General features: G+C 36.0%; 40 protein-coding genes (1 of these 40 running past the window's edge). 34 read left to right on the top strand and 6 right to left on the bottom strand.

Annotated features, from left to right (window positions below):
- From BUB90_RS16320 to BUB90_RS16270, 10 genes are all read left to right on the top strand, one after another.
- Positions 1–411, top strand: partial view of a lipocalin-like domain-containing protein gene (locus BUB90_RS16320; RefSeq protein ID WP_073289513.1) — the 3' end only. Its footprint begins 5388 nt before the window's first position; the window shows 411 of its 5799 coding nt (coding positions 5389–5799); its start codon lies beyond the left edge, outside the window; its stop codon occupies positions 409–411.
- A gap of 254 nt (positions 412–665) precedes the next feature.
- Positions 666–1703, top strand: coding sequence for a tetratricopeptide repeat-containing glycosyltransferase family 2 protein (locus BUB90_RS16315; protein ID WP_073289512.1), 1038 nt, complete (start codon positions 666–668; stop codon positions 1701–1703).
- 67 nt (positions 1704–1770) lie between these two features.
- Positions 1771–2223 carry a signal peptidase II gene (lspA, locus tag BUB90_RS16310; RefSeq protein WP_073289511.1) on the top strand — a complete coding sequence of 151 codons (453 nt, stop codon included), beginning with the start codon at positions 1771–1773 and terminating at the stop codon, positions 2221–2223.
- A 492-nt stretch (positions 2224–2715) separates the two neighbouring features.
- Complete coding sequence (locus BUB90_RS16305) at positions 2716–5019, top strand: cellulase family glycosylhydrolase (protein WP_073289510.1); 2304 nt, start codon at positions 2716–2718, stop codon at positions 5017–5019.
- 424 nt (positions 5020–5443) lie between these two features.
- On the top strand, positions 5444–6181 hold the full coding sequence (locus tag BUB90_RS16300; protein ID WP_073289509.1) for a LytR/AlgR family response regulator transcription factor: 738 nt from the start codon (positions 5444–5446) through the stop codon (positions 6179–6181).
- Positions 6178–7464 (top strand): GHKL domain-containing protein, encoded by a 1287-nt coding sequence (locus BUB90_RS16295; protein ID WP_073289508.1) that lies wholly within the window; start codon positions 6178–6180, stop codon positions 7462–7464. The genes BUB90_RS16300 and BUB90_RS16295 overlap by 4 nt, the downstream gene beginning before the upstream one ends.
- Before the next feature lie 495 nt (positions 7465–7959).
- The gene (locus tag BUB90_RS24130; RefSeq protein ID WP_073289506.1) at positions 7960–11412 is read left to right on the top strand and encodes a Rossmann-fold NAD(P)-binding domain-containing protein; all 3453 of its coding nucleotides are present in this window, start codon (positions 7960–7962) and stop codon (positions 11410–11412) included.
- 715 nt (positions 11413–12127) lie between these two features.
- A complete protein-coding gene (locus BUB90_RS16280; RefSeq protein WP_073289505.1) occupies positions 12128–13150 on the top strand; it encodes an InlB B-repeat-containing protein in 1023 nt (340 codons plus the stop codon).
- A 143-nt stretch (positions 13151–13293) separates the two neighbouring features.
- A complete protein-coding gene (locus tag BUB90_RS16275; RefSeq protein WP_073289504.1) occupies positions 13294–13878 on the top strand; it encodes a LemA family protein in 585 nt (194 codons plus the stop codon).
- Positions 13875–18197 (top strand): S-layer homology domain-containing protein, encoded by a 4323-nt coding sequence (locus BUB90_RS16270; protein WP_073289503.1) that lies wholly within the window; start codon positions 13875–13877, stop codon positions 18195–18197. Before BUB90_RS16275 ends, BUB90_RS16270 begins: the two co-directional genes overlap by 4 nt.
- An 87-nt stretch (positions 18198–18284) precedes the next feature.
- Here BUB90_RS16270 and BUB90_RS23295 read toward each other — a convergent pair whose 3' ends face one another.
- The 3 genes from BUB90_RS23295 to BUB90_RS16255 form a co-directional block, all read right to left on the bottom strand.
- Complete coding sequence (locus BUB90_RS23295; RefSeq protein WP_139241788.1) at positions 18285–18638, bottom strand: methyl-accepting chemotaxis protein; 354 nt, start codon at positions 18636–18638, stop codon at positions 18285–18287.
- Positions 18639–18709: 71 nt separating this feature from the next.
- Positions 18710–19981 (bottom strand): sensor histidine kinase, encoded by a 1272-nt coding sequence (locus tag BUB90_RS16260; protein WP_073289501.1) that lies wholly within the window; start codon positions 19979–19981, stop codon positions 18710–18712.
- Between the two features lie 24 nt (positions 19982–20005).
- Positions 20006–20731 carry a LytR/AlgR family response regulator transcription factor gene (locus BUB90_RS16255; RefSeq protein WP_073289500.1) on the bottom strand — a complete coding sequence of 242 codons (726 nt, stop codon included), beginning with the start codon at positions 20729–20731 and terminating at the stop codon, positions 20006–20008.
- A 411-nt stretch (positions 20732–21142) separates the two neighbouring features.
- Between BUB90_RS16255 and BUB90_RS16250 the strand changes: the two genes are divergently transcribed.
- The 8 genes from BUB90_RS16250 (at position 21143) to metE (ending at position 33565) form a co-directional block, all read left to right on the top strand.
- The gene (locus BUB90_RS16250) at positions 21143–21448 is read left to right on the top strand and encodes a hypothetical protein (protein ID WP_073289499.1); all 306 of its coding nucleotides are present in this window, start codon (positions 21143–21145) and stop codon (positions 21446–21448) included.
- A gap of 95 nt (positions 21449–21543) precedes the next feature.
- A complete protein-coding gene (locus tag BUB90_RS16245) occupies positions 21544–23583 on the top strand; it encodes a methyl-accepting chemotaxis protein (protein WP_242952560.1) in 2040 nt (679 codons plus the stop codon).
- A 247-nt stretch (positions 23584–23830) separates the two neighbouring features.
- Positions 23831–25705, top strand: coding sequence for a bifunctional homocysteine S-methyltransferase/methylenetetrahydrofolate reductase (locus tag BUB90_RS16240; protein ID WP_073289498.1), 1875 nt, complete (start codon positions 23831–23833; stop codon positions 25703–25705).
- A 193-nt stretch (positions 25706–25898) separates the two neighbouring features.
- Complete coding sequence (gene sdaAB, locus BUB90_RS16235; RefSeq protein WP_084139321.1) at positions 25899–26567, top strand: L-serine ammonia-lyase, iron-sulfur-dependent subunit beta; 669 nt, start codon at positions 25899–25901, stop codon at positions 26565–26567.
- 18 nt (positions 26568–26585) lie between these two features.
- Positions 26586–27458 (top strand): L-serine ammonia-lyase, iron-sulfur-dependent, subunit alpha, encoded by an 873-nt coding sequence (gene sdaAA / locus BUB90_RS16230; protein WP_073289496.1) that lies wholly within the window; start codon positions 26586–26588, stop codon positions 27456–27458.
- A 136-nt stretch (positions 27459–27594) separates the two neighbouring features.
- Positions 27595–30126: a homocysteine S-methyltransferase family protein gene (locus tag BUB90_RS16225; RefSeq protein WP_073289495.1), complete on the top strand. Its 2532-nt coding sequence runs from the start codon at positions 27595–27597 to the stop codon at positions 30124–30126.
- Between the two features lie 92 nt (positions 30127–30218).
- Positions 30219–31136, top strand: coding sequence for a LysR family transcriptional regulator (locus BUB90_RS16220; protein WP_073289494.1), 918 nt, complete (start codon positions 30219–30221; stop codon positions 31134–31136).
- Positions 31137–31288: 152 nt separating this feature from the next.
- On the top strand, positions 31289–33565 hold the full coding sequence (metE, locus tag BUB90_RS16215; RefSeq protein WP_073289493.1) for a 5-methyltetrahydropteroyltriglutamate--homocysteine S-methyltransferase: 2277 nt from the start codon (positions 31289–31291) through the stop codon (positions 33563–33565).
- 328 nt (positions 33566–33893) lie between these two features.
- On the opposite strand, the gene BUB90_RS16210 is transcribed toward metE, so the two are convergent.
- The gene (locus tag BUB90_RS16210) at positions 33894–35648 is read right to left on the bottom strand and encodes a M3 family oligoendopeptidase (RefSeq protein ID WP_073289492.1); all 1755 of its coding nucleotides are present in this window, start codon (positions 35646–35648) and stop codon (positions 33894–33896) included.
- A 527-nt stretch (positions 35649–36175) separates the two neighbouring features.
- Here BUB90_RS16210 and BUB90_RS16205 point away from each other — a divergent pair.
- The 12 genes from BUB90_RS16205 to BUB90_RS16150 all read left to right on the top strand — a co-directional run bounded on the left by BUB90_RS16205 (position 36176) and on the right by BUB90_RS16150 (position 51746).
- Positions 36176–37153, top strand: coding sequence for a glycosyltransferase (locus tag BUB90_RS16205; protein ID WP_073289491.1), 978 nt, complete (start codon positions 36176–36178; stop codon positions 37151–37153).
- Between the two features lie 24 nt (positions 37154–37177).
- On the top strand, positions 37178–38107 hold the full coding sequence (locus tag BUB90_RS16200; protein ID WP_073289490.1) for a glycosyltransferase family 2 protein: 930 nt from the start codon (positions 37178–37180) through the stop codon (positions 38105–38107).
- Between the two features lie 15 nt (positions 38108–38122).
- Positions 38123–39085 (top strand): LCP family protein, encoded by a 963-nt coding sequence (locus tag BUB90_RS16195; RefSeq protein ID WP_073289489.1) that lies wholly within the window; start codon positions 38123–38125, stop codon positions 39083–39085.
- 973 nt (positions 39086–40058) lie between these two features.
- Complete coding sequence (recJ, locus tag BUB90_RS16190) at positions 40059–41780, top strand: single-stranded-DNA-specific exonuclease RecJ (RefSeq protein ID WP_334292901.1); 1722 nt, start codon at positions 40059–40061, stop codon at positions 41778–41780.
- Positions 41781–41928: 148 nt separating this feature from the next.
- Entirely contained in the window at positions 41929–42453 is a 525-nt protein-coding gene (locus tag BUB90_RS16185) for an adenine phosphoribosyltransferase (protein ID WP_073289487.1), read from the top strand.
- A 253-nt stretch (positions 42454–42706) separates the two neighbouring features.
- The gene (locus tag BUB90_RS16180; RefSeq protein ID WP_073289486.1) at positions 42707–45007 is read left to right on the top strand and encodes a RelA/SpoT family protein; all 2301 of its coding nucleotides are present in this window, start codon (positions 42707–42709) and stop codon (positions 45005–45007) included.
- Between the two features lie 66 nt (positions 45008–45073).
- Positions 45074–45718, top strand: a complete 645-nt coding sequence (locus BUB90_RS16175) for an MBL fold metallo-hydrolase (protein WP_073289485.1) — start codon at positions 45074–45076, stop codon at positions 45716–45718.
- Positions 45719–45892: 174 nt separating this feature from the next.
- Positions 45893–47347 carry a coproporphyrinogen dehydrogenase HemZ gene (gene hemZ, locus BUB90_RS16170; RefSeq protein ID WP_073289484.1) on the top strand — a complete coding sequence of 485 codons (1455 nt, stop codon included), beginning with the start codon at positions 45893–45895 and terminating at the stop codon, positions 47345–47347.
- Between the two features lie 73 nt (positions 47348–47420).
- Complete coding sequence (locus BUB90_RS16165; RefSeq protein WP_073289483.1) at positions 47421–48062, top strand: HD-GYP domain-containing protein; 642 nt, start codon at positions 47421–47423, stop codon at positions 48060–48062.
- A gap of 82 nt (positions 48063–48144) precedes the next feature.
- Positions 48145–49389: a histidine--tRNA ligase gene (gene hisS / locus BUB90_RS16160; RefSeq protein ID WP_073289482.1), complete on the top strand. Its 1245-nt coding sequence runs from the start codon at positions 48145–48147 to the stop codon at positions 49387–49389.
- 156 nt (positions 49390–49545) lie between these two features.
- Positions 49546–51363, top strand: a complete 1818-nt coding sequence (aspS, locus tag BUB90_RS16155; RefSeq protein ID WP_073289481.1) for an aspartate--tRNA ligase — start codon at positions 49546–49548, stop codon at positions 51361–51363.
- Between the two features lie 83 nt (positions 51364–51446).
- Positions 51447–51746, top strand: coding sequence for a DUF1294 domain-containing protein (locus tag BUB90_RS16150; protein WP_073289480.1), 300 nt, complete (start codon positions 51447–51449; stop codon positions 51744–51746).
- Between the two features lie 248 nt (positions 51747–51994).
- Here BUB90_RS16150 and BUB90_RS16145 read toward each other — a convergent pair whose 3' ends face one another.
- Positions 51995–52411: a helix-turn-helix domain-containing protein gene (locus tag BUB90_RS16145; RefSeq protein WP_073289479.1), complete on the bottom strand. Its 417-nt coding sequence runs from the start codon at positions 52409–52411 to the stop codon at positions 51995–51997.
- Between the two features lie 330 nt (positions 52412–52741).
- On the opposite strand from BUB90_RS16145, the gene BUB90_RS16140 reads away from it, so the two are divergent.
- The 4 genes from BUB90_RS16140 (at position 52742) to BUB90_RS16125 (ending at position 57317) form a co-directional block, all read left to right on the top strand.
- Positions 52742–52939, top strand: a complete 198-nt coding sequence (locus BUB90_RS16140; RefSeq protein ID WP_073289478.1) for a cold shock domain-containing protein — start codon at positions 52742–52744, stop codon at positions 52937–52939.
- Positions 52940–53195: 256 nt separating this feature from the next.
- Positions 53196–53930, top strand: coding sequence for a hypothetical protein (locus BUB90_RS16135; protein ID WP_073289477.1), 735 nt, complete (start codon positions 53196–53198; stop codon positions 53928–53930).
- A 12-nt stretch (positions 53931–53942) separates the two neighbouring features.
- Positions 53943–56081: a PAS domain-containing protein gene (locus tag BUB90_RS16130; protein ID WP_073289476.1), complete on the top strand. Its 2139-nt coding sequence runs from the start codon at positions 53943–53945 to the stop codon at positions 56079–56081.
- A 180-nt stretch (positions 56082–56261) separates the two neighbouring features.
- On the top strand, positions 56262–57317 hold the full coding sequence (locus BUB90_RS16125; protein ID WP_073289475.1) for an aldose epimerase family protein: 1056 nt from the start codon (positions 56262–56264) through the stop codon (positions 57315–57317).
- A gap of 164 nt (positions 57318–57481) precedes the next feature.
- Here BUB90_RS16125 and BUB90_RS16120 read toward each other — a convergent pair.
- Positions 57482–57671 (bottom strand): transposase (locus BUB90_RS16120; RefSeq protein WP_073289474.1); only part of this gene is annotated, 190 nt, incomplete at its 5' end.

The raw sequence follows: 57671 nt of genomic DNA, 5'->3' as shown, positions 1-57671 counted from the left end.
GAGGAGGTACCAAACAATAAGAAAAAAATAGGTGATACAGGGTATGTTACCTTATCTACATTATCAGGAGGAAAATTCATCTTTACAACCAAAGCGTTAAGTGATGTAATTACTTTGACAGATAAGGTAACGATATCTAGTTCCCAAAAGACTGTCGCAGTAGGAAAGACGTTAAATCTCAAAGCAGTACTTCCTACAGAGTTAGAATTAGTAACAAAGTTTACTGCGACCGATCCATGTGGGAAAGAGGAAGCAAAAGTTACGTATACAGTAGATAATAAGAACATAGCAACTATATCGCCAAATGGAAAACTGAAAGCCAAAAAAACAGGTAAAATAACTGTAAAAATTACAATATTATTAGAGAATAAGCAAAAGAGGGTAATAAAAGAGACAATAGTAATAAAATAAAGAAATTTAATTTTAGAGTCATTAAAATGACATAAATAATTAAGAAGAAAGAACAACTTTTGTAAACTGTGTGCCGTTCACATATGGCATACAGCTACAAAAGTTGTTTTTTTATGCTGCATTGGTTTTTACCTTTCAATCTATAAAACGAGATGTTATAATAATTACACAGAGCACGAAGATACGAAAGAGTAATATGGGTGTTTATTAAGGTTGTAGACGGAATTGATATTTCGTTTAATTGGAGGTTAACAATGATTACGATTACAGCATGCATGATAGTTAAGAATGAAGAAGAAGTACTTAAAAGATGTCTGGATAGTTTGAAGAATCTAGTGGATGAGATCGTAATAGTGGATACAGGGTCTACGGACCTGACGAAAGAAATTGCGAAGACATATACAGATAAGGTCTATGATTTCACGTGGGTACATGATTTTGCAGCAGCAAGAAATTATTCCTTTTCAAAAGCAACCATGGATTATATCTATGTGGCAGATGCCGACGAAGAAATTGATACGGAAAATCAAGAGAAATTCAGAATGTTAAAGGAGGCTATGCTTCCAGAGATAGAAATCGTACAGATGTATTATACAAATCAATTACAATATGGTACTACATATAACTACGATAAAGAATATAGGCCGAAACTTTACAGAAGACTTCGAGAGTTTATGTGGCAAGATCCCATTCATGAAACTGTTGCTCTAGATCCGGTTATATATGATAGCGATATAGAGATCATCCATCGACCAACCATGTCTCATGCAAAAAGAGATTTTAATAATTTCTATGTTATATTGAATAAAGGCGAACGATTATCTCCAAAACTAACTCATATGTTTGCAAAAGAATTGTTTATCGCGGGAGAAGACGATGACTTCATAAAGGCGGGAGAATACTTTGATGAATGGCAAAAGGATACGACAAGGACTTCAGAGGAATGTAGTTATATACAATGTGTATTAGCAAAATACGCCAGATTACAAGGAAATCTAGAATTATTAATGAAGGTTGCACTTAAGAACATAGCATCAAAGGCAAGTTCGGAAGTCTGTTATGAATTAGGAGAACATTATTTTGAATTAGAAGATTATGAAGAAGCGCTTATTTGGTATTATAACGCGGCGTATGAGACGGAATGTCAATTGAATATACATTATGGAGGCGATTATCCATTGATGAAACTAGCAGATTGTTATCGTGAGCTTGGCAATGTAGAGCAGACAAGAGCTTATGAAGAATTAGCTAAGAATTGGAGTCTTTCAGTGAATTCTAGAGATACTTTTTAACTGGAGAGTTGCAAGAGTTTGGCAATTGACTAAGAATCTCCACATTGTAAAGAAAGGGGTAGTTACTATGATATATCTTTCACTAGCAGGAATCATATTTGTAGCGGAATTATTTATTAAGAATTATATTGAAAAGAATAAGAAGATGAATGAGGAAGAAGAAATCTTAGGTGGCAAGATTACATTGACAAGGTATCATAACAAAGGTGCGATGCTTAATTTTATGGAGAAGAATACGAAACTTGTAATATTCATATCCGGTATTTTATTAGGCAATCTACTTCTCCTTTTTGGTATGGTAATACCTAAGAAGGGGAACAAAGTATTGAAGTTAGCATTAGCTTTATTAGTTGGTGGTGCAGCCAGCAACGTGTTCGACCGTGTTAACCGTGGGTATGTTGTAGACTATTTTTCATTCAAATGGTTAAAAAATGTTGTATTTAACATAGCAGATTTATTCATCATAGTAGGAAGTATTCTTACTGCGATCTGCATGTTTTTTAGAAAAGAAAAGTTATAGAATTATTATAAAGTAATAACTCAAACTTCGCACTTGAAGATCTTGAGGAGTAGCTAATTGCTATATTCAACGAAAACCCCGCTCTCGCTTAGCTTCACACGTAGCAGTACTAAGATTTCGCGTTGCTCAATCAAGTGCTGACGTGTTCAGATAGTTTTTCGTATGAATATAGCAATTACCTACTCTAACTGAAGTTTTTTATGTGCGAAGTTTGAGTAGGTAGGTTTAGACTAAAAGCTATTATATTCGTGATTTCCATGATGTAGTAGCTTTTTTTATGTATAAAAATGTATGTAAAATATAAAATGTATAAAAAATAGGGTAAAATATAGCTTGTTTGTTATGTATATTGCATAAAAACAGTATTGTATAATAAATATAATTACCACTATAAGGTGCAATGACCAGATAATGGTAAAATAATTTATGGGATACTGGAGATTTGTGGTCCAAACATATCTCTAGGTTTATGAAAGGAGAAGATTATAGGTTATGAAAAAAGCAAAAAGAATAATGGCACTTGTATTAGCCGCTGTTATGGTATTACCAGCAATGGGAATGGGAAAACCAGAGGTGAAAGCAGCAACAAAGTCCGCTTCCCAAGCTTATGTGGAGGCAATGGAACCTGGATATAATCTAGGAAATCAGTTTGATGCGGTGAATACGAATCTTGATGAGGAGGACAAGCAGGAGTTATCTTGGGGAAATTCTGCTGTAACCAAAGAACAGATTCAATATGTAAAGGATCAAGGGTTCAATAGTATTCGAATCCCACTAACTTTATATCGTAGAATGTCTGGTAAGGGGACGGATGATACTACTACAAAAGATGATTATATTATTGATGAGGCGTTTTTAGATAAATACGCACAGGTTGTTAATTGGGCTTTGGAATCAGATTTATATGTAATGATTAACGTTCACCATGATTCCTGGATTTGGCTAAACAGTTGGGATGGCAATGTAGAATCAGATGAATATACGATGTTTGTACGTATATGGGAACAACTTGCTGAGAAATTCAAAAACTACAGTAATAAAGTATGTTTTGAAACAATCAATGAGCCACAATTTACTACAGATGCAGCTGAGAAATTACATACTATTAATAATGCTGCTTATCAGGCAATCCGTAAATCTGGTGGAATGAATAGTAGTCGTATGATTGTTGTACCAACTTTAAACACCAATGATTCACAAGATCGTTGTGATGCATTATATAACCAGATAACAACTGAATTTAAGCAAAATGGTCAACAAGATACCAACATTATTGCAACGTTCCATTATTATTGTGAATGGGTATACAGTGCTAATCTAGGTAAGACTCGATTCGATGAAGTACTATGGAATAATAAAGATGCGGATGGTAATGAGTATGGCTACACTCCAAGAATGGCAGTAGATCAGGCATTTGATCGTGTCTATAATACATTTACTAAGAATGGAATTGGAGTAGTATGTGGAGAGTATGGTTTACTTGGACATGATAGTCAATATCCTTGTCTTAACAATGGAGAAGAAACCAAATATCTTGAGTACATGAACTATGTAGCCAAAGAAAAAGGTATCGCTTTAATGCTTTGGGACAACGGAAGCAATTTGCGAATGATTGATCGCAATAAGTTACAATGGAAAGATAGTGAATTTGAAGCAATCATTAAAGCAAACCTGAAGGGAAGATCTTCTTATGCTACAGGTCTTGATTATACATATTTAGAAAACGGTAAGGAAGATGTTGAGATTCCTTTAACTTTAAATGGTAACACATTAGTATCATTAAGTGATGCAAATGGTACTTTAGTACAAGGAAAAGATTATGAATACGATAGTAAGAATGCAGTAGTAACATTTACTTCTTCTTACCTTAGCAAGGTTCTTGCAGATAAAGAGTATGGAGTATGCGCAGAAGTTACGTTCAAGTTCAGTGGTGGTGCTGATTGGATTCAGAGAATCTCTAAGGTAAAGACACCAGAATTCAAATCTACTTTGAAGAGTTCAAATAAAGCAATTATTAATGTGGATTTTGGTGGAAATACTCTTGAGAAAGTGACAGCATATCAAGCGGGCGGTAAAGTTGGACCTAATAGTGAATGGTGGGGCTATCTTCAATATGGTAGTGCTTATGTGCCTGACTATTCGGCAAATGTCATTACTTTCAAACCAGATTTCTTTAATAGTTCTACCGTACAAGATGGTAAAATCTTATTAGAATGTACTTTCTACAATGGCGATGTTGTTTACTATGTATTGAATAAGAAGGGCAATGTCATTACAGGATCGAATAAGACGAAAGAGATATTTGATTCCATTGTAACACCATCTGTACCAGAGAATGTTACGTTGTATGCAGGGGAACAAGACCTTAGTGCTTACATAAAAGGTGTTAAAGGATTCAAAACGGTTGGCTCATGGGCATCTGGTGATGGTTGTTACGTTGATTACGGCAACAGCAACAAGATTGTATTCTCAGATAAAGCAGTTAGTGGAAGTACAATGCTTGGATTTAATTTAGTTCAATATAATAAAAGTGATTATTTATCCACCAATGTAAGTATTGTTAATGCACCTTCTGTTAGTAAAGTAGAGGTAGCAAAGGATAAGAAGAAAGCGATTACAGTTAAGAATCTAGATAAGAAAGCAGTAGTTACTTACAAAGTTGCAGATAAGAAAATTGCTACGGTATCGAAAGATGGAGTGGTGAAAGGAAAGAAGACTGGTAAGACAACTGTATCAGTAACAGTAGCACAGTATGGTAGAAAAGATACATTCAAGGCAACTGTCGTAGTGAAATAAAGAATAGGCTATTACATTAATTAAAACAGGCATGTTACGTGAATCCTAAAAACAGGACTTGCGAGATGCCTGTTTTTGGTTGGGGTGTACTTTATATAAGACATTCATAAACGTAAGCCTAGCTAGATATATTTCTAGTGCAAAGCTATCATTATATTGTAAAATGTATTAATAAATAGTAATATACGTATATTAGACTGTATTGGTTTTAATCGTAACAATTGGAACTTTAGTAATGAAGAGATTAAATGATAATGCTAAGGATTTGTACAATTATAATTTTAAAAGCGTTACCTATCTTCATAAAATCAAAGAAGTTTTATTATAAAAGGCTTTTTGAATAATAGTTGATGGTGTATTAAGTCAAAAAACCAATCAATAGAAGATGGTTACAGAAGACTGATATGCTGGTTTAGGAGGGGTTATGTTACAGATCGCTATATGTGATGATCAGCTGAGGGAGTTAGATCTCATCACTACATACATAAAAGAATACCTAGTTACGCATTCATTAGAAGCAGAGATAAAAAAATTCTCTCACCCTGATAAATTATTAACTACCATCGAAACTGAGAATTTTCATCTCTACATATTGGATATTGTCATGCCTATGGTGAGTGGAATAGAACTTGGTAAAGATATTCGCCGTGTTGACCATGAGGCGCAAATTATCTATGCTACCACCGAGCCGCAGTTTGCTTTGCAAGCCTATGATGCAAATCCCATAAACTATTTGATAAAACCGATTGATAAACAGCGTCTGTTTGATACGCTTACTTTTGCTATTACGAAGATAGAATTGTCTGAGGAACAAAAGATTACTGTTAAAACTGCCGAGAACCTACGAGTACTCAAATTGTCTGAAATTCTTTGCTGCGAGTACCGCAGCCATACGGTACTTTTTACTTTGACTAGCGGTGAAGTGATAACCAGCCGTACCATTCGGGAAAGATTTGCAAAGTACAGTATGCCCTTACTAAAAGATGTTCATTTTCTACAATGTCACACATCCTACATCGTTAATATGCGACGGGTTGAATGTTTTACGAAAGATAGATTTATTCTTCAAGGCGGGAAAGTAGTTCCCATTGCGGTAAAGCAATACCCTGTGGTACGAGATCAATATATGAATTACCTTATGGCAAAAGGAGTACAAAGATGAGTGAATATTTTCCTGATATACTACGAGCAGTTATATCTACCACTGCTAATGTTTTACTAATGATTAGCCTTCTGCAACCCAAATACTCCAAGAAAGTGACAATCCTCACCATGCTTGGTATTTTGTCTCTTGATTTGGGCACAGCAGTTTACTGCTACCTTAGTGGTAATCTGACTATGCTGGCCAAAATTGATACGATTTTGTTCGCTGTGCTTTGTTTTGCAGTGAGAACTGCATTCAAGGACAACTTTATGCAGTGGCTGTTCAGCTATCTGACCGTACAAAATATCAGCGATACTGTGATCGTTTTAAGCTTTATTGCTTCAAGAAAGTTACCATATCCAGTGTATGCAAACTCTATATTACGCTTTATCCTATTTGGTGTTTTTCTGCTTATTCTGTGGCGTTATATTCGTCCCTTATATAGGCAGGTAGTAGAACATTGGATGGCCTATTTTGCTGTGGCACTTGGTATCTATATCACCTTTACTTATTATGTTGTATCATCAGATGATATCATTGTTACGCTGACCGAACAGGCAGTTCCGTTTGTTTTGTTGATTTTTGTTGAACTTGCAGCCTATGGTTCCATTTTTTTCTCACTCAAAAATCTTCAACGAGAATATCAGGTGAAAGAAGATAATCACAAAATGCAGGCAGAGCGAGAATATCTGCAATTAGCAGCCGACAATATGTCAGAAAGACTTAAGCTCATGGAGGCGGTGTCAGCGCAAAACAGTCGTGCCGCTCATGATCGCCGTCATTTCAACAATATGATATTAGAGTTTTTGGAACAAGATAAAAATCATGAGGCTATTACTCTGCTGAAAAAACAAAATCAGGTTTCATATAAGATGAGCAAGGTCTACTGTCAAAATCCTGTTGTCAATGCTGCAGTATGTCATTATGCAAGTCAAGCAGAGCAGTCGGGCATTCGAACAGCGATTCAACTGAATATTCCAAGTGACCTTTCGGTAGATTCCTTAGAGCTTGCCATGGTGGTTTCAAATCTTCTGGAAAACGCCATTGTGGCTTGCTTGAAGCTAAAAGATAGTAAGTCATTATACATCAATTTTATCTGTCATCATAGGGGGCGCTTGCTGCTGGAAATGGAAAATCCATGTACTGAGGATACGGCACTTGATCAAAATGGTTATCCTGTCACTAATGAAGAGGGGCACGGCGTAGGCAGTAAAAGTGTCATCGCCTTTGCAATGAAATATGACGGTGAGCTAATGTATCAAGTTGAAAATGGAGTATTTCTGGTTCGTTTGTTGGTGTAATAGCGGATGCTTTTTCTTTGTCAAGAGAGAAAATTAAATAAGTATAAGTTTATTTTGTGTAAAAATGAGTCTTTTAAGTGTAAAGGCTCTTTTTTTTGTCTTTTATGATATATTTTACTGGATATATAAGGAAAACTGTAACTGTTTAGACTATCATAGTCAAATGGTATCTGAAGATGCCATCCACACATAATTGTTACGAAAAATTATATATATCGACATAAGGAGTGTGATAAGATGGACAATCGATCATGCAAGCAAGGGGAGCTATTCCTTTCGGCTCCTAATACCGAGGGTAATGTGTGGCCAAGACAGCTTTGTTCGGCTTTTGAACGGAGAGCCGAAACACCAAATGAGGTAAGACAGGGCTGGTACTGCAGATATGTCGATTTTCATTTGGACAAACCTCGTTCTCTGGATGTGGGTGTATGTTATTGGCCGAAGAAAATAGTAAGTTAGGAAAAAATAAATGATAGAAGAAAAGGAGAACTGCAGATGAAAAAACGAATTTTGAGTATGTTACTAGTAATCACTATGATAATTACTATGATGCCTACAGTTACTTTGGCAGCAGAGCCGGAAACAGAAACGGAAGCAAAAACGGAAACCTTTGGAACATTCATAGTTACCACAACAAGTGGTGCAGCAATTACTGTAGCAACATATGAGGAGAGCACCAAAGTTCTTAAGATAACGGGGGACTGTACCATTGCTAATACAGACCCGAATACGCCGACAAACGATACAATTTCCATTGAAAGTGATTGTACCGTATCTCTAGATGGTGTCAATATAGAGGCTAAGGCTCCAGATAATAGGAATGATATCTCTAATTCTAATCCAATTAGCATTAATGATGCTTGTGAAGTTACCATTAAACTTGCATCTGACAAGATTAATACCTTGGGTTTTACAGCATCAACTATTCCAGATTCAGACAATATTAACATTAAATTAGGTAGCGGAAAAGCTGGTTTACATGTGCCATCTGGTTCGACTTTAACGATTGATGGTGCAGGCACATTAAATACAACGGGTGCAGAAGGTTTTAATGCCTGGGCGTCTTATGCTCGCGGTGGTGGAGGAGCCGGTATCGGTGGAGATGGCAGACGTACTTATGAAGAATTAGATGCAGAAGCTAGCGGTACAATCGTTATCAAAAATGGTACTATAAATGCCCAAGGTGGCAATAGTACTGGCTATTGGGGCGGCGGCGGTGCTGGAATCGGCGGCGGTGGCGGAGCTTACCAATATCTTGGAGGTGACAGCGGTAAAATTACCATTGAAGGTGGAGATGTAACAGCTACTGGGGGTAATCCTGGAACTAGTGGCGGATGTACTGGGGGGAGCGGTATTGGTTCTGGTGGTAAAGGAGGAAATTGCTATAACAATGCTACAACTGCTGATGTGATACTAAACGGTGGTTCGGTAGTTGCTAGCGGTTATTATGGTGTTCAAGGCAAAACCATCACTATATCAGGAGAATCCACTAGGTTAGATGCAGAGGGTGTACTTCAAGCACTGTCTTCAGAGCCTAGCACAAGCGACATTGGCAGAATTGTTAGTACTGCTGATGGAAGTTGGAACGATGCTAATAAGTGTGTTCAGTTTTTTACTGCCATTGATCCTGATAATGCAACGGTGGAAACTGCTAAGACTGCATTAGAGAATGCAAGTTATAATGACATGAATCAGGAAGACGCAACCAATGAAGAAGCTATTATAGAAGCAGTTAAAGCCACTGCTGAAACAGCAGTGAATAACAGTGGAGTTACAGTTGTGGTAAATAAAGGAAACTACTTAGCACCAGTGGCAGGCACATCAGCGAACCCAAATGGAACTAATGGAAGCTATACCTTTACCATCACCGTATCGAAGGGTTTACAGAGTCAGACCACTAGCGAGAAAACGATAGTAATCAAAGCGACCGCTTATACAGGAGTGACTGATGTACAGGCAGTGAAGGCAGCAAAGGAAGGACTTGTTAATTATTCTGTCAATGTAGCCTTTGGAGCAACACAGGCAGTTAAGACAGTAGCAGTTCAAAATTATGTAGACAATCTACTAAGCACTATTCTTGAGGCCGAAGGGGTAGAGGCAATCGTATCCTATAACAGCACTAGAGGAACATATGATGTTACCCTTTCTAAGGGCAGTGTTAATGATAGTAAGAGTCTTACGATGATCGTGAATGTTGCTCCGGATCCTGATATTACAACGGTGGAAGCTGCTAAGATAGCGGCAGAGAACGTAATCTACAGCAATATGAATCAGGAAGATGCAACCTATGAAGGAGTTATTATAGAAGCAGTTAAATCCACCGCAGAAACAGCAGTGAATAACAGTGATGTTACAGTTGTGGTAAATAAAGTAAGCTACTTAGCACCAGTGGCAGGTACATCAGCGAACTCAGTTGGTACGAATGGAAGCTATACCTTTACCATCACTGTAACGAAAGGTTTACAGAGTCAGACCACTAGCGAGAAAACAATAGTAATCACAGCAACCGCTTATATAGGAATGACTGACGTTCAAGCAGTACAGGCTGCAAAGGCAGCAATTACTAATGCTATTGCTAATTTAACAGTAAGCAATGCTACAACGGGTAGCGATATTCTTACTATAGCCAGAAAAGCAACTCTTTATGGAGTGACCGTAGCATGGGATACTACAAAGGGCTTTAACAAAACTAATGCAACAAGTACAGTTACCGGCACTATACAAGGTACAATAATTCTTAGTCTTGGCAGTGTAACTTGTACAGTAGAAGTAAACAAGACTATTAAGAAATTATCCGTCGAAGACGGTGGTTCCTCATCCAACAACAATAACGGAAGTACACCAGTAAAGACTGAGGGAAAGGTCGAGAAAGATCAAAAACAAGACGAGAATACTCCAGTAACGAGAGTGATTGATAGCAACGAGGATTTGAAATCAAAAGTTTTGTCTGCTGAGGATCTTGCACAATTGGCAACGGGAAAAGATGCAAAAATTATCCTTAAGGTTAAGGATATCAGTACTTCTGTCAGTGAAGAAGATAAGATAAAAATTGAGGAGAAGTTGGCTGAGGGGCAGCAGAATATAGCCAAAGCAGAACTTCTTTACATTGATATCTCTCTGTTTAAGCAGATTGGAGAAGGTCAAGAGACCAGAGTAACAAAGACTAGCGGTAAGATCAGTATTAGTATTGAAATTCCAAAAGATATGCGAAGTACAATACAAGGAGTAGACAGAACATACAGTGTTATTCGTATTCATAACGGTGTGGCAGACCGTCTGTCTGGAACCTATGACAAGATAACGAATCTATTTACTTTTGAAACAGATCAATTCTCTACCTATGCCCTGACGTATAAGGACGTGAATACAACAACAGATAAACTTACAGTTTATAATGATTTTTATCACCTTCGTCTAAAAGCAGAAGGGGCAAAGACTTCGCAGAAGCTTAGCTATGCAAAAGTATCTGATGCTGATGGGTATCTGATCTATGGGGCAAAATGTGGACAATCGCTCAAAAAGATTGCGGATGTTAAGGGAACTGTTTTAAGCTATACGGTAAAGAAATTAAAGCAGGCTACCTATTATAAATACCAAGTTAAGGCGTATAAGATTATTGATGGAAAGAAGTTAATCATATCCACTTCTAAAGCAGTACATTCTATTACCGAAGATAAGACTTATGCCAATCCAACAAAGGTAACGACAGATGTAACATCAGTAAAACTTTCGGTGGGTAACACGAAAACCTTAACATGTCAAGTGGTTCTGCCTAAGGACAAAAAGACGAAGAAACATACAGCTATCACCCGTTATGAATCAACCAACAAAGAGATTGCAACCGTTAACAGTAAAGGTAAAATTACTGCAAAAGGAAAAGGAACTTGTTACGTATATGCATATGTACAGAATGGGGTATATGTAAAGATCAAGATAACTGTTAAGTAAACAAGTAGGAGCCGGTGACTAACTGTGATTTATTCACAGTAACGTGTAATATAGCGTTAACTTATGTTATTATAAGATTTTTATTAATGAATCCACAAGGAATCAAAAATATTGCCTCGGAATTGATTATAAGTTAATTAATTACGAGGCAATTTTGAAGATGAAGATTGGTTGATAGGTTTAAAGGGTTTTTGACACCCAAATCATAATTATACAAGCTGAATTAAAGAAGGGAAAACTACCATACACTAGAAAAGGAAGACCTTCATTCTTTAGAGAGGCATACGAATTTTGGTATCTGTTATAAAGAAATAAGAAAAGAGATGAAAAAAGCAAATTGAATGAGAATGTATAAGGATGCAGAATCAATTATGGTTTTGCATCCCTTTTGCATTTTCTCGAAAATAGCATAGTGAAATGAAAAAGATAATAATAGTACTACAAAAAAGAGGTAACCAAAATGGTGACATCAAAAATCAAATTAATTGGAACGTACCGCATTAATTAATGACTTCCTTAGTAGTGGACTTTGAGCGTTTTAATAATTTCTAATTTTTTTTAGAGCAACAGGATTAAGGTCTATACATGATTCATGTCAAAAAAATCATGTTTCATGTCGTGAATGGTTTTTTTGGTGACTTTTCTGTTAGTTTGAAGTTGTAAACGATTCTTATACAAATCAATAAAAACTTTAAAAGGAAGGGATGAGAAAAGTATGAAAAAAGTAACAACAGTATTGTGTGTCATTTTGTTAGTGACATTGTTTGGAGGTGCTAGTACTGGAATTATAAATGCAACAGCAAAGGTAAAATCCATAGAGATTTCAACCTTGCCTGAACAATGTACATATAATGTTGGTGATGGCTATTCCACAAAAGGTATGGTCGTGGTTGCTAAGATGTCGGATGGAACGAAAGAAACCATAGATAATTCTAAAATCACTTCATTTTCAGGAGTAGAACTAACGGAGGGAAGAGCTTTCACACAAGTAGGTTGGAAATCCGTTGAACTTCGATATGGAGGCGCTAGGACCACCTATGGGATTGCAGTTTTTGATCCGTTGAAGGAATATTTTATTACTTATAATTCTGACGGTGGAAGTGTAGTAGACGCTATGAAGATTGATGCCTCTACTAAGGAATTTAAATTACCTACACCAACGAAAAAGGGGGCGACCTTCTTAGGCTGGTATAACAACAATGGCATAAAATATACGAAGTATCAACCTGGTATGGGACTTAACGTAGAGCTAAAAGCCCAATGGGGATATGCAATCATCTTCAATGCGAATGGTGGTACTGGCAAGATGAATAACGGAGTTCTTGACAAGGATTATAAACTTCCTAAGAGTAAATTTAAGAGATCAGGATACAAGTTTGTAGGATGGAGTACCAAAAAGTCAGCAGACTATATGAGTTTTTATGAAGTAGGAGAATCAGGATCCTATATACCCAATGAGAATAAGAATGTGACTCTTTACGCCCAATGGGTTAAGGCAAAAACCTATAAGATTAGCTATGTATCTGTAAAAGGGGTAAAGATACCTTCCGATGCAATTAAGAAGTACACAGCAGGGAAGACAACCGTGCTTCCTTATCCTAAAATTACAGGAGATAAAAGATTCGGAGGCTGGTTGATTACCATCAAAGGAAAGAAATGTGGCGAGTTTATGGAGATTCCTCCCTATCTGTCAGGAGATATGAAGTTGACACCTGTTTTAGTTGATTTTGAGGGTTAAGAATAAAGTCACTTATTTAATTGAGAGTATATCATTGGAGTAAGACCCTTATGTACCAATGGCAAACATGAGCTTCATTTGTCCGCCGGCTATACAAACTGCTAATCGGGTAGACGAACAAAAAAGGTAAAGGAGATTTTGTTATGCTTCCAACTTTTATCACAATAACTGTAATAGTTGCTGTCTTTGTTCTATGGATTATATCTATCCAGCGCAGATTGGCTGTTCTGGAAGAGAATATCAAAAGTGCCATGAGCCAGATAGGTATGCTGTTGTGGAGTCGCTTCGATGCTTTGACGGCTCTTTTGGATTTGACAAAGAGTTATGCCGGTCATGAGTGCGAAACATTGATTGATACAATCAAAATAAGTAGAAAAGTGATTGCATCAAAATCTAAACCAGACGATGTGCTGAGCCAGGAGAGAATTATAGCCGAAGCCTTGAGCAGGATTGTCATGGTAACGGAGCAATATCCGCAACTAAAAGCAAATCAAACTTATATTAAAACCTTGGACGCAGTGAAAACCTTTGAAAACATGGTGCGTACTAGCCGCCTGATTTATAACGATAGCGTGGCTAAGTTTAACCGTGAAATCCGAATGTTTCCTGTCTCCGTGTTTGCCACAATGATGGGATTTCGGAAAAGAGATTATCTGGAAGAGATGGTTTCAGAAACATCTGGAGCAAGGAAAACAACTTTACGAATTAAGGAGGAACATACCCTATGAACAAACGATTACTTAGTATATTTCTTGTGCTATGCATGATATTAAACATGCTGCCGATTTCGGTAATGGCGAAAAAAGCAGATGTAATAATAGGTACAAGCGGAGAGATTAATTATTTTACACCGCTTACTGAAACAGAAGAAACAGTTGCAATTGAGGGGGAATTAGTGGACGATTCAGTAGTTGCGACAACTGGATCTGCCATACAAGCAGAGGTTAGCCAGCTGCCGCTTACAAACGACACTCGAGCAGTTGGTGATAGCTTTCTTGCTCCAATAACAATTGGAAGCAATACGAATGTAAGTTGGAAATTCATCATATTAACTGAGTCAGATGGTGAAACAAACGGAACAGTTAAGATATTCTTTCCTAATTCCGGATTAGAACAAAAGTATACCGGAGATTTAATTATTCCTGAAACAGTGACAAATAGCGGGAAAACCTATGATGTTACGGAAATGTCATCACATACTTTTAATTCCTGCAATATGACAAGTGTTTTCATTCCTAAAACAATGGGTGGTAGTATAGGGGCAGATGTATTTAGTGGCTCTCCTAATCTTGCTGCTTTTATTGTGGATCCTGAAAATACAGCTTTTTGTAGTGAAGATGGTGTTCTTTATGATAAGAATAAAACCACATTAATAAGATATCCAGCTGCAAAAACGAATACGACATTTTCGATTCCCACAAGTGTGTCCACGTTATACAGCTGTGCATTTAATGGATGCAAGAATATTACATCTATGGATATCCCAGAAACTGTTAAAACGATGGGAGAAAGTCACCTATTTTATGGTTGCAGTGCATTAAGAAAAGTAACTATCCCAAGTGGAGTAAGTGAGATTCCTCACGCTACATTTATTGGCTGCACTGCATTGCAGCGGGTAACATGTAAAGGAATGGTTGCCCCAACGTTGAATCAGTATGCATTTGCTAGTGATCCGAAAGACTTTCCAATAGATTTAAAGATTATAATTCCGGCAGGCAGTACAGGCTATATAGGAGAAGGAGCAAGTGATACATGGAAATCTTTTGTTGACAAGATCGAGTTTACATCTGCTACTAACTATGATATTTGGGTGGGTGGTGTGCAGGTGACAAGCGCTAACGCAAGTGATGTACTTGGAGATGGAAAAGTCAGCTATATACCCGGTGTAGATGGTACACCCCAAACCCTCACTCTTACAGGCGCAAGTATTACAACTGCATATGAGTTTGATTTCAATCCTTTTAGTAAAGGTATGGCTGGTATCTATGTTAAAGGGGATCTAAATCTTGTGCTCGTAGATAACAACAGCATAGGTGACAGTAGTTTTGATACGACAGACGCAGTCAGTGCCGGGATTTTTGTTAGCCAGGGTAATCTGAACATATCTGGAACAGGCAATCTGACTGCGTCTGCTGGCAAGGCTGACAACAGCAGCACCGGCGTGAATATTGAGAACTTTGACAAGAGCCTGACCATTACTGGCGGAGCTAATGTAACAGCCATCGGCAATAACGCATACTATAGCCGTGGCGTGTTTGTCAACGGTAGTTTGATGATTGAAGAGGGCAGTTTAACCGCTATGGGTGATCCCTCAGGAGACAGCAGTAGTAGTTTTGGTGCTTGTGGTGGTTACGTTAATAGCTGTTTTACAATTAAAAATGGGGGAAGTCTAACCGCTGTGGGTGGAAATGCAAAGTATACTAGCGGTGGCTCATATTTCTACAATATATCCAATAAAATCATTGTTGACGGCGGTAACCTGACAGCCTCCGCCGGTGAAGCGGCGAATACAAGCATCGGCATTAAGGGTGATACCATGAGTATAAGCGATGGAACCGTTACTGCTAGTGCCAAGAAACAGGCAATGAAAGTAGCACTCACATTTGACAGTAGCTATGCCCATAAGAATACTGCGGGATTATTTACCGATGGCAATGGAACTACAGTTCTAACTGATTCGGAGCTCGCAAGCAGTATCGAAGGCTACAAATATGTGAAAATAGAGCCAGCGTCTAAGGATGCCAAGATCGGAAGTATAAGCTACGTGACTTTAAAAGAAGCATTTGATGCGGTTGCTGATGGACAGACGATTCAACTACAGAACGATATTATCCTTGATAAAACTGTCACCATTGCCAGTGACAATACGAATAGCTTTAGCCTTGATTTAAACGGTAAAACATTAGACAGCGGTCATAGTGTTTGTATTACACATGAGGGCAGCGGTACGCTGACGATCATAGACAGTAGCGATAAAAGAGACGGAAAAGTTATTGGCGCTATGACTGTGTTTAATCTAAAGGGCGGAAGACTTGTTATTGATAGCGGTACAGTGGAGAGTATCTATGGAACTGCAATTTTTATCAATATGAATAGCAGTGCAGGTAACATTGGCGGCACAGTTGCCATTCCAAGTGGTTCATCGATTATTCGGGGTGGCTATGCAGCGATGAACGTAGCTCCTGATTTAAACAGTTATAAGAAGGCTCATGTTACGGCAAGCGCGAACTTTGATGGCAGTTCGCCGGTTAATGAATATGTCGCACACAATATCTCCTTATATAAGTACTTGACGTTTGAGCAAAGTGTGGATACTACGGTCACTAACTTAAATATGTCAGATAAACTAATCGCCCCGGTAATGGGGGCTACACCAGAGTCATCTATCACCAGTGACCAGTACACGGGCACGGTGACATGGAACACTACACCAACAAAATTCCTTAGTAGCACAGCCTACACCGCCACAGTCACTCTGACGGCAAAAGATGGATATAGCTTTTCTGGTGTAGAGGAAAATGCGTTTAATTTTATAGGAGCAACTAGCATTACTAATTATGCAGGCTACGGCAAAACACTGACTGTTACCATTGTATTTCCTCAAACGCAGGCAAAGGTAGCGCAATCAGACAACAGTAACCCTATCATTGTTACCCCACCTGCACCCGACAAGCCGAATTCTCCTACACAGGGGGAAATTAAGGTTTCCGGTAAAGTAGATAAGAAGGGCAACACTACAGTGAAGGTCACTGATAAAACGGTTACTGATGCCTTTGACAAGGCACTAGAGGACGCAAAGAAAAACGGCAACGAACAAAACGGCATTGCTGTAATGTTACGAGTAGATACTGGAAACAAAATCAGCTCCAATGTTACGGTTAATCTGCCAAAGATCGTACAAGATATCATCATTGAGAAGAAAATTGTCAACATACTTGTGGTGGTGGACAATCCCGACATCGAAATCGGTATGGATTTAGCTACTATTAAAGAAATCAACAAACAAGCTAAATCTGATGTCAATATTAGCGCTACACGCATTGACAGTGGTAAACTAACTGGTAATTCGAAAAAAGCCATTGGTAGCCGCCCGGTTTTTGACTTCAAGGTAAAATATGGCAAAGGTAAACAGGTACAGAACTTTGGCTTAGGTAGCGTATGGGTTACCATACCTTACAGCCTTGGTGCAAATGAAAAGGCAGGGAATGTACAGGCGGTCTATGTGGACGCCAAGAATAAAGTACAATGGCTCCCAAACTCCATCTATGACAGTGTGGAAAAGGTACTGCGCTTTCGTACTAATCATTTTTCCACCTATGGAATCGGCTACCAAAAGACCAATACTGCGTTAACGGATATTGCTGACCATTGGACAAAAGAAGATATTGAGTTTGTGGTAAGCCGTGGATTGTTAAACGGTATTTCAGACACTATCTTCAGCCCGAATGCAGCCATGACAAGAGCAATGTTCGTTACGGCGTTAGGAAGGATGGCAAATGTTGATGTGAGTGGCTATAAAAAGAGTAGCTTCACCGATGTAAATAAAGATGCTTACTATATGGGCTATATTGAATGGGCCAGCAAAAACAACATCGTAACCGACACCGGTAATGGAACATTTTCCCCGGATATGTCCCTCAATCGAGAGCAGATGGCAGTAATCCTGGAAAACTACGCTAAAGCTATTGGCTTTACACTGCCAAAGGTATACATGGAAAATACCTTTGCGGATAGCCAGATAATTAGCACCTATGCCAAAGAAGCCGTAAAGCAGATGCAGATGGCGGGTGTTCTTTACAGCAAGAAGAGTAATCTATTCGATCCGCTAAGTACAGCTACCCGCGCTGAAGTTTCAGTGGTGTTACGCCGCTTTGTGGAACTTACTATTTCTTGTGATACTATGATGGGGTGGGAACGAAACGATTCCGGAGAGTGGCTCTACTATAAAAACGGTAAAGCTCTTACAGGTACGCAGACCATTGATGGTATAGAATACTACTTCAACGCCAACGGTATATTAAAAACTGGCACAAAAGTACCAAAGTAGATATGATGTTAAGTGTGTTCTGCACGAGGAAACAGATAAAAAGACCAACTTATCACTATTCAGTGATTTCATCGGTACTATTTTATTCTAAGATATTTGTTCGGATAATACATAAATTGCTTCCATGATTTCATTGAATAAACTTTGGGTCTGATTTACAAGTTGAACCTGGTCTTTTACATACTGGTTTGTTATTCCCATAACTTCTACCGAGAGTGTAGTTCTTTGATTGATATCATCATTGATTCTTTGAATTTTGACGGTAGATTCTTTTTCTTGTGTTATAAGGTTAAGAGCGTTCAAATATAACTTTTCTGTAAAAGATCCAAAACATAACAGTGGAAATGCCGTTGTGTATCTCCTATGATAAAAAAAGTTACCATTAGAATATAGATTGGAAGAAAAAAAGCAGTCCCAGAAAGTATGATGTAGTATAATCATATACTCTTGGAACTGCTTTTTGTACTACGCCATGTTTTGAACCATTTACGATTTAATAGATAAACAATCTTTTAAGCAGTAGCCTGAAATATAAACCAGCCATCCTTGACAAAAAACTGGAATACACCTCTGTGCTTTTCCACGATATGCGTCATGCTTTTGGTTCCAAAGCCATGCCCTTGTTCTATTGATATAGGAAGGCCCTGATGAAAAATTGGCTCGTCTTGATAGGTGTTGCGAATGTCAATGCACAGCTTTGTATTCTTGGAATACATACGTAGTTTGATGAGGCGTTTGTTGCTGTCTTTCATATGTTTAGCGGCATGAATGGCATTTTCCAAAGCGTTTGACAAGAGTGAACAAAGCTCGGTGTCGCTAAACGGTAGTATGTCAGGTAACTTTGCATCTACCGTCAACAGGATTCCTAATTGCTTTGCTTTGGAGGCAAAAGCCGACAAAATCAGATTGACAGTTTCGTTTTCGCAAAAACGTAGGGGGGTGATGGTATCCATGTCGGACTGGGCAATCCGTAGATACTCTTTTATTTCCTCCATCTGTTCCTTGGAGGCTAACCCCTGCAAAAGAGCAAAATGATGGCGCATATCGTGCCGATAGGACGCAGCATTCTGCTGTAGCTGCCTCAGAGAAGCAAACTCTGCCTGTGCCAATCGAAACTGTGCATCAAGCATATCCCGTTCTCTTTGGAGAGTTGTCTGTTTTTGTGTCTCAGCATAATAAAGGATAACAAACACAAAGTAGAAAATAGAGACTGTTGAGGGCATAAACTGCACCGCCCATTTTGTTCCGCGATAGAGCACATCGGTGTAGATTGTGGTAGTGTAATCAAACATATAATAAAAAAACGGAACTCCTCCTAGAAATAAGCAAGATTTTATGGAAGCCTTCATAAGCTGCCTAACGGACCCAGCTACATACTTTTTTAGAAAAAAGTAAAACAGAAAAACGGATGCAATATAAAAAATGTGGTCTGCAAGTTTACTATGAAAAGCGGCCCCCAAAAGGAAACCAATCCAGCGCGGCGCTTGACAGCAAAGATAACCGGAAAGTACGCCGACAGTGGATAGGAGCCACGGACGTTTAAAATATAAGGCAAATATCATGATCAGCGGCAGGTGGATAATCAGCGGATAAAGCTTTGATGTTAAATCCAAGCCCAAGAGCCACCAACTGGCTGTCTGAACGAAGAGAAAAATCACACAAAGCAAGCCAGTGGTGAGCCTATTTTTCCCTGTAGGTTCTATTCCTGCAAAGAGAAAAGACACCGCTATGCCAAAAATCAGAGAAAACCCAAATCGTAAGAGTCCTATCACCGTTACTACCATTTAGAAGCACCTCCCTCCATTCGCTTATTCCCCTTCCATTTGATAATTAAGATATTGCGTCTTAATTAGTTTAGCTTTACCCTGTGCAACAGGAACAGCGGATAGGGTTTGTAAGGTTATCTGATGATTTTCAATGGTATCCACATATTGCATATTCACAAGATAGGAGCGGTGAGGCTTGATAAAACACTCATACCTCATCAGATTATCACAGACAGAAGAAAAGGCTTCAATACACTCTATGACTTTACCGGAGCGCAGGTGATAGAGGACACTTCTTCCAATCACCTCGGCAAAAACCAAATTGTTAATTAATATTTTTTGAATACCCTCATTACTCTTTACAATAATCGCATCCTCATCTTTTTCCGATTTAATAAGCTCTAAAAGCTCGTCAAAGGTAAAGAATAATTTTTCCTTTGAGATTGGCTTTAGTATGTAGTTAATAGCCTTTACCGAATAGCTCTCCAAAGCAAATTCAGGCGATGAGGTAAAGAAAATAATAGGCGCAGTTTTGTCAAACGTGCGGATTTCCTTTGCGACATCAATGCCCGTAAAGCCCGGCATTATAATATCTAGGCAATATATATCAAACCGCTTTTCTTTTTCTAACGCTGAAATCAGCTCAAACCCGTTTAGAAAGACAGTGTGTTCGCAGTTTAGATGCTTTGATGTTCGGTATAGGTCTATTAGCTGTACCATATTGGATAACTCTTCTATACTGTCATCACAGACTGCTATTTGAAACATTAGCATTCCTCCTTTTTAATAAATCTACTTTTAGTCAATTGTGAAACTCTTTCCCATGTCGACAATTGTCTAAATTCTACTTTTCCAAATTAATATTACCATAAAAATCTCAATTATAAAATAACTATCTACAGCAATAGAGAGTTGCTTTTTGAATATAAATTTTTACTGTATTGAATTTATTGTAGAATAAAGTTAGAAATAACAGTATAATGATTAGGTGAAATTTATTATAAGTTCTTATATATTGAGGAACTAGATGATTATACACATTAAGTGATCAGTGAAGGAGTAGAGAGGATTATTAATAGTTTAAAAGTATTTTTATTAAAACATTGTATAGTAATAATTACTATACTGATATTAAACATATTATTGGTGTTTCTTGGTTTATGGAGTAATACTATTTTAGTGAAAGAAGTGTCTGATAAAAACATTGAAAAAGGTATTTCAAAATGTACGGAAAGTGTCAATGATCTGGATAACATTATCTATATGGGCGAAAATATAGTGAATTTTGTAGAGAGAGATTATCGGTATATGAATAAGTTAGAGGATAATCAGTTGACTACAAAACAATTAGTTGACGAAACATTTAAGATGATTAATAAAAATACAGACTACTTTAATAATCTAGATATTGCTTGTGATGGTAAAATTGAAAGCACAAAGAATAGTAAGTATGAAGACAGTAGCTTAATTGGAATAAAATGGTAATATATTGCAATCAAAAGAGGATATATTTGGTAGAGATTGAATTTTATAAGGTAAGTAAAATGTATGAATAAATTTCAAAAAGAAAGGCGAAATGTATGAGTAAAAAGAATATGAGTGAAAAAATAGACAATAAGGGGAAAAGAGGACTTAAAAGTATTAAATTGAAATTAATTTTAGTTATTATTCCCCTTGTAATAATAGCAACATTTATAATGCTAAGTATTACATATAAAAGATCAAGAGAGATAATCATGGAATATGCGGATCAGCTTGTTCAATCACTTACAATATCAAATACACATGAGATTGAAAATTGGTCACAAGACATAATATCAGGACTAAACCAAGTAAAGAATACACTTGATAACATTCAACTAAGCGATGATGAGTTAATGGAATATTTGAAGACAACAATGAATAAGAGTGAAAGTTACAAAGAAGGAGTTTATATTGGACTTTCAGATAATAGACTCTTTGAACCATCAGGTTGGATTCCAGATGAAGATTATGTAGTTACTGAGAGAGACTGGTATATTGAAGGACTTGAAAATGAGGAGAACTTTAATTTTGGAGAGGTTTATCTGGATAAAAGTACGGGAGAATATATAGTAAGTGCAACTGCAAAATTAAGGTCAGTGGAGAATGTTGAGGGTGTAGCATCGGCAGATGTATCATTAAAATCAATTTCTGAAATGGTCAGTTCGAAAAGTATCTTAAATACAGGAAGATTGTTCTTAGTGAATAGTTCTAATAACATGATTATAGCAATTGAGGATAACACGCTAATAAATACAGCCTTTACTGCAGAAAATCCGAACGAACTAATTCAATCAATTGCGAAAACAGTTAACATAAACGATAATAGTGTGAAAAAAGTAACTTCTAAGGGAATCTCATATTCAGTAAGTGTACAAGCTATTCATAATACACCTTGGAAGCTAATTGGATATGTATCACACGAAGAAGTACTTTCTTCATTGAACGATCTCCAAAAGATAGTAATACAACTTTTCATAGTTGCTGTAATATTGATAATTATACTAATAGAAAGAGTTGTGCACTTTATCATAAAACCGGTAAAAGAATTAAATCATACCATTAAAAGTATTACGGAAGGTGATTTTACCGTAGAAGTAAAGGTTAAGGGAAATGATGAAATAGCAACAATGAGTAGTAGCATGCAAAGATTTATTGAGACTATGCATAATACGATTCAAGAGGTTGGAAAAATGTCTGAAAGTCTTGATCACCAGGCAATAAATAGTAGTCGGGTAGCATTAGAGTTATATGATTCTGCAGAGACACAGTCAAATGCTATGTCAGAATTAAATCAAACAGTGGATGAGTTAGCCATGGCAGTATCCGAAGTAGCTGAAAATGCAACAGAATTATCGAATGTAGTTTCAGAAGCCAGTCAAGATGGTAAGGAAGCAAGTATTAAAATGAAAAATACAGTTGCTATTTCTGAAAAGGGAAAAGCAGATATGGGACAGGTTTCAATGGCAATGACAAATTTGAAGGATTCCATTGAACAACTTATTAAATCAGTTGAAGAAGTGGATGAGTCTAGTGAAAAAATAAATAATATTGTACTACTGATTGGTGAAATTGCTAACCAGACAAATCTATTGTCTTTAAATGCTGCAATTGAAGCAGCTAGAGCGGGAGAAGCGGGAAAAGGATTTGCAGTAGTTGCCAGTGAAATCAGAAAACTTGCAGAGACAAGTCAGGAATCGGTAAACAATATTACAGAGTTGACAAGCAATATTGCGAGTTTGGTAAACAATACGATTCAAAAAACCCAGGAAAGTGCCGATAATATTAAACATAGTATTGATTTGGTCGGCACAGCGGAGAATACTTTTGAAGATATCTACAATACTGTAAATGAAACAAATAATATTGTTCAGAAAATGATGGAAAAGGTAACTAAAGTTGATGAAGTTGCAACTTCAGTGGCTGCAATTACAGAAGAACAATCAGCAGCCGCAGAAGAAATTCTTGCTACATCTGAAAATTTATCGAATCATGCGAAAAAAGTTACAGAAAATAGTCATACAGTAGATGAAGATGCAGCAAAATTGTTAGAAACAGCAGAAACGCTGAATACGAATATGAAGATGTTTAAAATATAATCATAGTCAAACTAATGAAAACAATCTTAAAGAGTTGAATAACAATGTAGGTGTTCTTATGCATTGGATTCAACAATTTAGGATTGTTTTTGTTTTATGTGGAGGTATTTTTTGTATAGCAGTGCTATTACAAATGAATATAGCTAGATATCGGTATTACGAATATTTGATTTTATGCTAGGCCATTGACTTTAGCACACTAATTACTTACAATAACAAAATAAAAGTAGCTAGGGAGGTTCGAAGGATGGAGAAAACATTACTTGAGAAATTACAAGAAGGTACGATTATTATGGATGGAGCCATGGGTACCTATTATGCTAAGAAGAACGGGAACTCCGATGGGATGGCAGAGTGGGCCAGTATGAATAATCCAGAGCTTGTAGTTGCTATCCATAAAGAGTATTTGGAGGCTGGAGCTACCATAATTCGAACCAACACTTTCGCAGTCAATTCAGTTGTTATGGAGATAGATGAGGAAGAACAAAAAGCACTGATTAAGAAAGGGTATCAATTAGCAAAACAAGCGGTTACAGAATTCAATCAAACTAAGAACTTTCCTATCTACATAGCAGCAGATATTGGACCAATTCCAGTACATGCAGAGAGAACGAGAGAAGAAGTAATTAGTGAATATAAGAGAATATGCAACGTGTTTTTAGAAGAAGGAGCAGATATCTTCTTGTTTGAAACATTTCCACAAGTTGATGTGTTAAAAGAGGTTGTATCGTATATCAAAGAGATGAATGCGAATGCTTGTATTATCACGAATTTCTGTGTCAATAAGAATGGATATACAATGGCTGGTATTCAGGGCAATAAGCTACTGAAAGAAGTTATGAATATGGAAGAAATCGCTATCTGCGGATTTAACTGTGGTATAGGTTCAGGACATATGTATCAGTTTTTACAGTCAGTAGAATTGCCAGTGAATAAAAGGATTGCTGTATTACCTAACGCTGGATATCCAGAACAATTGTATACTAGAATGGTATTTAATAATAATATTCGATATTTTACAGAGAATATGAGTAGAATAAAACAATTAGGAGTATCTATTCTTGGTGGATGTTGTGGGACAACACCAGAGTATATAAAAGCGCTCCAAGAAGCTTGTTCTAACAACCAAGTTTCCAAAGAACAAGTAAAAGTAAGACATAAAGATATTCTTTTAACCAGTAACAGTAAGAAAGAGGAGAGAGAAGAAGGCAAGACTACGAAATCTAGGTCTATTTTCGAGGAAAATCTAGATAACAGAATCAAAGATCAACGAACATTCATAGAACGTTTGGAGTCAGGAAAGAAAGTTATTGCAGTTGAACTTGACCCTCCCTATGATAGTAATGATGAGAAGATAATGAGCTGTGTAGAGGCACTTAAGAATACATCAGCGGATATTATCACCATTGCAGATTCACCAATGGGGAGAAGTCGTGTAGATTCCCTATTAATGAGCTTAAAGATTGCTGCAAAACATGAAGTTTCTGTTATGCCACATGTTTGTTGTAGGGATAAGAATATGATAGCGATGCGCTCCACATTACTTGGAGCATATGTGAATGGAATACGCAATCTCCTTGTGGTAACGGGAGATCCAGTGCCCAGTGAGCAACGTTTATCAACAACTAATGTATTTGATTATAATTCCATTCAACTTATGCAGTTTATTAAGCAGATGAATGAGGAACATTTTTCGGAGGACCCGATTCAATATGGAGGTGCTCTAAATCCAGCACTTGGAAGAGTCGATAAGATTATTGAACGAATGGAGCGTAAGATGGAAGCTGGAGCGAAGTATTTTCTAACACAGCCGATATATGATGAGGAAACAATTGAGAAGATCCATTATATTAAAGAACATGTTGATACTAAGATTTTATGTGGTATTATGCCATTCGTAAGTTATACCAATGCTAACTTTATTAAAAATGAATTTTCTGGAATTCATGTTCCTGACGAAATTGTTTCTAGATATTCAAAAGATATGAGCAAAGAAGAAGCTGAAATGATTGGAGCCTCTCTTGGTAGAGAATTAGTGAAGAAATTAGAACCATATGCAGATGGGTATTACTTCATGATTCCGTTCAATCGTGTATCTATGTTTGAAAAAATGAATTTATAAATCTACAAGTGACTAAGCTACCCTATTTATGATATGATAAATTATTGGTAGAATGAAGTTCTAGAGCGGTTACACTAGAAAATTAATTTTAACAGTGTAGCGTATCAAAAGCATAGGATAAAACTCTATGGTAATCCTATATTATGACCATAAATTATTAACAATTTAGGCTAGAAAGAAAAGGTAGATTATAATGGATGTAAGTATATTTGAAGTAGTGGGACCAATTATGATTGGTCCGTCAAGTTCCCACACAGCTGGTGCAGCGAAGTTAGCACGTATTGCAAGAAATATTGTGAATGAACCATTTAAAAAGGTTACATTTGGTTTACATGGTTCGTTTGCAATGACTTATAAAGGGCACGGAACAGATCGTGCGCTAGTTGCGGGAGTTCTTGGACTATATGAGGATGATGAAGCATTAGCAGATTCCTTCGAATTAGCAAAGCAACAAGGATTAGAATACGAGTTTGACCAAATAAAGTTAGAGAATGTTCATGAGAATACAGTAAAGATTTCATTCTTATTAGAAGATGGTTCCAGTTATTATGTAATTGGGTCTTCTATTGGTGGCGGTCAGATCGTAATCACTAATATTAATGGATTTCGAACGGAGTTTACTGCTCAGTATAGTACGATTGTGATAAATCATTATGATAAAAAAGGAATTATTAGTGAAGTATCTGCGATTTTATCCAATAATTATATTAATATCGCCACCATGCGTTTAAGTCGTAATGCAAGAGGAGAAGAAGCCTTTTGTATTATTGAAACGGATGATGTGATTCCTCATCATGTGAAGGAATCCATGGAAGAATTAGAAAACATTATTCAAGTACAAGTTATTAATGTTACTGATTAGTAACGGAATGGAGTAAGGATGTATCATAATTTACAAGAGCTTCTTAATATAGCAACAGAACGTGAAGTTCCGCTATGGAAGATTATATTAGAAAATGAGATGAAACTATCACAGATGACAGAGGAGGAGGTATTCACAAACCTAAGTCGTAGGTACAAGGTAATGGAATCCTCCTCCCATAAGGCCATGAATCAAAATCTACATGTGGAAGGTAGTCTGATTAATGGTTTGGCATATTCTCAAAATCAGTATGCGAGACAAGGAAATACACTAAGTGGCGAGTTGATTAATCATGTGATGGCATTAGCGTTATCTTCTAGTGAGGTCAATGTAGCTATGGGTAAGATCTGTGCAGCGCCTACAGCGGGATCTTGTGGGATTTTACCAGCTGTACTCATTGGCGTTAAAGAGGTAAGAAATCTTTCTGAGCGAGAGGTGTTACAAGGATTGCTAACGGCTTCAGGTGTTGGAGCAGTTGTGGTGAAGAATGCAACCGTAGCGGGAGCAGAAGGTGGATGCCAGGCAGAATGCGGTGTTGCAGCAGCTATGGCAGCAGCAGCGGCAGTAGAGATGGCTGGAGGAAGTGCACAGATGGCTATTCATGCATTTTCATTAGTAATAATCAATGTTATGGGACTTGTATGTGATCCTATTGCAGGACTTGTACAAGTACCATGTGCACAACGTAATGCATCACAAGCCGTGAATGCAATTATATGCGCAGATATGGCTTTAGCAGGTATGACATGTATCGTTCCAGCAGATGAAGTTGTTGAAGCGATGTATAGAGTAGGTAAGCAGCTTCCATCTGAACTGAGAGAAACTGCTTTAGGTGGTCTTGCAGCAACGTCTACAGCAAAGAATATACAAGAGAAGATATTTGGTCATTAATTGTACGATATATAAATGATAGACAATTGCGAAACTCTAAAGATATTTGCTACTTCTTAGCTGGGGTATGATACCTAAGAAACGATTTTGAGTTTTGCAAACGTCGAATGAGATATTTTACGAGGGAGGATTTAGTATGAACCATAAGGAATTTAAGGATTTATGTAAATCAAAAATTGTATTACTTGATGGAGCGACAGGTAGCAATCTTCAAGAAGCAGGTATGCCCACGGGAGTATGTCCAGAAGATTGGATTCTTAAAAATCCAGATGCTTTAGTTCGGTTACAAAAGGAATATGTATTAGCAGGTACAGATATCCTCTATAGTCCCACATTCACGGCAAACCGTATCAAATTAGAAGAATATGGACTAGCAGATAAGATGGAACAGATGAATGCTGAACTTATTGGACTATCAAGAGAAGCTATTCAATTAGCAAAAGAAGAGAAGCCGGAACTTAAATGTAAGAAGATCTATGTTGCTGGGGATTTAACTATGACTGGGGAGCAGTTATATCCGATTGGTAAGCTCATGTTTGAGGACCTTGTTGAAGTTTATAAGGAACAAATTCGATATATGGCGGCAGCAGGAGTTGACTTATTAGTCGTCGAGACTATGATGAGCCTTCAAGAATGTAGAGCGGCGTTAATTGCAGCAAAAGAAACTTGCGACCTCCCTGTTATGGTAACTATGACTTTCAATGAAGATGGGCATACCATGTATGGAACAGATGCTAGGACTGCTGTGACAGTATTGCAAAGCCTAGGTGCTGCAGCAGTTGGTGTAAACTGCTCGACAGGTCCTGATCAGATGAGAGATGTGGTTATGACTATGCGAAGATATGCAAGTGTACCTATTATAGCTAAGCCAAATGCAGGATTACCAATTCTTATAGATGGCGAAACCGTATTCAACCTAGGACCACAAGAATTCGCTTTGCAAGTAAAAGGGCTTGTAATGGATGGCGCAACCATCGTAGGTGGTTGCTGTGGTACTACACCAGAACACATTCGTGAACTTGCTAATGGGGTTAAAGAAATAACGCCTAATCTTTCCTATAATCCTAAAGTCCGACAGGTAACAACAGAACGTAAGACCGTTGAAATCGACTTGAATGGAAAATTCTTAATAGTTGGAGAACGTATTAATCCAACAGGAAAGAAGAATCTTCAAGCAGAATTAAAAGAAGGTAAACTTGATTTGGTTGTATCAATGGCCGAGGAACAAGAAGAGAATGGCGCTTCTATATTAGATGTTAATATGGGAATGAATGGAATCGATGAGAAGGAGACAATGATTTCGGTTGTCTATGAACTATCCCAGGCGGTTAATTTACCATTATGTATTGATTCAAGCCATGTTGATGTAATCGAAGCAGCACTTCGTATCTATCCAGGCCGTGCATTAATTAACTCTATCTCGTTGGAGAAAGAAAAGTTTGAGAAGTTGATTCCGATTGCAAAAAAATACGGAGCAATGTTTATCTTATTACCATTATCGGACAAAGGACTACCTAAGAATATTGATGAGAAGAAGCAAATTATTCATACAATAACTGAAGCAGCATATGCCCAGGGACTGACGAAAGAGGACATCGTTGTTGATGGACTCGTGAATACAATAGGAGCTAACAAACTTGCAGCTATAGAGACCTTAGAAACCATTCGTTATTGCAAAGAAGAGTTAGAATTAGCTACCATTGTAGGCTTATCAAACATATCATTTGGTCTTCCAGAGAGACAATTTGTAAATAGTACATTCCTAGCTTTGGCAATTCACGAAGGCCTTACAATGGCAATTGCAAATCCGTCTCAAGATTTATTAGTGAATACCGCATTTGCTACTGATTTATTGTGTAATAAGGAAGAATCAGATTTACGATACATTAACCGTGTAACGAGCAGACCCATGACAATTACAAGTGGTAGTGCAAACAATACGAATATGGGGAAGTCTGAAGGTAATAGTACAGCAAGTGCCAATGTTTCCACAGGTGGGACAGGAAAACAAAGAACAGATTCTTCTAACGGTCAAGCGACCAACGACTCGGTAATCTACACGGATGTAATTAAAGGAAATCGTAAGAATATACTTGATCATGTGAAAGAAACACTTGCAGCTGGAGAAGAGCCGGCAACAATCGTGGATACGATGTTGATACCAGCAATCAATGAAGTAGGTAATCTATTCGACAAGCAGATTTATTTCTTACCACAATTAATTGGTAGCGCAGAAACAATGAAGACGGCAATCGATTATCTTGAGCCAATGTTACAAAGTAATCAATCAGATAAGAAACTAGGAACGATAGTTATAGCTACCGTTGAAGGTGATATTCATGATATTGGAAAGAACCTTGTAGCATTAATGCTTAAAAATTACGGTTATGATGTCATTGACCTTGGGAAAGATGTATCCTGCACTAAGATTATTGAAACAGCGAAAGAAAAGGATGCGGACATTATAGCATTATCCGCTCTTATGACAACAACAATGTTAGAGATGAAGAAAGTAGTTAGTGCTAACAGGAAAGCAGGATTAAAGGCCAAAGTCATAATTGGAGGTGCTGTAATTACACAAAGTTATGCAGATGAGATAGAGGCAGATGGATATTCAACGGATGCACAGGATGCAGTTCGATTGGTGAAGAGATTAATGGCAGTATAAGAGGGAGTAAGGAAGTGAGCAAAGGAGACCATATGTGTCACTATGATACGATTATCATAGTGGGTAGGGTACTTTAATAAGGAGGTAAAAGTATGACTTTACAGCAATTACGATATGCGGTAACAGTAGCAGAACATTGTTCTATGAATGATGCTGCGAAGGAACTGTTCATATCACAACCTTCACTTTCCAATGCGATTAAAGATTTAGAGAAAGAAGTGGGGATTAGTATATTTACCCGAACAAACAAGGGAATTACTGTTTCTTCAGAAGGGGCAGAATTCTTAGGGTATGCAAGACAAGTTATGGAACAAGCCTCCTTGTTGGAAGAAAGATATAAGGGAGGTACCTCTAGAAAAGTAAAATTCAGTGTTTCTACACAACATTATTCTTTTGCTGTCAATGCCTTTGTTGATTTAATCAAGGACTGTGGATTTGATAAGTATGACTTTCAATTAAGAGAGACTAGGACCTACGAGATTATTGAGGACGTCAAGAATATGAATAGTGAAATCGGAATTCTATATTTGAATGAATTTAATTATAAAGTGATCCACAAACTACTAAAAGAAAAAGAATTAGTATTTAATGAACTATTCAAAGCAAACCCGCATGTGTTTATTAGTAAGGATAATCCACTTTCTAAGAAGGATAAAGTTACGTTAGATGACCTAGATGAATATCCATATCTATCCTTTGAGCAAGGTAATTATAATTCCTTCTATTATTCAGAAGAGATCCTAAGTACATTAAGTCATAATAAATCTATCAAAGTGAGTGATCGAGCAACACTTTTTAACCTACTAATCGGCCTTAATGGATATACGATAAGTACTGGGGTGATTAGTGAAGCATTAAATGGTAAGAACATCGTAGCAATACCCATTGACGTGAAAGACGAAGAGATGCGAGTTGGATATATTGTTCATAAAGAAGTTACATTAAGTAGGCTTGGCCAAATCTATATTGAAAAATTAAAGCATGCCGTTGATGCACGTACATGTTCCTAGTACATAGCTTGCTATAGTGAAGAACTATAGTAAGCTATATTTTTTTTGAAATTTACCATAATATTTCTCTTAGGTATAATATAGATTAAGTTAAATCTTAATAGGCAATCGTCTAATTTAGTCCTAAACTAGAGAGGAGCAAGTATAATATTATGAAGAGTGGAGTTATTGGATTCCCTAGAATGGGAAGAAATCGTGAATTAAAGTTTTTATTAGAAAAGTATTTTAAGGGTGAAGTCGTTGGAGATGAAATTAGTAAAGCATCAAAAAAGCTAAGAAGTGATCATTGGAATCTACAAAGTAATCAAGGGATTGATTATATTAGTTCAAATGATTTTTCATATTATGATGGAATGCTAGATACGATTGTATTATTGAATGCAATACCAAGTCAATATCGAGAGTTAGGATTAGATGAACTTGGTACCTATTTCGCTATGGCGAGAGGATATCAAGAAAAACAAGGTGATGTTAGGGCGTTGGCTATGAAAAAATGGTTTAATACCAATTATCATTACATGGTACCTGAACTTGATGATGATATGGCTATTTCATTACTATCAAAAAAGCCGATAGAGGAATATCAAGAAGCAAAAAAATTAGGAATTGAAACAAAGCCAGTGGTTATTGGTGGTTTTACATTCTTAAAGTTAGCACGATATCTTGGTAAAAAGAAAGCAGAAGATTTTGTGGATGAGGTGGCTGACGTATATCTTTCATTATTGAATGAGATGAATCAGATAGGTGTGAAATGGGCTCAGTTTGATGAACCTATTCTAGTTACTGATTTGAGTGAGAAAGATATTGCTTTGTTCAAGCGATTATACGAACGTATCTTAAATAATAAGAGTAATGTTAAAGTTTTATTACAAACGTATTTTGGAGATTTGAGAGATTGTTATGATGAAGTAATGGAATTGCCTTTTAATGGAGTTGGCATCGATTTTATTGAAGGAAAGAAATCTTTAGAATTATTAAAGAAGAGCGGATTCCCTTCAGATCGGTTATTGTTTTCAGGCATAATAAGTGGAAAGAATATATGGAAAAGCAATTATAGTAATGTGAATAGATTGATTTTAGAAATCAGAAAGGTTACAAGTAATATAGTGATTCAACCTTCTTGTTCCCTTCTTCATGTACCGTTTACACTGGATAGTGAATTCGATATGAAAGACGAAGTAAAACAATATTTTTCATTTGCCACAGAAAAGTTAAAAGAACTTCAAGAACTAAGCATTATTCTAGAAAGCAATGATTGTAGAGCCTTTGCAGAATATACGAATAATCAGAAATTATTCCAAGTGAAACGCCTATATGAGGATGAAGAGGTAAGGCAGCAGATAGAAAATCTAACAGAAGAAGATTTTAAGAGGAATACGAAGAGAATAGAGCGAGAAGGAATACAAAAAGAAATATTTAGCCTGCCGATTTTACCAACTACAACAATTGGTTCGTTTCCACAAACTGCTGAAGTGAAGGCAAATAGAAGTAAGTATCGCAAGGGAGAAATAGATAAGAATACTTATGACAACAATATTAAGAGTTTCATAAAAGACTGTATTAAATTACAAGAAGATATTGGCTTAGATGTGTTAGTCCATGGAGAGTATGAACGAAATGATATGGTTGAATTCTTTGGGGAAAATCTGAAAGGTTATGTTTTTACGGAAAATGGCTGGGTACAATCCTATGGAACAAGATGTGTGAAACCACCAATCATATTTGGTGATATTAGAAGAGAAAAACCAATAACAGTTGAGTATTCTACATATGCGCAGAGTTTAACCAATAAACCAGTAAAAGGTATGTTAACTGGTCCCGTTACAATATTGAACTGGTCATTCCCAAGGGAGGATATTACCTTACGTGCCATGGCATTACAAATCGGTATTGCTATTCAAGAAGAAGTGAATGAATTAGAGGCCGCGGGAATACAGATCATTCAAATTGATGAGGCTGCCTTAAAAGAAAAGTTACCAATTAGGAAGCAAGAGTGGTACAGTGAATACTTAGATTTTGCTATACCAGCCTTTCGTTTATGCCATAGTAAAGTACAACCAGAGACACAGATTCATACACATATGTGTTACAGTGAATTTGAAGAGATTATCAAAGAAATTGACAACCTAGATGCAGATGTTATTTCATTCGAAGCTTCGAGGTCAAAACTTTCCATAATACAAGCACTGAAAGACAACAATTTTGAGACTGAAGTTGGCCCAGGAGTATATGATATCCACTCCCCAAGAGTCCCTAGTGTGGAAGAAATCGTCGACGCATTGAAGGTCATGTTAACAAAGATTGATAAGAATAAATTATGGGTTAACCCAGATTGTGGTCTAAAGACAAGAGGACTCCCAGAAACAGTAGAAAGCTTAAAGAACTTAGTCAAAGCAACGAAGATTGTAAGAAATAATCTAGAAGGGTAAGTATTCTAGCAAAAATAATATTCCTACCTATCAAGTAGCGAAGTTACAAACTCATCCCCTTACCCAATCCATAAATAATTCCTTACCTTACTATCCCTATGAATAACCAGGCTGTTGCCATACATGTTCCATACGGGGTTGGCGCACCACCAAGCAACGTAATGCAACATCAAAAAAACAACCTTTATCGAGCTGTGGGTCAGGTGCGGATACGAAGTGTCCGCAAACTTGACAAACAGCGAATAAAGGTTGTTTTTGTTGCTGGTGTGTGAGTTGCTTGGTGGTGTGACCACCCCTTCTATAACCTCACAGCAACAGCCATCTTTAATTACTTAGTAAGTGCAAGGAATTCATCAATTTCATTTGCATAGCTTTGTAAGCTTTGTCTCCAGAAATCAGGTTTTGTTGTATCAATACCTGCCATTTTAGCAACATCTTCAACACTGCTTACAGTAGTAGCTTTTAATAAGGCACGGTACTTAGGAACGAAATCTTTGCCTTCTTGTTGGTACATAGTATATAAACCACGAGCAAATAGCCCACCGAATGCATATGGGAAGTTGTAGAAGCTAAGAGATTCGGAATAATAATGTCCCTTGTTAATCCACATGTAAGGGTGTAAGGTATCTTCTTCTAAAGAGTCACCAAAAGCTTGTTTTTGTGCGTCTAACATGATCTTTTCCAAATCATCGCTGAATAAGAACTCGTTTTTACGTCTTTCGAATACAGCGCTTTCGAATAAGAAACGTGAGTAGATATCGCAGATGATTTGAGTAGTATCTTGTAATTGATTTTCGATAAGAACTAATTTATCAGTACCGTTAGCTTCGTGGATAGCGGCATCCATAATGACATTTTCATTAAATGTGGATGCAGTTTCTGCAACTGGCATTGAGTAGTCTAAGTTAAGTGGACGATGTCCTTGAATCTGTAAGCCATGGTATGCATGACCAAGTTCGTGAGCTAATGTTACTACATCCCCAAACGCTCCATCAAAGTTTGTTAAGACACGACTTTGTTTGATGAATGGAAGGTTAGCACAGAAAGCACCACCAACTTTACCTTTACGAGGGAAGAAGTCGATCCAACTATTATCGAAGGCATCTTCTACCATATCAGCAAGATCATCAGCAAAGTTTCTAAAATGTTTTAAAAGATATTCTTTTGCTGATTCTGTTGTATATTCTACATGATTTTCACCTAGTGGTGCGAATAATTCATACCAAGGAAGGCCGTTCTTATATCCGAGAATAGTAGCTTTTCTCTTTAGATATTCATGGAATTTAGGCATGTATTCTCTCATTGCTGTTAACATGGCATCAAGTGTTTCCCTAGACATAGAAGCTTGCTTTAATGTCATTGCAAGAGGAGATTCATATCCACGAAGTTCTGCAATTGTATTTACCTGTGATTTGATGTTATTTAATGAGAAGCTTACTGCATCTTTAATCTTATCATAACAAGCAATTTCAGCTTCATAAGCTGCTTTACGTACTTCTTTATCTTTGCTATAAGCAAGGTTACGAATTCCTGAAAGAGTAGTTTTTTCACCATTATAATCAACTTCAACAGTAGATGTTAAGTATTGTTGCAAGGAACTCCAAGCCGATCCAGCAGATAGATTAAGTTTTGCAATTACTTCTTCCACATCATCACTTAAGGTATGAGATGCGCGATCTTTCAATTCATTAAAAAAGAATGTATACTCTTTTAATGATTCATCAGAAGCAACAATGTCATCTAGATTAGATAGGTTAGCGACATATTTGTCAATTTTAGCAGAGTCTTTTGAAGTTGCACTAATCTTTGACTGAATACGATTCAGATAAGAAGTAGTTTCACTGTTTGTTGTATCAGTACTCTCTCTAAGTTCTGTATAAGAGTATAGTTTTGTAACTAAAAGTGAGAATTCTTCCGTTAATGCAATGTATTCAAGTACCGTATCTTTATCGGAATTTTTCCCTACATTTTCAGCGAATGTGTGAAGTTTGTTGATAAGAGTATCGAGGTTTACTAGGTCCTGTTGATAAGCAGGATCATCGTAACCTTTATATAGGACGTCTAATGACCATTCTGTATTCATATTTACCTTCTTTCTCAAGTGCTATAAAACCAGATGTTTGTTATTTCGTTTATAGTATTGACCAAGTATTGCAATGCTATGAAATTACCATCTAGGATTAACGAACTTGTATGTATTTATTAGTTACTAGGAAGTACCGTATCCGTAGTAGCTATAATGATTATAGCAAATAGGTTTTTAATAGTAAATGGACTATCTTATTATTAGAGATTCAAAGTATAATTTGCTTTGTATAATTCTACAATATGTAGGCATTGCTTGAATTAATTTCCTTTTTGTGGTATTTTATAATAAATTATAGATAATATGATGCAAAATTGTATATAAGTTATTTGTCTTATTTAATTGGATTGGAAAGCTTTTAAAGATTAGCCGAAATAATTCATATTGTCAGTAATTTAGTTGTGTGATAAGATAATTCATTGGAAGAGAATTAAGTACGAACGTAATTCTTAAGCTAGTATCATAAGAATTATGAGTAGCTTCGATAAAGGGCTAGAATATATAGTCATAGAAAGGAAATATAAATGGACAAGTCAAAATTGTCGGTTGATATAATAATACCAACTTACCGTCCAGATGATCAATTCTATAAGCTGTTAGGGAGGTTATTGAAACAAACAGTGAAAACAATTGATAAGGTGGACGAGGCAGCTGAAGAATATCTGAACAAAATATTCATAATAAATACAGAAGAAAAGTATTTTGATAAAGATAAATTTCAAAAAGTGTGCAAGGGCAGTAAACAGATAGAAGTTAGACACATTACGAGGCAAGAGTTTGATCATGGCGGAACAAGAAATTTTGCAGCAAGTTTATCAACGTCAGATGTTATTATGTTCATGACACAAGATGCCATGCCAGAAGATTATAGATTGGTTGAGAACCTTATTAAACCATTAAGGGAAGAAAACGTAGTAGTTGCTTATGCAAGACAACTTCCTAATGAAAGGGCTGGAGAGATTGAACGATATACAAGAGAATTTAATTATCCAGCTAATAGTATATATAAGAGCAAGAACGATATTGAAACGTTAGGGATTAAGACGTATTTTTGTTCTAATGTATGTTCAGCTTATATACGAGAGATTTATATGAGGTTAGGCGGATTTGTTACGCAAACGATCTTCAATGAGGATATGATTTTTGCGTCTAAGGTAATACAAAGCGGTTACCAGATAGCATACGCGGCTGATGCAAGAGTGATACATTCTCATAAATATACGTATCGTCAACAGTTTACTCGTAACTTTGATTTAGGAGTTTCGCAAAGACAATATAGAGAAATCTTCGAGAATATTAAGTCAGAATCAGAAGGCATTGCTCTTGTTAAGAAGACTGCGAAACATCTAATACAGAAGGGTAAATTCTACTTAATTCCGGATTTGATATTGCAAAGTGGATTTAAGTTCCTTGGCTATAAAGTGGGTCTTAGATATGAGAAATTATCAAAGAAAACAAGAAGAAAGTTTAGTATGAATAAATCCTATTGGGATAAAAAATAGGAAGTTAGAAAGGTCGGTACACCAATGGTTGAGATAATAATGGCAGCGTACAACGGAGAAAAGTATATAAAGCAGCAGATTGAATCAATCATGAAGAATACGTACGAGAATATTCATCTGACAATATATGATGATACAAAGGAAGCACAAACGACAGCTGCTATGACAGATATCTTAAGATTGATGACAGAAAAATACGGTGAGAAACTTACGTATAAGAAGAATGAACAGAATAAAGGCTGTACGAGAAATTTCTTAGAGGGATTACAAGCTAGTGATGCAGAATACACTATGTTCAGTGATCAAGATGATTACTGGAATAAGGATAAAGTTGAACGAACGTTAGAGAAGATGAACGAGATGGAGAATAAGTACGGTAAGGACACCCCTTTAGTAGTATTTACAGACGCAATAGTAGTTGATTCAACACTTAATCTAATCCATTTTTCATTCCATCGTTCCAATCACTTGAATACGAAACGAGTAGATTTAGCGCATTTATTAATGGAGAATAAATTAATTGGTTGTACTATGATGATGAACAAAGCATTAAAGAATAAGATTATTGCAATTCCAAAGAATGCTAGAGTGCATGATTGGTGGGTCGCACTTGTAGCAGCAGCTTTTGGTAAGGTTGGCTATCTTGAGGATTCTACGATTCTATATCGTCAACATGAGGATAATGTAATAGGGAATCAGGAATATGGATCTTATATTAAGAAAAGGTTGGCAAGTCTTCAGTCGCAAAGAGAAGTGATTTATTCGAATATGAAACAGGCGGAGGAATTTCTAGAGATCTATAATATGTTATTAACAAAAGAACAAAAATCGTTGATTGGACGATTTGCAAATCTGAATAAAAGAAACTGGTTTTACCGTCGATATGCAATGTACCGATATGGGTATAAGAAGTCAGGTGTGCCAAGGAATTTAGGTTTATTACTCGTGCTTTAACAGGGGGAAGATTACATGACGAGAAAACAAAGAAAGAGGTTTCTTTATAAATTTACTTTCATATTCTTGTTGCTATTGTCTGCAGCAACAGGATTTTTACTAGCGGAGGCTAAGATAAGAGTCTACGGTGTGTTAGATGGATTGAATAGAGAAGACGGTGTATCGTTATCGTCAGTTGATTTAGAAGATGTAGACTTAGTAGAGGATAATAGAATAATCAATATTCTTTTAGTTGGTAGTGATAAACGAGCGACTTGGACACAAACAGGTCGCTCCGATTCGGCAATGATCGCTACGTTAGATTTAAAACATAAAAAGTTGAAGTTAACCTCATTAATGAGAGATATGTACCTAACAATACCAGGATACGGAGAAAACAGATTTAATGCTGCGTATTCTTTTGGTGGAGTAAGCTTAATGTATGAAACGATTGCAAGTAATTTTGGTATACGATTAGATGGATATGCTGTAGTTGATTTTTCAGCATTCAAGAAAGTAATTAATACAATAGGTGGTGTTAAGATTACCTTAACAGATGAGGAATATCAGTATTTAACAACCGCTTATAAGAAGGGTTCTGTACTAGATTTACAGCCAGGTACGAATGTTATGAATGGAACGCAGGCGCTTGCATATACAAGAATACGTCAAGATGCCCAAGGGGATTTCGGCAGAACAGAAAGACAACGAAAAGTATTGCAAGCAATCTTTACAGAGGCCAAATCCTTATCCTTATCGGAATTAATTGAGTTGGCAGAAGAACTAATGCCTTGTATATCCACAGATTTATCGAATGATCAGATTATGTCCTATATGCAGTCGGTACTCATGCTTGGAACAACTGAGATAGACCAGATGCGTATTCCAGTTGATAATTCTTATGAACAACGAAGAATCAATAATAAGGCCGTTTTAGTTCCCGAGATGGAGACTAATGTGAATGCACTACAGGATTTCATCTACAATTATGGTGATTAAGGGGCAAAACTCAATTAATGTTATGAAAGCTTCTTAGATGGCGTACTATGACACAAAACACGCTACGCATCTGAGTACTTCTAAGTGTGTACGCGTAGTTTAATAAAAGGTTCGGAACCACATTCGATTCGGCGTCCTGCCTCAGCGAATGTTGGCTCGGCGTCCATGCCTCGCCTTCCTAGGGTATAGAGTACACACTAAGAAGTACTAGAGATGACTACGCTATTGTTTTTTAGTCATAGTACAACATCTAAGAAGCAATTAAGGATATTGAGAGTTTTGCTGGTTACTTCTTTGATAGCAAACTATGACACAAAACACGCTACGCATCTGAGTACTTCTAAGTGAGTACGTGTAGTTTAATAAAAGGTTCGGAACCACATTCGATTCGGCGTCCTGCCTCAGCGAATGTTGGCTCGGCGTCCATGCCTCGCCTTCCTAGGGTATAGAGTACACACTAAGAAGTACTAGAGATGACTACGCTATTGTTTTTTAGTCATAGTACGACATCTAAGAAGCAATTAATGGTATTGAGAGTTTTGCTAGTCACTTCTTTGATAGCAAACTATGACACATAACACGCTACGCATCTGAGTACTTCTAAGTGAGTACGCGTAGTTTAATAAAAGGTTCGGAACAACATTCGATTCGGCATCCTGCCTCAGCGAATGTTGGCTCGGCGTCCATGCCTCGCCTTCCTAGGGTGTAGAGTACACACTAAGAAGTACTAGCGCTGACTACGCTATCGTTTTTTAGTCATAGTGCGTCATCTAAGAAGCAATTAAGGGTATTGAGAGTTTTGCTGGCTGGAACAAGCAAAACAAGATATAGATATATGGCAATAACAAAAAGATAAATATAATGTGATAAATACGATAAGATATAAAACATAAATTACAAATAAAACGGTTATTAAAAATGGGGAATTAAGTTGAAAGAAAAATGGTTTTTAAAAAATAAAAAAGAAGACTTTATGAAGATTGCTAACGAGCATCACATTAGTGAAGTGTTAGCAAGACTGCTAGTAAATCGAGGACTCTCTAACAGTGAGGATATCAATGCTTATCTACATTCTAGTACAGACACCATGCATAATCCACATCAATTAAAAGATGTGGATTATGCATGTGACATTTTGGAAGAAAAGATTCGCGGGAATACGCGTATTCGAATTGTTGGGGATTACGATGTGGATGGTGTGGTGTCAACTTTCTTGTTGTATACAGCCTTAAGTCGTGTCGGTGCTAACGTGGATTATGAGATACCAGAACGAATGAAAGACGGATATGGTATTAACATAAATATTATTAAAGCTGCTAAGGAAGCAGGGATAGATACGATTATTACTTGTGATAATGGTATTGCAGCTATAGAACAGATTGGCTATGCGAAAGAAATTGGTATGACAGTTATTGTTACAGATCATCATGACATTCCTTTTGTTGAGAACGAGGGGGTAAGAACTGAGGTTTTACCACCTGCTGATGCAATTGTGAATCCGAAACAGCATGACTGTAACTATCCTTTTCCATCAATATGTGGAGCTGTTGTAGCATTTAAGTTGATAGAAGTCTTATATGAGAGATTTCATGTGGATAAGAAAGAATCGAAGAAGCTATTGGCGTATGCTTCTATAGCGACGGTATGTGATGTTATGGATTTGGTTGATGAGAACCGCGTTATTGTTAAATATGGTCTGCAACTATTAAAGAATACGGATAATAAAGGATTATCTGCTTTGATGGAGCTTCATCAGATTAATACATTTAAATTATCAGCATACCATCTTGGATTTATTATTGGGCCTTGTCTGAATGCTTCTGGTCGTCTTGAAACTGCGAAAATTGGTTTGTCTTTATTATTAGAACAAGATGACGAGAAGGCTAGAAAAGTAGCTGCTCAGTTAAAAGAACTGAACGACAAGCGTAAGGATATGACAGCTAGAGGCGTGGAGGAAGCGATTGAGATTATTGAGACAACAGATTTGATTAATCATAAAGTAGTGGTTGTATATCTACCGGATTGTCATGAAAGTTTAGCAGGGATTATTGCAGGAAGAATCCGCGAGAGATATCATAAGCCAGCCATTGTATTAACCAAAGCCCACGAAGGGGTGAAAGGATCAGCTCGCTCCATTGAACAGTATAATATGTTTGAAGAACTTACAAAATGCAAAGAATACTTAGATAAGTTTGGCGGTCACCCTATGGCTGCGGGATTATCATTAAAAGAAGAGAATGTGGAACCGCTTCGATTAGCATTGAACCAGAGAACTGAACTTACGGAGGAAGACTTTATTAATAAGATTTCCATTGACGTAGTAATGCCACTTGGCTATGTGAAAGAAGAACTTGTTGAAGAACTGGAATTACTTGAGCCGTTTGGAAAAGGTAATGAAAAGCCCGTGTTCGCCGAGAAGAATCTTACGATTATTAAGGCGGATATCTTAGGGAAGAATCGTAATACCTTGAAACTAAAAGTAGAGAATCAATATGGAAAGAGAATGGATGCCTTGTATTTTAATCAAATTGATCAATTCAATGAATATCTCATTGATAAATATGGCAATAATGAAGTAGATAAATTATATAAGGGTATTCCTAATCAAATCAAAATATCCGCTTTGTATTATCCGAATATTAATGAATACAATGGTGTGAAAACACCACAAATCATTATTCAAGGAATTCAATAACATAGATAAGGTTTGAAAAATGTTTTAGGGTTGCCAACAAGAATTGGCGGTGTTATAATAATATATTGTTGAAAAAGAACGTGTATTGTGACGCAAAAGGGTTTGTGTTGGTAATATAGTTAGAGACATAGTATATGGAGGACCATTAATGAAAAAATTAGAAGATTACGTAGTAAGTATTAAAGATTTCCCAGAAGAGGGAATAATCTTTAGAGATGTAACAAGTGTATTACAAGATCGTGATGGGCTTAAATTAGCAATAGATTCTATAATGGAAGAATTGAAAGATATAGATTTTGATATTGTACTTGGACCAGAATCAAGAGGATTCATTTTTGGTGTTCCTGTTGCATACAACATGAATAAAGCATTCGTTCCAGCTAGAAAAAAAGGTAAATTGCCTCGTGAAACAGTAGAGATGGAATATGATCTTGAATACGGAACAGCTATCGTTGAACTTCACAAAGATGCCATTAAACCAGGAGAAAAAGTTGTTATCATCGATGATTTAATCGCTACAGGTGGAACAATCGAAGCAATCGTTAAGTTAGTAGAACAATTAGGTGGAGAAGTTGTTCGTATTGCATTCTTAATGGAATTAGAAGGATTAGAAGGAAGAAAGAAATTAGAAGGATACGATGTAGTATCTATCATTAAATACGAAGGTAAATAAGGCTAATAAGATGGATATGCCTATTAAAGAAGTGAGCTAAGGCTCACTTTTTTAGTAATAAGTGACATTATTCTATTATTTTATTGATTTTTTGTACTCTTTTCTTTATAATTAATTATTAAACATAAAGGATTAGATTAGGGTAGCAAATGGTATAACTTATCGGAAGAAAATTAAGCATGTTAAAAGTAGTTCCGATACTAGTACTTACGAAACTATAAATAGATTTGACGCAGGAATAGGTGGTGATTTCATGGATAGTAAACAACAACAAGAGGATATGAATATTGTAGGAGATGATTTCTCTGATATTACAGCTCCAGCGGATTTTACGGAACCTGAAATATTGTATAATAAGTTAATTAATACAATACAAGGATATCACCCATCTGCGGACATTTCCATGATTGAAAAGGCTTATGACTTGGCCTATAACGCACATAAAGACCAAAAGAGAAAATCTGGGGAACCATACATTATACATCCATTGTGTGTAGCAATCATATTAGCAGAGTTGGAACTTGATAAAGAAACAATCGTTGCGGGGATTCTTCATGACGTTGTGGAAGATACCGTATTAACTACAGAACAAATAACCGAACTATTTAGTGAAGAAGTAGCTTTATTAGTAGATGGAGTAACAAAGTTAACACAGTTGAATTATTCAAAAGATAAAATTGAGATTCAAGCAGAAAACTTACGAAAGATGTTCCTTGCTATGGCGAAGGATATTCGTGTTATCTTGATTAAGTTAGCTGACCGCCTGCATAATATGCGCACACTTCAATATATGAAGCCGGAGAAACAAAGAGAAAAAGCTCGAGAGACAATGGATATCTATGCTCCAATCGCTCAAAGACTTGGTATATCCAAGATCAAAGTAGAGTTAGATGATTTGTCTTTGAAATACTTAGAACCAGAAGTATATCAAGGATTGATTCTAAAGATTGCTTCTAAAAAGAGTGAGAGAGAGTCGTTCATACAATCCATTGTAACAGAAGTTAAGAATCATATTATTTCATCTAATATAGAAGCAAAGATTGATGGACGTGTAAAACATTTCTTCAGCATCTATAAGAAGATGGTGAATCAGAATAAGACATTAGATCAAATCTTTGATTTGTTTGCTGTTCGTATTGTTGTAGAATCTGTGAAGGATTGCTATGCAGCACTTGGTGTCATACATGAGATGTATAAACCAATACCGGGGAGATTTAAGGATTATATTGCAATGCCGAAGGCTAATATGTATCAGTCTTTGCATACTACTCTAATTGGACCAGAAGGTAAACCTTTTGAGGTACAGATTCGTACCTATGAAATGCACCGTACTGCTGAATATGGTATTGCAGCCCACTGGAAATATAAAGAAAATCAAGAAGGTAAGAACACAAGAGATAGGGAAGAGGCAAAATTAACATGGCTTCGTCAAATCCTTGAATGGCAAAGAGAGATGTCAGATAATAAGGAATTTCTTAGTTTGTTAAAGAGTGATCTTGATTTATTCTCTGAGAGTGTATATTGCTTCACCCCTACTGGTGATGTTAAGAACTTACCAAATGGTTCTACTCCAATTGATTTTGCTTATAGTATTCATAGTGCGGTAGGTAATAAGATGGTAGGAGCTAGAGTGAACGGTAAGCTTGTACCGATTGAATATAAGATACAAAACGGTGATCGTATTGAGATTATTACATCTCAAAATTCACGTGGACCAAGTCGTGACTGGTTAAGTATTGTTAAGAGTACACAAGCAAAGAACAAGATTAACCAGTGGTTCAAGGCCGAATTAAAAGAAGATAATATTAATCGTGGTAAGGATATGATTACTACGTATTGCAAAAACAAGAATATCGTATTAAGCGATCTTCTTAAGACGGAATTCATGGCAAAAGCGATGAGAAAATACGGTTTCCGTGATTGGGATAGCGTATATGCAGCAGTTGGTCATGGAGGATTAAAAGAAGGTCAAATCGTTAATAAATTGTTAGAAGAGTACAAAAAGAAACAAAAGAAAGATATTACTGACGAGAAAGTGCTTGAGACAATAGCAGAAGTTAGAGATAATAAACCTGCATCGGTTGTAAAATCAAAGAATGGTATTGTTGTTGAAGGAATACACGATGTTGCAGTACGTTTTTCAAAGTGTTGTTCTCCTGTTCCTGGTGATGAAATTATTGGTTTTGTTACAAGGGGGCGCGGTGTATCAATTCATAGAACAGATTGTATTAACGTTATGAATTTACCAGAAGAAGACAGAGTAAGACTAATCGATGCAGAATGGTCCATGTTAGTAGATAAAGGCATGAATGATTTATATACTGCTGAGATTAAGATCTATGCAAACAATAGAAATGGTATACTTTTAGATGTATCCAAAATCTTTACAGAAAGCAAAATTGATGTTACCTCAATGACAGTTCGTACAAGTAAGCAAGGAACAGCTACTATTAATGTAGCGTTCGAGATACATGGTGTTGAACAACTAAAGATTATTGTAGGTAAGATACGTAATATTGAAAGTGTACTTGATATAGAAAGAACAACAGGTTAACCTTTTGCAGTAAGGTACGGACTTAACCTTTGTTTGGACCCACAGATAGAAAGCAGGTATTAAGATATGAAAGCAGGTAAAATGGAGATTTCAACATGTGTTGTTGGCCCTGTTAGGACAAATTGCTACATGTTAACAAATCAAGGTACAAAAGAATGTATTATAGTTGACCCAGGCAGTAATACAGAGCTTATTGAAGCAAGAATTGTTAAGGATAATTTAAAACCAGTTGCAATCTTGTTAACACATGGCCATTTCGATCACATATTAGCTGTTAAAGACATTGTAAGTGCATATGCAATACCGGTATATGCTAATGAAGAAGAGCAAGAGGTATTATTAAACGATAGTTTTAATCTTTCTCTTGATTTTACTGGTGAATCGTTCTCTGTTGATGCGAGCAACTATTTACAAGATGGTGAAACATTCATGTTGGCAGGATTTAACATTGAGGCGATTGCAACCCCTGGCCATACAAAAGGTGGTATGTGCTATTATTTCAAAGATGAGAAAGTTCTAGTGACAGGTGATACGTTATTCCGAGGAACAGTGGGACGTACCGATTTACCAACAAGTAACATGGGACAGATTATTCATTCTGTTTGTGAAAAGCTAAAACCAGTTATAGATGATGCAATTGTATTACCAGGACATGGTGAATCTTCAACAATGGGGTATGAGAGAAAGAGTAACCCATATCTTGAAGCTTAGCAGCCTAGTGCAGATGGGTGTAAGTGTGAAAGAAGAGCGCTATCACATTAGTATTTATACGCACATAGGCTTAACAGCCTAGTGCAGATGGGTGTAAGTGTGAAAGAAGAGCACTATCACATTAGTATTTATACGCACATAGGCTTAATAGCCTAGTGCAGATGGGTGTAAATTATGATACAGATTAAATTAATTAATATAGATTTTGAATATGATATACAATCATTGACTAAGGCATTCTTTACAAAAGAAGATATCACGTTTGATGATCAAAAAGAAGCAGAGCGTGTGTTAACAGTATCGTATGATAAGAACCAGATAGGTATTTCATTCAGTGAGAATGGAATACCTATCTTATCGAAGTCAGATACGGTTCTTGATGATGAGCGTAGGAATAAGAAAAATGTTCTGAAGCGATTACTATATAATGTATTATCTGAGGTAACAAAGCTAACCTTACAGTGGGGAACCTTAACAGGAATCCGCCCAACTAAGCTTGCAATGGAAAAGTTAGAACAGGGAGAAACACTTGATAAGATTGAAAGTTTTATGTATGATGAATATCTTTGTAGCAAAGAGAAGACAAAATTGTGTATGGACATCGTTACAAGAGAACATAGGATTCTAGAAGAGATTGATTATAAGAATGGGTACAGTATCTATATTGGAATACCGTTTTGTCCAAGTACTTGTTTGTACTGCTCTTTCGCCTCTTATTCCTTAGAGAGATTTTCGCATCTAGTTGATGATTATATCGACGCGCTATTCAAAGAAATCGAATATGCTAAGAATGCTTGTCCGAATAAACGATTAACAACCGTATATCTAGGTGGTGGGACTCCTACAACCTTGAACGAAGAGCAATTAGAGAGATTGCTAATTAAGATTCGTAAGGAATTCGATTTTACTCATGTAAAGGAATTTACTGTGGAAGCGGGAAGACCAGATAGTATTACAAGAGATAAGCTTCGCATTCTCAAAGAACAAGGTGTTTCGAGAATATCTATTAATCCACAGACGATGAAACAAGAAACACTTGATTTGATTGGAAGAAAACATACTGTTGATCAAATTAGAGAAACCTTTGCTATAGCCAGAGAAGAAGGTCATGATAATATTAATATGGATATTATTATTGGTTTACCAGGTGAGTCTAGAGAAGATGTAGAAGATACATTACGTGAGATTGATAAGCTATCACCAGATAGTTTAACGGTTCATACACTAGCAATAAAACGTGCTGCGAATTTGAATATCTACAAAGATCAATATAGCGGATTGGAAGCGAAAGATGTATCGGGTATGCTTGATGTATGTCTTGAGTATACCAAGGAAGCAGATTATAAACCATATTATCTATATAGGCAAAAGAATATGGCAGAAAATCTTGAGAACATAGGATATGCAAGAGAAGGAAAAGAAGGAATCTATAATATTCTGATAATGGAAGAGAAACAAACGATACTAGCGCTTGGAGCAGGAGCAGCTTCTAAGTTTGTTTTCCCTGACGGATATCGTATAGAACGTGCTGAGAATGTTAAGAGCGTGACCGATTATATAGCAAGGGTAGATGAAATGATTGAAAGGAAAGAGAAAGTTCTTTCTGCTAATGCAAAACAACTACGATAATTGCTTTTATCCTGGATTTTTTTGTTAGCCGTAAGGCGAAGTAATGACGTGATTTGAGAAAGAGGTGCGAAGAATGGTTGATTTTCTAACAATAGAAGAGCTTCAGTACAATGATGAAATGGCCGATATAGCCAACGAGGATTTGGTTGAGGGAATTAGGCATGGTATCATTGTAAGTAATTTGGCAAGACTTTTAGCTATGAAGTTGAATATGGAAGACATCTATTGTTATGAAATGGCCAAAGCTGGTCTGCTACATGATATTGGAAAGTTACGTCTAAGCAAATACCTTTATGGACGCAAAAAGAATGTCTTGCAAATTGAAGAAATGAAATATGTGCGGAAGCATTCCGAATTTAGTTATGATATACTTAGTAAATATGAGTTTTCACCTTTGATTTTAGAGTCGATTTACCACCATCATGAGAATTTTGATGGGTCAGGATATCCGGATAATCTAAAAGGCTATGATATTCCAAAAGGTGCTAGAATACTTCGTACATGTGATGTATTTGCTGCATTAGTCTCAGACCGTCCATATAGAGAGGCCTTTGAAATAGAAACTGCAGTGGAATTAATGATTGATGAAGTTAAGAACTTTGATATGGAAATCTTCTTAGCTTTCCTAGAAATGGTTCACTCAGCAGAATTTGTTAAAATAAAAAGTATTATAGAGAGCAATAAACAACACGAAGAATTAAAGTTAATAATGTAACAGGTATTAGTGTGAAAGTATATCTTTCACACAACTATGGTAGGCGCATGGTTATTTTTATTAGAGATAAAGGAGGAGTCACATGATTACACAAAGACCAAAAGGTACCCAGGACTGGTATGGAAGTAATATGCATAAGAGAACTTTAATAGAAGGATTAGCAAGAAAGTTATGTAAAGCTTATAATATTAAAGAGATTATTACTCCAGTATTCGAACATACCGTGTTATTCCAGCGTGGTGTTGGAGAAACAACAGACGTTGTGCAAAAGGAAATGTATACTTTCGAAGATAAAGGACATAGAAGTATTACTCTTAAACCAGAAGGTACAGCAGGTGCAATTCGTGCGTACTTAGAGAACAATCTATATGCGGAAAGTGGCCCAACCAAGTTATTCTATGTGACTCCAGCATTCCGTTATGAACAACCACAAAGTGGTCGTTTGCGTCAACATCACCAATTTGGTGTTGAATTCGTAGGTTCTAAGAGCCCATTAGCGGAAGTTGAACTAATTACATTAATAACCACATTTATTCGAGAAATTGGATTAAAGAATGCAAAATTACACATTAATAGTATTGGATGTGCAAATTGCCGTAAAACATACAATGATGCACTGCTTGCTTATCTTGAACAACACAAAGAAAACTTATGTTCAACTTGTATAGAGAGAATGGCCAAAAATCCACTTCGTGTTATTGATTGTAAAGTGCCAACTTGTAAAGAAATTGTAAAAAATGCTCCAAGAACAATTGACTATCTTGATGATGAATGTAGAGAACATTTTGAAGAATTACAAAGTCTATTAAATGAACTACAAATACCATATGAAATTGATACAGGAATAGTTCGCGGGCTTGATTATTATACAAAGACAGTATTTGAATTCGTTAATGAAGATGGTTTCACCTTATGCGGTGGTGGAAGATATGATAACCTTGTTCATGAAATCGATGAAAAGCAGAATATTCCAAGTGTTGGTTTTGGTATGGGTATCGAGAGAATTATCTATTTCCTTGAAAAAGAAGGAGTAGAACTTGAGCCAGAAACCGTACCTGAATTATACGTAGGTATTCTTGGTAAAGAAGCAAAAGCAGCAGCGTATCGTATTGTTAATAAATTACGAGATGAAGGCGTTGTTGTTGAAACAGATTATATGGACAGAAGTGTGAAGGCTCAGATGAAATATGCCAATAAAATTGGAGCTAAGAACACAGTAATTATTGGTGCAGATGAAATCTCTGCTAACAAAGCAACTATAAAAAACATGGAGTCACATGAACAAGTAGAAGTTGATCTGAATAAGATTGAAACATATTTTCTATAGAATCTAAAATTCGCTTGCATTTCATATATAATAAAGTTATTATCAAATGGAAAAAGTGAATAACTATGACAATATTAAATGTAATAATCTAACTAAAGTAATAGTATTACTTTAGTTAGATAGAAATTACGTTAAGAGTATATGGAGGATTACAACATGGCAGAATCAATGCGTGGGTTATCAAGAACTCACAGATGTACAGAAGTATCAAAAGCCAATATCGGTGAAACTGTGACGGTAATGGGCTGGGTACAAAAGAGAAGAAATTTAGGAAGTCTTATCTTTGTAGATTTAAGAGATCGTTCTGGTCTTCTTCAAATCGTATTCGACGAAAACGACATCGGAACAGATGGATTTGATAAAGCTGGTAAATTAAGAAGTGAATTCGTTATTGCAGTTGTTGGTAAAGTGGAAGCACGTTCAGGCGCTGTGAATGAGAATATGGCAACTGGTGGAATTGAGATTCGCGCAACCGAGCTACGTGTTTTATCAGAAGCAGAAACTCCTCCTTTCCCAATTGAAGAAGAGAGCAATACAAAAGAAGACTTACGTCTGAAATATAGATACTTAGATCTTAGAAGACCAGACCTTCAAAGAAATCTTATTATGAGAAGTAATGTAGCTACCTTAACGAGACAATTCCTTGCAGAGGAAGGATTTCTTGAAATTGAAACACCAATGCTAACAAAGAGTACACCAGAAGGTGCAAGGGATTACCTTGTTCCAAGCCGTGTTCATCCAGGTAATTTCTATGCATTACCACAATCTCCACAGCTATTCAAACAATTATTAATGTGTTCTGGATATGATCGTTACTTCCAAATCGTAAAATGTTTCCGTGATGAAGATTTACGTGCGGATCGTCAACCAGAGTTCACACAAATCGATATAGAATTATCTTTCGTAGATGTAGATGATGTAATCGCTGTAAATGAAAGATTATTACAAAAAATGTTCAAAGAAACTATTGGTATCGACGTTCAGTTACCAATCCGTAGAATGACTTATGCAGAAGCGATGGATCGTTTCGGTTCTGATAAACCAGACTTACGTTTTGGCATGGAGCTTAAGAATGTATCAGATGTGGTGAAAGATTGCGGATTTGCAGTATTCACAGGTGCCCTAGAAAAAGGTGGTTCTGTAAGAGGTATCAATGCAGATGGACAAGGTGCAATGCCTCGTAAGAAGATTGATGCTTTAGTAGAATTCGCGAAAGGCTTTGGTGCAAAAGGTCTCGCTTACTTAGCTATCAATGAAGATGGAACATACAAATCTTCCTTTGCTAAGTTCATGACAGAGGAACAATTAGATACTTTAGTTACTGCTATGCAAGGTAAACCTGGTGACTTATTATTATTTGCAGCTGATGAAGATGATATCGTATTCGATGTTCTTGGTAATTTACGTCTTGAAATTGCAAGAAGCTTAGACTTACTTGATAAGAACGTATACAATTTCTTATGGGTAACAGAGTTCCCATTACTTGAGTACTCAAAAGAGCAAGGAAGATATGTTGCAAAGCATCATCCATTTACAATGCCAATGGAAGAAGATCTTGATTTATTAGATACCGAACCAGGAAAAGTTAGAGCGAAAGCTTATGATATCGTATTAAACGGTACCGAAATTGGTGGCGGTAGCGTGAGAATCTTCCAAAACCATATACAAGAGAAGATGTTTGAAGTATTAGGATTCAGCAAAGAAGATGCATATGATCGTTTTGGTTTCTTGTTAAATGCATTCAAATATGGTGTACCACCACATGCAGGACTTGCATATGGACTTGACCGCCTTGTGATGTTAATGGCAAAAGAAGATAGTATCCGTGATGTAATTGCATTCCCTAAAGTAAAAGATGCCTCATGTCTAATGACAGATGCACCTAATATTGTTGAGGAAAAACAATTAGAAGAACTAGGAATTGAGATTTCAGAAGAAGTAGTAGAAGCAGCGGCTGAATCAACTGAAGAATAGAGTATAGTAGAAGAAAAGGACGCAATGAACTGATCAAAGCGTTCTTTTCTGCGTTTTTAATTAGATTAATAATGGAGGTATGTATGACTTTTTTAGAAAACATAAGCAAAAATAATATTTTAATTATACTGATTTATTTAGTAGTGATGAATATTATCGGATTCGCTATTATGGGAATTGATAAAAGTAAGGCAAAACGTGGTGCATGGAGAATACCAGAAAAGACATTATTTCTTATAGCGATACTAGGTGGAAGTATTGGCAGCTTACTAGGTATGAAACAGTTTAGACATAAGACAAAACACAAAACCTTTACAATAGGAATGCCAGCAATATTGATAGTACAAGCTGCTATAATTCTTTACTGTACGATAGGAATATAGCTTTTACTTTTTTATCTAAATATATAGTAGTAATTTTTGCATATTTAATAGTAAAAATTACGAAACTCAAAAAATAATATTACGTTCTTTCATCATAAGATAACTTAGAAATACTGAGTGGCATAGCGAGTTTTGTGTTATTTTACGATAGAAGAGCATAAGAAGAAAGTAGATTCGGATAGTTATGAAAATATAAGTGCAAAATTAACGACAAACGTTATAAAAACCAAAAGCAATAGATATGAAATCTATTGTTTTTGGTTTTTATAACGTCGATATTTAACATACTCAAGTATGTCCAATTGTATATTGGGGGGAAGTTGCCTAAAATTTTGCAGTAGATTTTTTTCTATAGAATTACTAGGTTGAACGATACTTTTCGTTTTCGAATTCTCGATATTTAAGCGTTCATATGTAGAATAAGGTGCTTCTTCGTGAAGTGTGCTTGGAATAAGGCTATTATTTATCAATTCATCTATGCTCAAATTATATAGAACTGCAAGTTGTAATAAGGTTTGATTATCAGGCGTCCGTCCACCTTTTTCATAATGCGCATACCCTTGTCTTGTAATGTTTAAGTAATCGCCAATATATTTTTGTGTATACCCATGAATCGTACGCAACTCTCTGAGTTTTTGTGAGAGCGATAAGTTATCAGATGACATATATTCCTCCTATATTCGATAATACAAGACTAATTTACCCTATTATACCAATTTAATATGAAAAAGACTTTAAAAGCAACAAAAAGTATCATTTTAATAAAGCAACAATTAGTTGCTTTACTGTGCTAGTAAAGTAAAGTTAAGTGTACTTATTATTAAATTATTTTATTAATGTCGCACAATTTACGACATATTATTCACTTATATGAGTATTAATACCGATTTCCGATGTTGAATGAAAAATATATTGACAATCTTTAGGAAAAATGTTATTATATGCCTAGTTGCTAGGTGCAACATATATTATTATTTGTTTTGGAGGAATTGAATATGAAAGGTACAGTTAAATGGTTCAATAATCAAAAAGGTTTCGGTTTCATCTCTGATGAACAAGGTAACGATGTATTCGTTCACTACTCAGGTCTTAACATGGAAGGATTTAAATCTCTTGAAGAAGGACAAGGAGTAGAATTCGATATCGTTAACGGAGCTAAAGGACCTCAAGCTACAAACGTAACAAGATTATAATCAAGCAATTTAATCAGTGTACCTTTTTCTAATATATAAATTGTCTAATTTTTATACAGAAATAGCTATATTGTTTTAATGGATTGATTACTTATACAATTTAATTTGTGTTAAGTTGTACGAAACACTGTCTCATTATTAGTTACATACTAATGGAGGCAGTGTTTTTTATATAACGATGAAAGTGTGTTTTTCTTAAACACACTTTATTAAAATATATAGTATTCTGTATATGTAATCGGAAAGGAAAGTACGAGTGGATAACTGTATCTATCAAGAAGAGAAGCTTAATAATTATAGCATAGAGGTATACTTTAATCAATTAGAAGGGAATAGTCTTTTGAATGAAGAAGAAAGAAAAATGTCCAATGAGATTCTTCAAAAGTTAACACAAACCTGTAAGATTTATAGTGTATCAAAGCTCCTTAACCCAACTGAATTTCGTATGGGAAATGGAGAGTTAGTACTAGGCGAAGAGAAAATACATGCGAAGTTATTTGACCAAGATAGTTTTCATGATATAAAATCTATAATAGCATTTATTGTAACTGTTATTGAAAATGATGATAGAGATATAGGTGCAGTTACAAGCAATAAACAAAGAAAACAAAGGGTGGACTTGCTAGATCAGTACTATGAGACAGCATGGAAATATGCTGCCTTACAAGGACATCGTGACCATATAATTGAAGAATATAAGAGGAAAGAGATACAGTCTGGAAAGAGGGTGTTCACCCCTATTCTTGGTCCAGGATATTTTGGAATAGATTTGCTAGATAATGATAAATTATACAAACTACTTAATGGTAGGAAGTTAGGAATAACCTTAAATGGTACTATGCAATTTATACCAGAAAATACAATATGTGGTTTTATGATTGGTATGCAATCTATAAACGAAGATTGTAAAAATATGTTTGATAATCCTTGCCAATATTGTCTTTCTGTTAAAAAGGCATGCGGATATTGTAGTTTTAAAAATAACAAATGAGAGGAGGCAGGTATGAAGATAGGGGAAAGATTAAAATATCAACAGCTAGTGGATTATATTAATTTTCCAGTAGTAATCTATATATATGAAACACGTAGGATTATTGCAATTAATAAGAGAGCAAAGGATATCTTGGTACCGGATGGTAAATTATTACGTTATATGCCTGACTTAAAGTTAAAATCACAGGCATCGCAACAAGCTTTGGAAAGAGGGACGGATATATTAATAGATATTCCTATATTGGTAGGAATTCGAGAGATACGTATCGACCTTGAGGTGAATTCAATAGTACTAGATGGGAAACATATTGTAGTTATGCTACTGGATTATACAGAAAATCAAAGTTTTGGTGATAAATTTTTGAATCATGTTCCTAGGCTATTCTGGAAGGATAAGAAACTAAATCTAAAAAGTGTAAATTATTTTTGCAGAGAGGATATACAAACAAGAGGGATAAGATTTGAGAATATAGAAAACCATTATGATAATGAATCAGCGGGATTATTAATTGAGAATGAGACTAGAGTTATTGAGTCAAAGCAACCGCTTTGGAATGTTATGCAATTAATTCAACCAAGTAATGGACAAGGACGATTTATTAATATTCAACGAATTCCTATTATAAACAAGAATGGTACGGTAGTGGGAATCTTAGGATCTTATCATTTGATACTTAGTAAAAAGGAATTTGAAGAAGAGATACTTTGGCTAAAATATGAAAAAAGTAGACTAACCAATTTACTAGCAGTCAATGATACCATATTCTTTCGCATACGTTTAGATGATAATTGGTCAGTAGAATATGTAACACCAAATGTTAAGAAATTAGGGTATAACAGTAAAGATTTCTATCTTAAGAATATTACTTTTCGTGATCTTGTAATGAAAGAGGATATGAAAAGTGTGGTACAAGAATTTATGAGTACTAAAAAACAAGGTACAAAAAGAGTTGAGATGGAGTATCGTATTAGGAAAGCAGACGGATCATCTATCTGGGTGAAGGGGTTTTGTGTGTATATGGATTCGGATGGAATTTTTGAGAAAGACCATTATGTTGATTGTGCGCTCAGAGATATATCTGGAATTAAAACTCTTCAAAAAGAGTTAGAAGTAAGTCACGATGCTTTTCAAGCGAAATTTGAAGCAATTAAAAAAGGTGAAATTTTAATTAAATCAGTACGTTTTACTGATTTGTTCAATATTGAAGAGTTGTTGGTAACTATAAAAAGCTTTTCTGATATGATGAATATAAGTTGTACGATAACAGATTATGTAGGGAGGACACTTTGTAATATAATACGGAAACCTTATATAGAGGAGGAACTCTATCAATACTATGAGAATCGCGAAGGTAGAGAAATTTTTCGTAACCTGTATAAGCTGGTAAAGAATAGAGAGTCGAATTATGTATACGATAACGTGAATGAGGTGTACGTGTATGGCATTCCATTTAACGTTGATGATAAATGTATCGGATTGCTTGATATCCTAGTAAAAGAAAAAGTACCACCCGAATCACCAATAATGGTTTTTCTTAATGATATAGTTGAAAGGTTATGTAGTTCAGTTCGAAAAAACATAGAATTATTTAGGGAAAGAGACAGACGTGAGAATGCAGAAGCACAACTTAGGATAGCACAAAGTAAGGGTTACTTTTTAAGTCGAGAGTTAGAAATTGCATTAACGGAGGACGATTTATGTAGTGCACTAAACAAGATTATTCACAATCTTGTACAGTATATATATGTTGGAGAAATCTTATTGTTTCGTCAAACGAATGAATTAAGTTATTATGAAAAGCAGGTTGAATGGAATAGTAAAGGGGAAGAGAATCGCAAAGTTACACAATCCTATGAGAAACTTAATTTAAGAGAGTGCGAAGAATTAGTAAAAACATTTAAACATACCAATATTGTAATCTATCAACAAAAAGAGATACCGCAATATCTACAAAGGCAATTTCGTTCTCGAAGAGTGAAAACATTGGCAATTATTCTGTTTGAATTTGAACTGAGTGAGAATATCATTATAGCATTCTGTGATCGTAATTCGGATTCACAGTGGACGAAGGAGAAAACAACGCTATTAACCGATGTATCTAATATAATTAAAATAGTGTTACAAAGGATTATAACGAACAAGAAATAGAAACGTCAGGAAACTAAGATTTATAAAAGAAAATAACTCATATTATTAAAATGATTATGTTCTTTTATATAAAATAATGTATAATAAGAGTAGACATGGACAGTCAATTGCAAAACTCTTCTCTATAATAAAGAGTACGTAGTTGACGAAATAGACTTGGAATATAAAAGGAGAGTTAGTATGAGCATTAAGAAAACGGTCTTTGGTAAGACAAAAGATGGGGAGACAGCAAGTCTTTATACCCTTAAGAACAAATCAGGAATGACAGTGGTATTCAGTGATTATGGTGCAACAATCGTGAATCTATTCGTACCAGATGCAAAAGGAAAATTAGAAGACGTAGTTCTTGGATACGATAATCTTGATCAATATACTAAGAATTCACCGGGATTTGGATCTTTCATTGGAAGACATGCTAACCGTATTGGTAATGCATCCTTTATAATCAATGGTAAGACATATGAGCTTGAGAAGAATGATGGTAATAATAACTTACATTCTGGAAGTAAAAGCTTTAACAAATTCATCTATGAGGCAGAATATTATGAAGATGAAGAGTCATCAACAATTGAGTTTTCACGTTTGAGTCCAGATATGGAGCAGGGATTTCCGGGAAATCTTGACGTGACAGTAACGTATACGTTAACAGAAGATAATGAACTTGTAATAGAATATCTTGCGGTATCTGATCAGGATACGGTAGTAAACTTTACAAACCACTCCTACTTTAATCTTTCAGGACATGCATCAGGTTCTGTAATGAACCATAAAGTGTGGATTAATGCAGATCAATTCACACCAACCGATGATAATTTAATCCCAACAGGTGAGTTTGCTAATGTAGAGGGAACTCCTATGGATTTTAGAACTGCAAAAACAATTAGCAGGGACATGAATGCAGACTACAAACCTTTAAAGCAAGGAAATGGTTATGATCATAATTATGTATTAAACCATGAGACATCTGATGTTGACCTTGTAGCAGAATTGATTGATGAAGTAAGTGGACGTAAGATGGAAGTGTATACAGATACTCCAGGTATGCAGTTGTATACTGCAAACTTCTTAGATGGAGAAGTTGGCAAAGGCGGAGTTACGTACAAGGCAAGAGACGGGGTGTGTTTTGAAACACAATTTTATCCAAATGCATGTAATACACCAAACTTCCCATCCTCGATTATCAAAGCAGAACAAGAATATGATTATGTAACTATTTATAAATTTACTACAATATAACGCATAGGGGCTGTAAAAAAACTCCCTTAATAAACAAGGTCACTCACATTAGCTGATGTGAGTGACCTTGTTTTATCTTTTATAGTCTTTCTCTTGAAAAAATGAGTATACGAACCAAGCCTTCTCTTAATACAGGCTCTAAAGCAGTTCGTTCTGCCATATTTTTATACAACAAGCGGGGTTCTGTTCCTCTTGTTATGGTATTTATAAAGGTTAAAGCCACACGAAATCAATGTAAATTCCAAAATAACTGCTTTTTCACCTTTTCGGAACAGTCGTTTATAAGATCTGTCCCACTTAATTATTCCAAATGTTCCTTCAGACTGTATGCTTCGGTTCATACGTAGTAATGCA

It is taken from the genome of Anaerosporobacter mobilis DSM 15930 (assembly GCF_900142955.1).
GTDB classification, from domain to species: domain Bacteria; phylum Bacillota; class Clostridia; order Lachnospirales; family Lachnospiraceae; genus Anaerosporobacter; species Anaerosporobacter mobilis.
Note: the sequence above shows the minus strand (reverse complement) of the source record. Positions and strands in the feature narration are given on the sequence as shown.

Coding starts and splice junctions, on each gene's coding strand:
- BUB90_RS16275 (WP_073289504.1), top strand. CDS start 13,294: ATGCTTCCAACTTTTATCACAATAACTGTAATAGTTGCTGTCTTTGTT.
- BUB90_RS16145 (WP_073289479.1), bottom strand. CDS start 52,411: ATGTCATCTGATAACTTATCGCTCTCACAAAAACTCAGAGAGTTGCGT.
- sdaAB (WP_084139321.1), top strand. CDS start 25,899: ATGGATGTAAGTATATTTGAAGTAGTGGGACCAATTATGATTGGTCCG.
- BUB90_RS16175 (WP_073289485.1), top strand. CDS start 45,074: ATGAAAGCAGGTAAAATGGAGATTTCAACATGTGTTGTTGGCCCTGTT.
- BUB90_RS16165 (WP_073289483.1), top strand. CDS start 47,421: ATGGTTGATTTTCTAACAATAGAAGAGCTTCAGTACAATGATGAAATG.
- BUB90_RS16205 (WP_073289491.1), top strand. CDS start 36,176: ATGGACAAGTCAAAATTGTCGGTTGATATAATAATACCAACTTACCGT.
- BUB90_RS16280 (WP_073289505.1), top strand. CDS start 12,128: ATGAAAAAAGTAACAACAGTATTGTGTGTCATTTTGTTAGTGACATTG.
- BUB90_RS16125 (WP_073289475.1), top strand. CDS start 56,262: ATGAGCATTAAGAAAACGGTCTTTGGTAAGACAAAAGATGGGGAGACA.
- hisS (WP_073289482.1), top strand. CDS start 48,145: ATGATTACACAAAGACCAAAAGGTACCCAGGACTGGTATGGAAGTAAT.
- BUB90_RS16270 (WP_073289503.1), top strand. CDS start 13,875: ATGAACAAACGATTACTTAGTATATTTCTTGTGCTATGCATGATATTA.
- aspS (WP_073289481.1), top strand. CDS start 49,546: ATGGCAGAATCAATGCGTGGGTTATCAAGAACTCACAGATGTACAGAA.
- BUB90_RS16295 (WP_073289508.1), top strand. CDS start 6,178: ATGAGTGAATATTTTCCTGATATACTACGAGCAGTTATATCTACCACT.
- BUB90_RS16210 (WP_073289492.1), bottom strand. CDS start 35,648: ATGAATACAGAATGGTCATTAGACGTCCTATATAAAGGTTACGATGAT.
- sdaAA (WP_073289496.1), top strand. CDS start 26,586: ATGTATCATAATTTACAAGAGCTTCTTAATATAGCAACAGAACGTGAA.
- hemZ (WP_073289484.1), top strand. CDS start 45,893: ATGATACAGATTAAATTAATTAATATAGATTTTGAATATGATATACAA.
- BUB90_RS16150 (WP_073289480.1), top strand. CDS start 51,447: ATGACTTTTTTAGAAAACATAAGCAAAAATAATATTTTAATTATACTG.
- recJ (WP_334292901.1), top strand. CDS start 40,059: ATGAAGATTGCTAACGAGCATCACATTAGTGAAGTGTTAGCAAGACTG.
- BUB90_RS16260 (WP_073289501.1), bottom strand. CDS start 19,981: ATGGTAGTAACGGTGATAGGACTCTTACGATTTGGGTTTTCTCTGATT.
- lspA (WP_073289511.1), top strand. CDS start 1,771: ATGATATATCTTTCACTAGCAGGAATCATATTTGTAGCGGAATTATTT.
- BUB90_RS16245 (WP_242952560.1), top strand. CDS start 21,544: ATGAGTAAAAAGAATATGAGTGAAAAAATAGACAATAAGGGGAAAAGA.
- BUB90_RS16130 (WP_073289476.1), top strand. CDS start 53,943: ATGAAGATAGGGGAAAGATTAAAATATCAACAGCTAGTGGATTATATT.
- BUB90_RS16200 (WP_073289490.1), top strand. CDS start 37,178: ATGGTTGAGATAATAATGGCAGCGTACAACGGAGAAAAGTATATAAAG.
- BUB90_RS16240 (WP_073289498.1), top strand. CDS start 23,831: ATGGAGAAAACATTACTTGAGAAATTACAAGAAGGTACGATTATTATG.
- BUB90_RS16140 (WP_073289478.1), top strand. CDS start 52,742: ATGAAAGGTACAGTTAAATGGTTCAATAATCAAAAAGGTTTCGGTTTC.
- BUB90_RS16220 (WP_073289494.1), top strand. CDS start 30,219: ATGACTTTACAGCAATTACGATATGCGGTAACAGTAGCAGAACATTGT.
- BUB90_RS23295 (WP_139241788.1), bottom strand. CDS start 18,638: ATGATTATACTACATCATACTTTCTGGGACTGCTTTTTTTCTTCCAAT.
- BUB90_RS16255 (WP_073289500.1), bottom strand. CDS start 20,731: ATGTTTCAAATAGCAGTCTGTGATGACAGTATAGAAGAGTTATCCAAT.
- BUB90_RS16305 (WP_073289510.1), top strand. CDS start 2,716: ATGAAAAAAGCAAAAAGAATAATGGCACTTGTATTAGCCGCTGTTATG.
- metE (WP_073289493.1), top strand. CDS start 31,289: ATGAAGAGTGGAGTTATTGGATTCCCTAGAATGGGAAGAAATCGTGAA.
- BUB90_RS16180 (WP_073289486.1), top strand. CDS start 42,707: ATGGATAGTAAACAACAACAAGAGGATATGAATATTGTAGGAGATGAT.
- BUB90_RS16225 (WP_073289495.1), top strand. CDS start 27,595: ATGAACCATAAGGAATTTAAGGATTTATGTAAATCAAAAATTGTATTA.
- BUB90_RS24130 (WP_073289506.1), top strand. CDS start 7,960: ATGAAAAAACGAATTTTGAGTATGTTACTAGTAATCACTATGATAATT.
- BUB90_RS16300 (WP_073289509.1), top strand. CDS start 5,444: ATGTTACAGATCGCTATATGTGATGATCAGCTGAGGGAGTTAGATCTC.
- BUB90_RS16185 (WP_073289487.1), top strand. CDS start 41,929: ATGAAAAAATTAGAAGATTACGTAGTAAGTATTAAAGATTTCCCAGAA.
- BUB90_RS16315 (WP_073289512.1), top strand. CDS start 666: ATGATTACGATTACAGCATGCATGATAGTTAAGAATGAAGAAGAAGTA.
- BUB90_RS16195 (WP_073289489.1), top strand. CDS start 38,123: ATGACGAGAAAACAAAGAAAGAGGTTTCTTTATAAATTTACTTTCATA.